Raw genomic sequence first — 57,671 nt, 5'->3', positions numbered from 1 at the left:
GCACGACTAAGCTCCGTGCCGCTTGGCGCAGATCGACGGCCGGCAGCACGCCCAGCTAAGCTCCGTGCCGCTTGGCGTAGGCGGTCAGGCGGTCGTAGATGCACTCGGTGGCATGTTCGAACACCTCGTGGAAGAAGTCCTCGCGAAACAGGCTGTAGTCGGGTGTGCCAGAGATGTGGTTCTCCTGGTTGTCTGTAACGATGTCGTTGGAGGATGCCACGGCCGCACGGGCATCGGCTTCGTTGACTGCATACTGCGGGAACGCCGCCGCCTGGGCCAGCAGCTCAGCCGTCACCTCGCAGTGCAGCGTGATGGGCAGCGTTCGACCAAACTTGAGGAAGTCATCCTGCTTGCGGACGCGGGTCTCCTCCCCCGTGGGCACGTCGTACTCGCGCAGCCAGGCGCGCGTGGCGCTGTTGTAGGCGTTGTCACACAGCAGGTGCGCCCAGGCGCCAAGAACCTCGTCTGACGCTCGGTAATCGTGCGCAGACAGGCGCGCCACGACCTCCGCGTGCCGCTCGGGCGTTGCCGGCAGCTCGAAGCGCTTTCCCGCGCGAATGAGCCGAACGGACTCCTCCACCGAGATAGGTGCGGGCGCAATGGGCACCTCGTCTGGAACGGGCAGCCTGGGCTCCACGTATGTGTCCCAGAACTCGCGCTCGCCCGGAATGGGGATGTGCGCCGCTGCGGCAAAGTGCGTGAGGCGATACGGCAGGATGCCCGAGGGATTGGGGACCATGTAGCCCACGTTGATATCGGGCACGAAGTTGCCAAAGAGGAACGCGTTGACGTCCCGAATGCCAAGCGAAGAGGGGCTCCCCTCGCGGAGGAGCCTCTGGACGTGCGCGGTATGTACGTTCCAGCTCGGCATACGGTGGATGGTAGCACGGGGACGCGCGCGAGGGCGAGGGCGCCGCACATGAGGTCCCAGCGGGTGCGAGCTGCGGGGAGCCATACGCTCTGGTCACTTGCTACGCAAGTCCCTTGGCCCTCGCGTATGGCTCCCCGCAGCTCGCGCCCTGGTCACCTTTGCAGAAGGTGCCCTACTCGCGCGCGGCTACGACATCGCCGGCTTGGTTTAGAGGGCCTGCTCGGTGCGCTCGATGATGTCGTCTTGGGTGGCCTTGGACAGAACGTTGAAGAAGGCGCTGTAGCCGGCCACGCGCACGATGAGGTCGCGGTGCTTCTCGGGGTGCACCTGGGCATCCAGCAGGGTTTCCTTGCTCACGACGTTGAACTGCACGTGATAGCCGTGCAGACGGTCGAAGAACGTGCGCACGAGCATCTCGAGCTTCAGGCGGTTCTCGGGCTTGGAGAGCACCTGCGGGGTCACCTTCTGGTTGAGCAGCACGCCGCCCGTGATGTCCTCTGTCGGAAGCTTGGAGACGCTCTTGAACACGGCGGTGGGGCCATTGGTGTCTGCGGCATGGCTCGGGCTGCACCCCTCCGCCAAAGGCTCGCCGGCGTAACGGCCGTCAGGCGTGGCGAGCGTGCCCGCGCCCTGCGGAACGTTAGCGGAGATGGAGCTCGTGCCGGCATAGTAGGTACCGCCAATGGGACCACGGCCGTAGCGCGTGTTGTGGTACTTCTTCATCTCGTCGATGTAGATGTCATACGCCTCGCGCACGAGCGAGTCCACGTAGTCGTCATCGTTACCGTACTTGGGCGCGTCAGCCATGAGCTGGCGGATGCGCTCGCCCTCCTCGCCGGCATAATCGCTCATGAGGGCATCCCAGAGCTGGGACGGCGTCACGGCACCGTCCTCGAATACGACCTTCTTCATGGCCGCCAGGCTGTCGGCGAGGTTGGCGATGCCCACCTGCAGGTCGGAGATGAAGTCGTAGACCGCACCGCCCTCCTTCATGTTGAGACCGCGCTCGATACAGTCGTCCGTGAGGGCGCTGCAGAGGATATCTGCCGTGTCCTGCTCGAGCACCATGTCGCACGTGGCGTCGATGATCACGCACTGGCGCGCCATCTCGCGGATGACCTTGTCCCAGCAGCGCATGACGTCATCGAAGCTCGTGAAGTCGCGGAAGTGTCCCACGCCCTCCGCCAGCTTGGTGCCACTCGCCGGGTCCACGCCGTCATTCATGGCAATGAGCAGGGCCTTGGGGAAGTTGAGGAAGCTCATGCCCGTGCAGCGATAGCCCCACTTGCCCGGCACCGCCGTCTCCACGCAGCCGATGGCGGAGTAGTTGTACGCGTCCTTGCGACTCACGCCCTTGTCGATGAAGCTCGGGATGATGACCTCATCGTCATTGAAGGCAGGCATGCCAAAGCCGCAGCGCACGACCTCGATGGCCTCGGCCATGAAGTCTGCTGGGAGGTTCTTGTGGTAGCGAACCGTGAGGTTGGGCTGCGTGAGGTGACACTGTGCCACGCTCTTGAGGATGAGCCAGCTCATGGGGTTGGTGGCGTCCCGAGGCTCGCCGTCCACGAGCCTCTGGCCACCAACGGTGACATTCTGATAGAGCGGGCTACCGGCGGAGAACTGCGTGTGGCTCCAGGAGCGAATCTTGTTGATGGTGTAGGTCTTAAGCCAGAGGTTGCACATGAGCTCGTCGGCCTCGGCCTCCGTGACGCGGCCAGCCGCCAGGTCTGCCTCGTAGAAGGGCCAGAGATACTGGTCCATGCGGCCATAGGAGAGGCTGTGGCCGTTGGACTCAATCTGCAACACGAGGTGCGTGAGCCACACGGATTGCACGGCCTCGCTCAGGGTGCGGGCAGGCTCATAGGGCACGCGGTCGAGCGCCTCGGCCATCTGCACGAGCTCGTTGGCACGGCCGAGGTTGCCGGCGACTCGCGCCTGCTCCGCCTGCTCGCGGGCCAGCGCCGCATAGCGGCCCGCGAAGGTCCGCATGGCCTCCACCACGATAAGGACAGCGCGGTAGAAGTAGCTCTTGTGGATGTTGCGATAGTCCGTGAGGTCGAGCTCGTCGAGCTTGGCCTGGGCGCGACGGGCGTATGTTTCGAGCCCCTCACGCAGGAGGCGTCCATAGTCCACGGCACAATGGGCATCGCCCGAGGTGATGTTGCCCTCGCTCTTGATGATGCCCAGGTCATAGAAGAGCTTGGAGTGGGGCGGGAAGGCGGCAAGGCCGCGGTCCAGCAGCGTGTTGTGCTCCCAGAACGGCGCGATGTCGCGAAGCTTCTGCTTGTTCTCCTCGGTGATGTAGAAGCGGTCGCCATCGCGCTTGTCGAACTTGTCCAACTCGTCGATGACCCAGCTCATGGCGTACTCGGGGAAGATGGGGGCGCCGCGGTTGGAGGACGCCTGATTGCCGGCGATGAGGGTCTCCGGCTCGATGAAGATGGTCATCTCCTCAAGGACCCGCTTGAGCATGACGGCACGCTTGAGGGCGAGGGGCTGGTCTGCGCAGTCGCGGTAGACCTGGGTGGTGATGATGGCGCGCTCAACGTCTACCTGCGGCTTGGCGTCGAGCAGCTGGTCACGGAAGCTCTCCATGCGCGGCGTAAGCTGGCCGAAGTGCTCCTGCGGTGTTTGGCTGGACATGCGGACTCCTCGCCCTCGCGTGCGACGTGGCCCCATCTGGGCCCGTCAACCTTTGTTCTGGGGTCAGTATCGCGCCAGATTGCCGCAATGTCAACGTTCGTAATCGTTTATAATTTCATTCGTAAGTATATGACACTGCATATGCATGTTCCGGCACGTGACCCTGAACCCCTGACTCCAGAAGGAAGGCACCATGGACGGCCAACGCGCCATCGTCTTCAACATCCAGAAGTTCAGCCTGAACGACGGGCCGGGCATCCGCACGGTGGTGTTTCTCAAGGGGTGCCCGCTTCGCTGCGCTTGGTGCGCCAATCCAGAAAGCCAGCTCAGGCGTCCCCAGCTCGAATGGGATGCCGGCAAGTGCCGCCGTTGCGGCACGTGCGCGCGACTCTGCGGGGACGGGACGATTCGCCTCGACGGCGAACGTGTTGTCCTCGACGCCAGTCGCGCCGGCGAGCATCCGGAGTGCGTCGAGGCCTGCCCCGGGAGAGCCCTCGAGCTGGTGGGCCGCGAGCGGGATGTGGATGACGTGCTGCGCGTGTGCCTCCAGGACCTGCCGTTTTACGAGCAGAGCGAAGGCGGCGTGACGCTTTCGGGCGGCGAGGCGCTCCTGTGGCCCGAGTTCAGCGTGAACCTGCTCAAGGCCCTGCACGAGCATGGCGTTCACACGGCCATCGAGACCACGGGCTATGCCCCGCCCGAGGTGTTTGCGCGCGTGGCCGAGCACCTCGACTACCTGCTCTTTGATGTGAAGCACTGGGACGACGAGCGTCATCGCGAGGGTACGGGCGTATCCAACGCACACATCCTCGAGAACCTGAAGTATGCGGTCGCGGCGGGCAAGGAGGTGCTGCCGCGTATACCGGTGATTCCAGGCTTCAACTTCGATGCGGAGCGTCCGATGCAGGCGGCAGAGGGCTTTGCGCGCATCTTACACGAGGCGGGCATACCGCGCTGTCAGCTTCTCCCCTTCCACCAGTTTGGCGAGAACAAGTACGAGCTGCTGCAGCGCGACTATGGGCTTGCCGGCGTGAAGGCGCTGCACCCCGAGGACCTCAATGACCTGCGCACGGGACTGGCAGCTCGCGGAGTCGACGCGTTCCTCTAGGTGCCGTTGCGTTTCCCCAGAAGCTATTCGCGGAAACAGCCGCAGCCAATTTCGAGGACTCTGAGAGGGCTGCTTGCAGAGACGTCTGCGAACGGCTCGAAAAACTCTATTGCCTGCTTGTGAGAGCGGTTACCGTCCGCCCGAGGCATCCAGCCGGCCCAGCTTCGGCAGAACCTACGTCTGGGCTACTCGGCCGTAGTGACCACAATCCCGGACGCCTCGAGGGCCTTCCGAGAGGCAGGGTCCAGCGCGGCGTCCGTGACCACCCGCGAGATTTGGCCTGCGAGACGGAGCGGCACCACGCCGTGACGCGTGAACTTCCCACTCTCGGTGAGCACGATGACTTCCTCGGCTTGGCGGGCCATGTCACGAATGGCCTCCGCACGGAGCAGGTCGTCATTCGTAAAGCCAAGCTTGACACTCCAGCCATCAACGCCCACGAACAGGCGGTCAACGCAAAATTCCTCGGCGCAACGGCGAAGCATGGGGCCCACCGTCACCTGCGAGTCCTTCTGGTAGTCACCACCCAGCAAGGTCACCTTGGACGTGGGGCAAGAGCGCACGTAATCCGCGATAAAGGCGCTGTTCGTGATTATCTGCACGTCCCTGCGGCCCTCGACGATTGCCTGCGCGAGCAGCACGCAGCAACTGCCGCTCTCGATCATGACGGTATCGCCGTCGTTCACGAGCGCCAGGGCCGCATGCGCGATGCGAAGCTTCTCGTCGTAGTGGTAGGCAAGCCTGCCATTGATGTCATCGCGGCTCGCAAGCAGGGCAAACCCGTGCTCGCGCTGCACGATGCCGCGCGCCTCGAGACTTGTGAGATCCTTGCGCATCGTAACCTCAGAGACACCAATCTCGGACGCGAGCTCAGACACCTCCACGCGATGTCGCTCGTTGAGGATCTCCAATATCTTATTGTCACGAGGACCCATGGCACTTCCCTATGCACTCGTTATGCCTCAGCGGCACAACGAAATCAATGGACTTTCGTTCGCAATCAAAACTGCTTACATCTTATTCCGTAATTCTCGATTGCGCGAATGGGAAGACGAGAAGGTGCCAGGGAAGCACGGCCTGCCAGAGCACGGCCTTCGGGTTACGGCCTGCGAGTCATCCGACGCCGAAGTACATGAAACGGCAGGAGGCCCGCAGGGCACCCGGTAGGGTTTGCGCTTGTGCGATTTCTGGAGCGCTCTTTGCTCCAGCTGGGCACAATGCAAACCCGTCAGGGCGGCCCGCAGGCCTCCATCAGGCCGCTTTGCCGGGCGTCATCCAACGTCAGGCCATTACGCAGGGCATCAACCGTCAGACGCCGATCGCCAGGCAGGTATGCCAGGCACCGTACGTCGGACGAGGGCAAGCGCTACCCACGCACCTCGCCGCCGGTGGAGCGGCACACCTTCTTGACGAGCTTCTCGTGCGCCTTCTCCACCTCCTCGCTCGTGAGGGTGTGATCGGCCGCACGGTACGTGAGCTCAAAGGCCATGGACTTCTTGCCCACGCCCACGCGAATCGGGTCGCGGTAGACGTCGAACAGGCGGGCGCCCTCGAGCAGCTTGCCGCCCGCGCTCGTCATGCGCTGCTCGAGCGTCTCGCAGCTTACATCCTCGTCCACGACGATGGCCAGGTCGTGTGTGATGGCAGGCATCGTGGGCACGTCAACGTAGGGAAGCTCGCGCTTGGCCAGGCGCAGCAGATGCGCCTCGGAGAGCTCAAAGGCAACGACATCCTCGTTGATGCCAAAGTTCGCAAGCGAGCTCGGGTGGACGTTGCCCACCCAGCCCAGCAGCTCGCCCTCGGCATAAACCTCGGCCGCACGGCCCGGCTGCAGCCAGGGGTACTCCTCCGGCTTGGCGGCCTTGAAGCGCACCTTAGTGATGCGCAGCGCAGAAAGCAGACGCTCCACGACGCCCTTGGCGTCAAAGAAGTCCAGCTTGGCGCGCTTCTCGTTCCAACCGTCCTCGCCCCAGGCGCCGGCAAGCACGCCGGCAACGTAGTGCGGCTCGTCGGGAAGGGTGCGCTTCTCGTGGCCAAAGAACACGCGACCCTGCTCGTAAAGCGCCACGTTCTCCACGCCATGGTCCAGGTTGTAGGCCACAGAGCGCAGCAGCCCCGGCAGGATGGAGCGACGCATCTCGCTCTGGTCGGCCAGCAGCGGGTTCATGATGCGCACCGGCACGCCGCGGCCCGTCTCGGAAATCTGGGTGCGCTCGAGGTCGCCATCCTGGGCAAAGCTGTAGGTGAACGTCTGGGAGAGACCGCAGGCACGGAGCGTCTCGCCAATGAGCTGGCTGCGCTGCTGATCCACGGTGAGGCCGCCATGGTGGTTCTTGGCACCGGGCAGGGTGGCCTCGACGCGGTCCATGCCCCACAGGCGGAGGACCTCCTCGATGAGGTCGGCCTCGCGGGCGAGGTCCGGGCGGCTCGTGGGAGCAACCACCTGCAGCACGCCGTCGCGCTTCGGCACCACGGCGCAGCCGAGGCGCTCGAGCAGGTGCGCCATCTCGTCATCGGTGATGGGGGCGCCGCACACGGTGCGCACGCGCTCGGGACGCAAGGTGATCTGCGCTGCCTCGACGGGCGCGGGGTACTCGTCCACGCGGCCGCGGCACACGGTTGCGCCGCAGCAGCTCTCGAACAGGGCGGCGGCGATGTCGACAACCTCGTCGCAGGAGGCAGCGTCCACCTGGCGCTCGAAGCGGATGGAAGCCTCGCTCATGAGGTTGAGGTTGCGGCTCGTGCGGGAGATGTGGCTCTTGTCGAAGCAGGCGCTCTCGAGCAGGACGTCGACCGTGGTGTCGTCAATCTCGGAGTTGAGGCCGCCCATGACACCCGCCAGCGCCACCGCGCGGCCGCCGTCGTCGGAGATGACGGCCATGTCGCTCGTGAGCGCGCGCTCCTGGCCGTCGAGCGTGGTGAGCTCCTCGCCCTCCTCGACGGCGCGCACCACGATGTGGCGCTTGCCGTCGCGCTCGGAAAGCTTGCCCAGGTCAAAGGCGTGCAGCGGCTGGCCCGTGAGGTACATCACGTAGTTGGTGACGTCCACGACGTTGTTGATGGGTCGGCTACCGGCGGCGATGACACGGCGAGCCAACCACTCGGGGCTGGGGCCGATCTTCACGCCGCGAACGACGCGCGCCACGTAGCGGCTGCAGAGCTCGGTGGCGTCGATGCGCACGTCCACGAGGTCGGCCGAGCGCGGACCTTCCTCGCTCGCAATGGCCGGCAGCTCGATGTGCGTGTCCTCGTCCAGCACGGCACCCACCTCGGTGGCCATGCCCACGTAGGAGAGGCAGTCGGGGCGGTTGGGCGTGATCTCGCAGTCGAGCACGACGTCGCTCGTGCCGTGGTACTGCGAGAACGGCATGCCCACGGGGGCGTCCGGCGGCAGAATCATGATGCCGGAGTGATCGCCGCCGAGGCCAAGCTCGCGCTCGGAGCAGTTCATGCCGCAGGACTCCACGCCGCGGAGCTTACTCTTCTTGATCTTGAAGTCACCGGGGAGCACGGCGCCAATCATGGCCACGACGATCTTGTCGCCCTCATTGAAGTTCTGGGCGCCGCAGACAATCTGCAGAGGAGCGGGGTTGCCCTCGGCGTCCGTGTTCTGGTCGCCCACGGAGACCTTGCAGAGCCACATGTGGTCCGAGTCGGGGTGCGGCTGCTTGGAGACCACCTGGCCGATGACCACGTGGTCGAGGTGCTCACCTACGTTCTCGATCGTCTCGACCTCGGTTCCGGTGCGAATGAGTTCGCGGTACAGGACCTTCGGATCATCTGGCAGGTCAACCATCGAACCCAGCCACTCATATGAGATGCGCATGTCTATGCCTTTCTGTGCGCGTTCGTTCTTGTTGGCCTTTCCCGTTCCCCGGACCGCAGGCGGGCCCGCTTGGCACGTCCTCAGCGAAGTTGCCATGACACAACAGAGGCGTTTGACGCCTGCGGAATGTGCCGGCTCGGGCCCACCTGCGGCCCGACGTCCACGTCGGCGAAGTGCTTCTCGGAAAGGCAAGCCCCGAAGCGCAGGGCTTGTGTTTAACCTGCGAGGTAAAACCGCTCGTCAGTGATTCTGAGGGTGCGACTGACGAGGTCAGGCACGGCCTCAGAACTGCTTGAGGAAGCGCTCGTCGCCCGTCATGAGCATGCGGAGGTCGGGGAGGTTGTAGCGAAGCGCCGCCACGCGCTCGGCGCCGATGCCAAAGGCGAAGCCGGTGTACTTCTCGTGGTCGACGCCGCAGTTGTCGAGGACGTTCGGGTCCACCATGCCGCAGCCCAGGATCTCGAGCCACCCGGTGCCCTTGCAGAAGCGGCAGCCCTCTCCGTGGCACACGCCGCAGCTCACGTCCACCTCGCAGCTGGGCTCGGTGAATGGGAAGAAGTGTGGGCGGTAGCGCGTGGCACGGTCCTTGCCAAACATCTCGCGGATGAAGTAGTCCAGCGTGCCCTTGAGGTCGCCGAAGGTGATGCCCTCGTCCACCACGAGGCCCTCGATCTGGTTGAACTGCGGAAGGTGGCAGGCATCGGGCGTGTCCGGACGGAAGACCGTGCCCGGGGCAATCATGTAGATGGGCGGCTTCTGCTTGAGCATCGTGCGAATCTGGACGCCGGAGGTCTGCGTGCGCAGGAGGATGTCGCTCTCGCCATTGGCGTGGACCTCGGAGTAATCGAGCGATCCGGGGTTGTTGTCCACGACGTAGAAGGTATCGCGGGCGCTACGGCTGGGGTGGTCGAGCGGGGCGTTGAGCGCCGTGAAGTTGTTGTAGCTCGTCTCCACGTAGGGGCCGTCCTCGACGGTGTAACCCATGCCGCAGAAGATCTGCTCCATCTCCTCGATGATCTGGGAGATGAGGTGCTCGCTGCCCACGGTGGGGACGCGGCCCGGCAGGGTCACGTCAACGGAGTCGGCGGCGATGCGCGCCTCGAGCGCGGCGTGCTCGAGCTCGTGGCGACGCTGCTCAAGCGCCGCCTCAACGCGATTGCGAACCTCGTTGGCGAGCTTGCCCACCTGCGGGCGCTCCTGCGGCGAGAGCTTGCCCATCTGACGCAGAACGCCCGTGAGCGACCCCTTCTTGCCGGTGACGGCAACGCGAATCTTGTCCAGGTTGGCAAGGTCGCCCGCCCCGAAGATTCCCTCGTGCGCCTCGGCCTCGATGGCCTTGAGGTCGTCGATGATTGACATGTGCTGTGCCCCTTTCGTGCGCGGGCTCTCGCCCGCCTCGCCTTCTGCCACCCCGCGTGCGGCGGCCCTAGGGCCGTCGCGCCAAGGCAACAAAAAACCGCCCCTGCCTGCGCTTCTGCGCAAACAAGGGCGGAGATTTCCGCGGTACCACCTTGCTTGGCCGTCGGATGTGCGCCTTTGGCGTGCCCGACGTGCCCACTTTGGTTCCGTGTCGTGGAACGAACGGCTTCCCTACTGGCATCGCCCGGACACCTGCGCCCAGGCGACCGTTCAGGTCGCGGCTGGTGGAGTGAACGCCGCTCGTCCAACCCAGTGGGAACCTCTCAGCCAGTGAGCTCCCTCTCTTGTCCCGGGAAGACGCGACGCGCAGCCCTCTCCGTCATCGCCGGGGGACATCATAGCGCAACCTCGCAGACTCGTCCCGGTGACCCTAGCCTAGATGCATGCGCTCGCAAGGTCACAAGAGCAAGCAGCGGCACAGGCCTCACGCGATTCATGCGCTAGATGTAGGCGCTCGCGAGGTCAGCAAAGCTGGTGACCGCACCGCCAAGCCCGCCCGCCACGGAGGGTGTGACGCTCACCTCGCTGCGCAGCACATGCGTCCCGCCCGATGCGGACGGCCCCGCCATCTGCTGCACCAGCAGGTCTGCCGCCATCCTTGCCATGGCACCGGTGGGCTGTGCCACCGTGCTGAGCGGAGGCAGCAGGACATCGCCAAAGTCGAAGTCGTCGAAGGAGGCAAACCCCACGTCTACCCCGGCGGACAAGCCGCGCTCGGCAAGGGCTCGCAAGGCTCCGAGCGTGAGGTAGTAGTTACTCGCGTAAACGCCTGTGACCTGCCCGCGCGCGAGCAGGACGTCCATGGCATCCCTGCCCTCGCGCTTCGAGGCGGCAACCTCGCAGACGTCTTCCGCATGAACCGAGAGCCCGCGCTCCTCCAACGCGTCGGCCCAGCCCAGGTAGCGCTGCTCGCCCACATACGTGGACCGTGACATGCAGATGATGCCCACACGCTCGTGCCCGGCGTCGAGCATGGACCCCACCAACTCGCGGGCTGCGGTGCGGTTGTCGACGATCACGGATTCCACGCCCGCGGCCTCAAGCGGGTTGTCCAGCACCACGAGCGGCACGCCCACGTCTGCCAGGAACTCGTACTCGTCCGTTCGCATCTCGCTCGTGAGCACCACGAGGCCGTCCACGCTGCGCGAGAGCAGAACGTCGACCTTTCGCTCGAGCAGGCCGCTCGACTGCCGGTAGTCCATGAACAGGGCCGTGTAGCCCTGCTTCTCGAAGGCCAGCTGCAGGCCAGACAGGATGGTTGCGGCAAACACGTTGGCCGCGTTGGGCACAAGCACGCCCACGGACCGCGAGCGTCCGGTCACCAGATAGCGACCGAGCGCATTGGGACGGTAGCCAAGGCTGGCCACGGCGTCCTCAATGCGCTCGGCGTTCTGTGGGCGAGCGTTGCCCCCGTTGAGATAACGCGAGACCGTGCCCACCGAGACGCCAGCGGCCAAGGCGACGTCCTTGATGGTGGGCACGGCTCCCGTACGGCCCATGGCTTATCCGAGCTTCAGGCCGTCGTAGTGGCACTTCACGAAGTGTCCGGGGCGAATCTCTCGCATCTTGGGGCACTCGGTCTTGCACTTCTCGGTGCAGTGCGGGCACCGTGTGTGGAACAGGCAGCCCGTGGGCGGCTTGGTGTTGCTGGGCAGGTCGCCCTTGAGCAGCACGTGCTTCTTCTTGACCGTGGGGTCGGGCACGGGTACGGCCGAGAGCAGCGCCTGCGTGTACGGATGCTCGGGGTGGCTGTAGAGTTCCTCGTTAGGAGCCAGCTCCATGACCGAGCCAAGGTACATGACCGCGATGCGATCCGAGATCATCTCCACGACGGAGAGGTCGTGCGAGATGAACAGGTACGTGAGGTCATACTGCTCCTGCAGGTCGCGCAGGAGATTGAGGACCTGGGCCTGAATCGACACGTCGAGCGCCGAGACAGGCTCGTCGGCGATGATGAGCTTGGGCTGCATGGCAAGCGCGCGGGCGATGCCGATCCGCTGGCGCTGGCCGCCGGAGAACTCATGCGGGTAGCGCTCGCCGTGGGCGGCAGAGAGGCCGACGGTCTCAAGGAGCTCGTAGGCGCGCTTCAGGCGCTCGCCCTCGCTCATCTTCGTGTGCACCAAAAGCGGCTCGCCGATGATGTCCTGGACCTTCATGCGCGGGTTGAGCGAGCCGTACGGATCCTGGAACACCATCTGGATGTCCTGGCGGATGGGGCGCATCTCCTTCTCGGAGAGCTTGGAGATCTCCTTGCCCTCAAACCAGATCTCGCCGGAGTCGGGCGTGATGAGGTGGTCGATGAGGCGCGAGACCGTGGACTTGCCACAACCAGACTCGCCCACGATGGAGAACGTCTCACCGGGCATGACGTCAAACGAGACGTCATTCGTGGCGTGGACGAACTTGTTGGCCTTGCCGAAGAAGTTCTTCCCCACCGGGAAGCGCTTCGTGAGGTTCTTGACAGAAAGCAGCGGCTCAGTCATTGGCGAGCGCCTCCTCCCTCTCCTGCTTGCTGAACAGGCAGGCGCACGTATGGTTCTCTGCGAGCCTTGCCAACTCGGGGTGCTTCGTGTGGCACTCGGGGCGCGCGTACTTGCAGCGCGGCGCAAAGTGGCAGCCCTCCGGCATGGCCGAGAGGTCGGGCACGGAGCCCGGAATGGCCGGCAGCCTACGGACGCGCTTGCCGAGGCGCGGCACGGATCCAATGAGGCCCTGCGTGTAGGGGTGCTGCGGACGAGCGAAGAGCTCCTCCACCGGAGCCTCCTCCACGATGTTGCCCGCGTACATGACGATGACGCGGCTGCAGGTTTCGGCCACGACGCCGAGGTCGTGGGTGATGAGCAGGATGCCCGTGTTGCGCTGGTCGCGAATCTGCTCCATGAGGGCCAGGATCTGCGCCTGGATGGTCACGTCGAGGGCCGTGGTGGGCTCGTCGGCGATGAGCAGCTTGGGCTGGCAGCTCATGGCCATGGCGATCATGACGCGCTGGCACATGCCGCCAGACAGCTCATAGGAGTAGTTGTTGAGCGTCATCTCGGGCTCGGGGATACCCACCTGCTTGAGCACCTCGACGCTGCGCTCGTGCACCTGCTCCTTGTTGAAGTCGTTGTGCAGCAGGATGGCCTCGGCGAGCTGCTCGCCGATGCGCATCGTGGGGTTCAGCGAGCTCATCGGTTCCTGGAAGATCATCGAGATCTCGTTGCCGCGGACGTGCTGCATCTCCCTCTCGGAGAGGTCAAGCACGTTCTGGCCGCCGAGCATGACCTCGCCCGAGGTGCGGCTCGTGTCCTTGTTGAGCAGGCGCATGATGGAGAGCGAGGTCACGGACTTACCGCAGCCAGACTCGCCGACGAGGCCCACGATCTCGCCCGGGGCAACGTGGAACGACAGGTTGTTGACCGCCGTGACCCACGACCTCTTGCCCTTCTTGAACTCGGTCTTGAGGTTCTTGACCTCCAAAAGATTTTCAGTCATAGCTACCTCCGACTAGTTCAGCTTGGGGTCAAGGGTGTCGCGAAGGCCGTCGCCGAAGAGGTTGAAGGCCAGCACCGTAAGGAAGATCACAAGACCCGGATACAGAACCAGGTGCGGGGCCACAGACAGGTAGTTGCGGCCGGTGGAGAGGATGGCGCCCCACTCCGCCTGCGTGACGCTGGCACCAAAGCCCAGGAACGACAGGGACGAGGCGGACAGGATCGCGCCACCGACGTTCATGGTGAAGTTGACGATGAGCGCGCGCATGGTGCCCGGGAAGATGTGCACGAACATGGTACGGCCGGCCGGGCAGCCGATGGAGCGGGCCACCTCGACGTACAGCTCGCCACGGACCTCGAGCACCGAGCCGCGGATGATGCGGGCGAACGTGGGGATGGCGCCGATGGCCACCGAGATCATGATGTTCTGGATGCCCGGGCCGATGATGGCAACGATCGCGATGGCGAGCAGGATGCCCGGGAACGCGAACATGACGTCGCAGCAACGCATGATGAACGAGTCAACCACGCCACCGAAGAAGCCGGCGATCAGGCCGAAGATGACGCCGATGGCCGTGCCGAGGATGGACGCGGAGAGCGCCGTGCCCAAAGACAGCTGCGTGCCGGCGAGAATGCGGCTGAAGACGTCGCGACCGAACTCGTCCGTGCCCCAGACGTGCTTGGCGGTGGGGCCGGAGAGGACGGCCGAATAGTCGTAGGCGTTGGGGTCGTACGGCGTCAGGCTCGGGCCGATGACGGCGATGATCAGGATGAACACGATGAACGCGAAGCCCAAGACCGCGGTCTTGCGGCGCAGGAACTTCTTCACGAACTGCTTGACCGGGCTCTGTGCCTTCGGCAGTTCCTCGCCCTGAGCGAAGGCGGGCGCAGTGGCTTGCTTGCTAGTAGTCATGGGGCCCCCTTACTCGTAGCGGACGCGCGGGTTGATGATGCCGTACAGGATATCTGCCAACAGGTTGATGAGCATGTACTCGGCCGAGAAGAACAGGATGAGCGCCTGGACCACCTCGTAGTCGCGCAGGCCGATGGAGTCGACCAGCAGACGCCCCATGCCCGGAATCGAGAACACGGTCTCGACGACGACGGAGCCGGCGATGAGGGCGCCGATCTGGAGCGCCGCGACCGTGACGATGTCGATGGCGGAGCTGCGGAACGCGTGGCGCATGATGACCTTGCTCTCCGGCAGGCCCTTGGCACGCGCCGTGCGCACGTAGTCCTTGTTGAGGTTCTCGATCATGGCCGAGCGCGTGACGCGGGCCAGGATTGCCATGATGCCGGCGCCCATGGCCACGGACGGAAGGATGTAGCCCCTCCAGTCGTCCACGCCACCGGTAGGCAGCAGGCCCAGGTTCACCGAGAACAGCTGCATGAGCTGGAGGCCAAGCCAGAAGTTGGGCAGCGAGATGCCGGCGATGGCGATGAGCATGCCCACGAGGTCGGCGGCCTTGCCGCGCTTCACCGCGGAGATGACGCCGATCGTGATGCCAAACAGGGCCGACCACGCCATCGAGCAGATGGTGAGGTAGATCGTGATCGGCAGGCGCGGCTTGAGCAGTTCGATGACCGTCGTGTTGTTGGCATACGAGGTGCCGAAGTCACCAGTGAACAGGCCGCCGAGCCACTCGACGTACTGCTGCAGCAGCGGCTTGTTGAGGCCCAGCTGCTCACGGACGATCTCGACCTCACCACTGGTCGCCGTGACGCCCGCAACCTGACGCGCGGGGTCGCCCGGGATGACGTGAATGAACATAAAGACGAGCACCGAAATGACGAACAGCAGCGGGATCATACTCAGCAAGCGCTTCACAAAGTATTTGCCCATGGGCCCCTCCTTTACACAGTAACGGAGCTGCCAGCCCTTTCCCCGGAGGCTGGCAGCTCCTGGCTTAACGCGCATTACATCGGGAACCAACCGAGGGTGGGACCCGAGGGCTGAATGGCTAAGCGGTCTTCAGCGTTGCGTGGATGACGTCGATGCCCATCGGATTGTTCTTGACGCCGCTCAGGCTGGACTTGTAGGAGTACAGCGTGTTGTCCGAGGCGAGGAACAGCCACGGGCACGCCTCCCACGCGATGTCCTGGCACTTGCCATAGTGCTCGTTCTGCTCGTCGATCGTCGGCGACTGGTTGCCGGCCTCGAGCTCGGCGTCGAACTCGTCGTTCTTCCAGAAGGCCGTGTTGTACGCGGTGGGCGGCACCATGGCACTGGAGAGCAGGGAGCGCAGGAAGCCGTCGGCGTCGAACTGCGACCAGTTGACGTACCACATCTGGATCGTGGTGGTGTCCTCGGGGGCGGCGGCGATCTCGGCGTTGGTGGCGGCCTCGTTCGGCTGGACGTTCACGTTGACGCCAATCTGAGCGAGCTGCTGCATGACGAAGGTCATGCCCTTGGTCTCCTGCGTGGAGTTGTCGCCGATGATCGTAATGTCGAAGCCGTTCTCGTAGCCGGCCTCCTTGAGCAGGCTCTTGGCCTTCTCGACGTCGAAGGCGTACGGCTGCTGCTCCTTGTAGCCCGGGACGGCCTTGGGCAGCACGGAGGTGGCGGGCTCGGCGGCACCGTTGTACATGACGCGGACGTAGGCGTCCTGGTCGAAGGCGTAGTTCAGGGCCTGGCGGACCTTGACGTCAGAGAGCTCGGGCACGTTGGTGTTGAGCGTGACGTAGCGCATCGTCGTGGACTCGACGCTGACCATGTTGATGTCGCCGGCGCTGCGGACCGTGGAGACCTGGTCGGTCGGCATCGGGTAGATGACCGTGGCCTCGCCGGTCTGGAGCATGGCGATACGAGAGCCGGCCTCGGGGACCTCGCGGAAGGTGACCTTCTCGATGCTCGGCTTGTCTCCCCAGTAGTCGTCGTTGAGGACGATGCTGGTGTGGTCGCCGTTGGCGTACTCCTGGAGCTTGTAGGGGCCAGAACCCGCGGACTCCTTGCCGTAGTCGTAGTTGGGGTCAACGACAACCTTCGGGCTGACGATGTAGAACTGCGTCACGGAGTTCAGGAACGGGGCGTACGGCTTGACGAGGTGGAACTGGACGGTGAGGTCGTCGACGGCGGTGCAGGAGTCGACGCGGACCTCCTCGTTGCCCTCGTCCAGCGTCTTGATGAACATGCGGCGACGACGCCAGCCGTTCTCCTTCTTGATGGCCTCCTGGTAGTTGGCCACGACGGCAGCGGCGTTGAAGGTCTCGCCGTCGGTGAACTTGATGCCCTCGCGGATGTGGAAGGTGTAGGTGAGGGCGTCGTCGGAGACCTCCCAGCTCTCGGCGGCAGCGGGGACGAACTCATTCTTCTCGTTGTAGGCAATCAGGGAGTCATAGATGTAGTAGACGACCCAGCCGGAGTTGCCGTCGGACCAGTTCATCGGGTGCATTGTCTGGATGGTGCCCTCGAGGGCAATGACGCACTCGTTGGAGCTGGCCGTGGCGTCCTTGGTGGCCTTGACGACAAAGCCATCGGCATCGGCGGTGATGAGGTCGCCCTCGGCCGCGCCCGTCGTGGCAGCGGCGTCGCCGCCGCCGTTGCCCTTGTTACCACCGCAGGCGGCAAGGCCAAGGCCGGCCGCGGCAACGGCAGCGCCGCCGAGGAAGGTGCGACGGCTCACTCCGCTGGTGCTCTTCTTCATCTAGGTTCCCCCTTCGGTAAAACGGAGCATGAGGCCCGTATCCCCATGTCACCGCCTGACTCCTGTGGTCCGGTCAACCACACGACCGACGCGCGGCGCAACCGTTCGCGGTTACGTGCGCATCTTTTGTCGGGCAATACGATAACGTTTCAATTGCGACCGTCCAACAGGTTGTGGCAATCGTAATGTCGCTCTAACAGAACGGGCTTCCTCAAGTGAAGAACCATCGCCCGAACGGTCGAATAACTCGGTAACCGTAATATGTCAGTTGTTCCACCGGCTTATCGTCCCTACTTGCCGCAAGGAAAGGAACCCCATGTACCAGTTCGACCGCGCCCGCTATGACAAGCGCATGGCATGGTGGCTGCACGACCGCTTTGGCATGTTCATTCACTTTGGCCTGTACTCGATTCCCGCGCGCGGCGAGTGGCTGCGCAGCACCGAAGAGCTGACGGTCGAGCAGTACCAGCCCTTCTTTGACGAGTTCAACCCCTACGCGTTCGACGCGCGCGCCTGGGCGCGCATGGCGCGCGAGGCGGGCATGAAGTACATGGTGCTCACCGCCAAGCACCACGACGGCTTCTGCCTGTTCGACTCCGCCTTCTCCGACTACAAGGTCACCAACACGCCGTTTGGCCGCGACATCGTGGCCGAGTACGTGGAGGCATGCCGTGCCGAGGGCCTCAAGGTGGGCCTCTACTTCTCCCTCATCGACTGGCACCACCCGGACTTCCCGCAGTACGGTGACCGTCAGGCGCCGCTGCGCAACGACCCGGTGGCCGGCGCCAACAAGGGGCGCAACTGGAACCGATACCTCGAGTTCATGCACAGCCAGGTGCGCGAGGTCTGCTCCAACTACGGCAAGCTCGACCTCCTCTGGTTCGACTTCTCCTATGACGACATGACCGGCGAGAAGTGGGGTGGCACCGAGCTCATGAGCATGGTGCGCGAGCTGCAGCCCGACGTCATCGTCAACAACCGCATTGAGGTCTCGGGCGAGGGCTTCGGCTCGCTCGCCGCCTGCAAGCCCACCCCCTACCACGGCGACTTCGTGACCCCCGAGCAGATGATCCCGCCCCAGGGCCTGCACGACGTCGAGGGTCGCCCGCTTGCCTGGGAGGCCTGCGTGACCATGAACGGCAACTGGGGCTACAACGTCACCGACCACTACTGGAAGCCAGCCGACATGCTCGTGCGCAAGCTCGTGGAGTGCGTCTCCAAGGGGGGCAACATGATCTTGAACGTGGGGCCGGACGCCACCGGCCGCTTCCCCGAGGAGTCCGTGGAGCGCCTGCGCGCCATCGGGGCGTGGATGGAGCGCAACCACCCGAGCATCTACGGGGCCGGCAGCGTTGAGGGCGGCCCCGTCGAGGGCCTGGGCAAGCCGGACTATGGACGCGTCACCCGCAATGGCAACACCTATTACTTCCACCTGTACGAGAACGCCATCGGCCCGCTGCCACTCGTGGGCGTGCCCAAGGACCGAATCGTCTCCATCCGCCGCGTGGCGGACGGCACCGAGGTGCCCATCTCCACGAGCTGGGTGCACAGCGACTACCCGGACGTGGCATTTGCCAACCTCGGGCCCGACCCGGTGCTGCCGGATGCGGTGGACACCGTGCTTGCCGTGACCGTGAAGTAGCCGAGGCGCCGCATATCCGTCGCACCCCCATCTCACCCATCGAGAGGAGCCACATGCTCTCTGACCACCTCACCAGCTACACCCTCGAGCGCTACGAGGCACGACGCCCGCTGCTCGCCTCCGTCGCCGACGCTGCAGACGCCGCCATCACCGCCTGCGCGGACGTCGACGAGGCCACGCTGCTTCGCTACCTCTATGCCACCCTCCCCATCACGGACTGCATCGACGTGGCGCCGGAGGTGCTCGCCTCCTACGCCCGCCACGCCGCCTTCCTGCGTCGCGAGGTTGCCTGGGCGCAGAGCCTGGGCGAGGGCATGTTCGTACACTATGTGCTCTGCCCGCGCATCAACAACGAGCCGCTCACGGACTGCCGCCACACCTTCTGGGACGCCCTACGTGAGCGCGTCGGCGGCCTTGCGCCCTACGACGCGGTGCGCGAGGTGAACTACTGGTGCTGCGAGATGGCCACCTACCAGCTCACCGACGATCGCACGCAGAGCCCGCTCTCCGTGCTCGCGAGCGGCAGCGGCCGCTGCGGCGAGGAGTCAACCTTCCTCGTGACGGCGCTGCGCAGCATCGGCATCCCGGCGCGTCAGGTCTACGCCACCTGGTGGGCCCACTGCGACGACAACCACGCCTGGGTGGAGGCCTACACCGGCGACGGCTGGCACTACCTGGGTGCCTGCGAGCCCGAGGAGGAGCTCGACCGCGGCTGGTTCACCAACGCCTCCGGCCGCGCCCCCATGGAGGAGACCAGGCTCTTTTCGGATTACCGCGACGACTCCATGCCCGAGCCCGACGCCGGCAGCGTGGGCAGCGCCCGCCTGCTGGACGTCACGGCCTCCTACGCCCTCTCCGAGCAGCTGCGCATTCGCGTGACGCGCAACGGAGCCCCGGTTAGGGACGCCACCGTCTGCGCGCAGGTGCTCAACATGGCGGGCTGGATGCCCGCCACCACCATCCAGACGGACGCCAGCGGCATTGCCGGCCTGCAGATTGGCCTGTGCACGCTGCGCGTTCGCGCATCCGCGGAGGGCCTCCTGGGTATGGCCGTCGTGGACACGCGCGAGGTGCACGAGGTTGAGGTCGAACTTGTGGAGCCCGGACGCGCCGCTGGCGAGCTTGGAAGCTGGTACGACATCGACGTGGCCGCGCCGGCAGACCACCCGGCACCCTCGCACGCCCAGACGCCCGAGCAAGACGTCCGCGCCCGTGAGCGCAAGGCAGCCTGCGATGCCGCCCGACGCAAGCGCGTGGAGGGCTTTGCGCGCGAGGCGGCAAGGCTGGCCGAGCGTTGGCCCGGCAGCCAGCACGCGTTTGCGTGCGCGTTCTCAAACGCGCCGCAGGTAGCTGCCTTCCTTGAGGCAGACGACGAGGCAGACCGTCTCGAGCTGCTCGGCACGCTCACGGACAAGGACTTCCGCGACCTGCGCTCAGACATACTCGAGAGTCACCTCGCCCATGCTCGCGAGCTGCGTGAGACGGCCGAGGCACGGCTGCGCGCGCAGGGGATGGACGAGGCCGCGGCCCACGACGCCTACGTGCGCTACGTGCTGTGCCCGCGCTTCAAGCTCGAGGAGCTCAGCGACTACCGCCCGTTTGTGCTCGACTTCTACGACGACGGGCAGAAGGCCGCGTTCGTAACAGATCCCCGCCGGCTCTGGGACCAGCTCTGCCTTGCGCTCTCGTTTGACGGGCACGAGGGGCTTGCTGGCCTCGCGGGCACCACGGCTGGCGCGCTCTCCTCGGGCATTGCCTCGGCCACCACGCGCGACCAGGTCTTTGTTGCCGTCTGCCGCTCGCTGGGCGTGGCCGCGCGCCTCAACCCCAGCTCCTCGCACCCCGAGTTCATGGAGGGCGGCCGCTTCGTGCCCGTTGAGGAGCAGGACGCCCCCGCCCTCACCAACGTTACGTTTACCTGCGCCGACGCCGCCAACGCACCGACGTACTTCACGACGTGGAGCATCGGCCGTCTTGAGTCCTTTACCGCCCCCAACGGCTTCGAGGCGCTCGACTTCCGCTCGCTCGACCACACCGGCGCCACGTTTGAGGACGGCAGGCTGACGCTGGGACTTGAGGACGGCACCTACCGCGTCATCACCACGACACGCCTGCCGGACGGCGACCAGCAGGCGAGCGAGCTTGTCTTCTGCGTGGGCGAGGGCGTGGATGCGGAGGGCGTGGACGACGGCACGGCCTCCGCGGGTTCGGAGACGGCGAACGACGCGACGGGTACGGGTACGGAGGGCACGTCCGGCACGGCAAGTTGCGCCGTATCCCGCACGGCGGACGGCCTGGTCGTGGCGCTGCGCCAGCGCACGCCGAACCTCCGCGACATGCTGAATGTCATCAAGCTGCCTGCGTTTACCGTCGCGGATGGTGAGGGCACTCGATGCGCGCCTACGCTCGGCAGCTGTGGCAATGGCATCCTCGCGTTTGCCCAGGAGGGCATGGAACCCACCGAGCACCTCCTCAACGAGCTGCGCGACCGCGCCGACGACCTGCGCGCCGCCGGCATGGCCGTGACGGTGGTCGTGCGCGACGAGGCCGCCCTCGCAGACCCCACCCTCTCCCGCACGCTTGCCGCCCTGCCCGAGATTGGGATTCGCTACGACGACTTCTCCGAGCTGCCCGAGCGTCTTGCTCGCCGCACGTACGCCAACCCTGAGCTTTTGCCGCTCACGCTGCTTGTGACCAGCAGTAACAATGTCAGCTCGGCCGGCAACGCAGCCGGAACCAAACCGACTGGCAACGGCGACTCGCTCACGAGCCTCTACTCCACCGCCGGCTACAACGTCGGCACCGTTGACCTGCTCCTTCGCCTTTCCGCTCTGAAGCGGGCGTAAAGCTCCGGAGGGGGCGGCCTGCCGAGGGCGGCCGCGTGGCTCCGACTCCATTCGGACTCGAAGCCACGCGGCCTTTTTTCAGCCCAAGTACGGCGGGCCTCAGCGCCGCCCTTGCTTCGCCCCACGTCGTTGCTCTCTGTCCACGAAATCCCGCGATTGCGCTGTTGCGGCAGCTTGCATCCCTCTTTTGTCCACGATTCCCGTCGATTGCCCAGCTGAGGAAGACCACTCGGGCACGTTCGTCCCAAACGGTCCCCTGCCAGCAGCTAAATCTCATCAATTTGCTGCTCCAGCGCGTCCAATATGAGCCAACCAGAGCTTTCAACAGGCTGCCTCGGCCCAAGCCGATGCCACTAGAACGCAATCGCCCCGATTCCTGGACAAACCTCCAGTACGTCGCGCCCCCACTTCGCAATCGGCCCGATTCCTGGACAGACATCAGGGGACGGCGCCACGCCAGCACGGCCCAACTTGCCCGCCCAGGCAAAGACCGCGGTGCGCCACAACTCCACTGGGAATCGGTCCGATTCCCGGACAGACACCAGGGGACGGCGCCACGCCGACACGACTCGACTCGCCCACCCAGGCAATGAACGCAGCAAGCCGCGTCCCGGCTCGTGATCGACCCGATTCCTGGACGGGTCTCAAGGAGCGTATGCCGCCGTCGCTCGAGCATCCCGCGTTTCAGATGAATTCCTGCGAGGCGCAGCCCACCCTCCACCTGGGGCGAGGTCAACCCTCCGCCCCGATTCCGGCGCGTGCGGCGCGTGGCAGCGTCCGCATGGGACAGGGCGAGGTCCACCCTCCACCCCGATTCCGGCGCCGACGCCTGCGCGGGCGTCAGTTTCAGCGCCTGCAGAACGCCAACGCCGGCACCTTCGTCAGCGCCGATGCCCGCACCAAGGCGGGCGCCGGGATCAGCGCCAGTGCCTGCACCAACACCCGCCTCGGCTCCGACGCCTGCACTAACACCCGCGTCAGCGCCAACACCTGCACCAACGCGAGCGCCAACAGCAATGTCGGTCCTCGCGCCCACACCAACGTCAGCACCAAATCCAGTACATGGCCCAACGCCAGCGAAAGCGCTCGCCCGGTTCGAGCTGACCGGGCTGATCACCCCTTACTCTCCCACCGTCAGCTTCGCCCCCGAGATGTAGCGCTTCCACAAGGCAAGCTGCCGCGCCCAGGTGGCCCTGATCTTTTCGGTCTCGGCGTCGCCTGACGGAAGCCTTGTTGCCCCAGGAGACCATGGCCGCTTGCGCACATTCAGCGCGCGCCGCACCTGGTCGAACACCCTCATGAGCGCAAGGTAATCGGCGGCATGACCGGCGGTTATCGTAAAGTGCGCCAGTCCCCCGTCGGCCTGGAACTCATTTCTGCGCGTGGCGTCGCGCTGCGCCGTCTTTGCCTCAAGATGCGTGGCCGTAGCGTCATATTCAACACCAGCCCTCCTCACCTTCTTGTCACGCCCCACTGCGGATATGAGAATGTCTGGCCGGCGCGCAATCGTCTTCTTTCCTCCGACGTCAGACCCATCGGCCAATACCAGCAGTTCGTTCATCGAGATGTAGCCAAGCCCGAATCCACCGTACTTGGGAGGAAGCCCCAGGGCCATCGCCAGGGCGGACTCCATGGGTGACAGCGACCCGCCCCGAATGTGCACGAGCGCCACCTGCGCCCTATGCGTGCCGGCAACGTTTCCCGCCTCACGCACGTAATTCTCCAGATCCGCCACGGTCGTAAGGGGTGCATCACCGTCTTTTCTCAGACAAATGCCTTCCGGGATGCTCTTGTCCAATCGATAGCCCGAACAAAGTGCATAGCCAACCGCCACGAGGTCTTGAACCGGTAGCAACGTCGCCATCTGGAGAAAGACCAGCGCCGGTGAGGCTACATGCACGGTTTTGCCGGCAATGTGCGTGCGCACAAAGGATCCCGACTGGGGCTTCAGCGTGCTTACGTGCATGACCACACCCGGCAATTCACGCCGGGCGGGCGCAGACCCCACGAGAACGTGGATGCGCCTGTCCTTGAGATGGTCGAAGGGCTCCTTGCTCGCCTTCGCGCCTTGGTTCCTTCCCGAGCCCCGCTCGTGCTTGTTCGCCTTGACTGCAGTTTCTGCCTCTTCTTCGGATGGCCTCAAAGGAGAGTCGGGCTTCTGGCAAGCGCCGTTTTGCCGCGCCTCGCTGGCACAAAGCTCCCCATCGATGCGGGGCTGAACCTTGTTGGAGGAACCCTTGGCAGAAGGTGAGCCCTCGACCGGAGGATTGGCATCCAAGATGTTCGAGAGCGCTTGGAGCCATGCCTTTGGCGGAGGGGCGGTCGGAAGCGCATCGGCACGGCTCTGCCGTTTTCCGACTGCGGGATTCTCGTTGTGGAGAAGCCATCGGAGCGCCGTGGTATGTGAGATGCAAATATCCATGCAAGCAACGGTACGTCCCAGGCACGGTATTTGAACTGGCATTTCATTGTCTGCCGGCGAACGGTTGATAACAGCTTGTTTGTTTTTTGTCCGCCGACAGAGAAATCAAACAACCCGAATCGCGTACCGGCGACTCTTCGAGCGGGTTCACAGGGCACACACATCTTGACCGCGCAAAACCACCGGCGCCTTTCGACGAACGGTACCTCGCCTGCGGCACGGCCCAGCCATCTCGTTGCCCTCGGCTACCGCTCAATTGCCCGCACTCGCTAAAACTGCACACGCGTTCATGCCATGCGCCAATGCCGCTCTCGACGCCGCCGCTTACGCCGTTGCCGTTTGCCTCATTGCCGTTCGCGTCGCCGCCGCTTGCGCCGTTGCCTTACGCGCACTGCCCGCGTCGCCGTCGCTTGCGCCGTTGCCGAACGCGCACTGCTCGCGTCGCTGCCGCTCGCATCGCTACCGCTCGCCCAACAACGTATGCGTTCTACGACCGTGCTAACCTCGCCGAATCCAGCCAATGGTTGGCCGTCCCCTCCTGTCCACGAAACGAGGCGTTTGCGTTCCAAAGGCAGAGATGAGGCCAGTTTGTCCACGAATCGGGGTCGTTGCGATGGCGCGGCACGCGTGCGCGCAGTTCGCCCAGGATTCCAGCGCCGATGGGACCCTCCGACGTGAACAAATAGCGCGTTCGTCCACCCTTTTAGCCTGAAAAGGGACAATATGCGGCTTCACCATCACGGACGCCACGCGCAATCGAGCGCATTCGCGGGTGGACGAGAGGCAGTCCGGGCGAGGGCGGATGCACCGCATGGGCAATCGCACGAGTTCGTGGACAAAAGAGGGGTTGCAGACGCCCCGGCTTCGCAACCGCGGAGATTCGTGGACAGAGTGAAAGGATGAAGGGAGTCAAGGGGGCGGCCCCAGAAAAGGCACCCCTGTCCCCAGGGCAGACTGAACTGCAGACGCCCCGGCTTCGCAACCGCGGAGATTCGTGGATAGAGTGAAAGAATGAAGGGCGTACCGACGTCGAGGATACATGGGAGGGGGCGTCGCCTGACCAACACCCCCGTACGATCAAACGGATCGCGCTAGAAACCCGTTGCGAGGCGATGCAAACCGTAGTGGGCGCAACAATAAGAGGGAGGTCGGAACACCAGAAAAGCGGGACCACCAGAGTGACCCCGCTCAAGAGGAGCAAATCTTGCCTATTGGCATTGCCGAGCAGATCGGACCTTACCGCGTGGCCTTACGAGAACCTTGCCTTCTGGACCACTCGGACGACGCGAGTCTTGCTCTTGGCATTGCTGAGCAGTTCGGACCTTACCGCATGGCATTGCTCAGGTAGCGAGAACCTTGTCTTCTGGACCGCTCGGACGACGCGAGTCTTGCTTTTGGCATTGTCGGGCGGCGCGAATCTTGCTGTTTTTTGCCCCGCCCGCCGCCCTCACCTACTCGCGCCTTTGCCTGATACTCAGGGACAAGAAGCCGCACGCAGATAGCGTCGAACATGCCGGCGTTGTTGCCGATCTCACCCGACAGGCTCGCTCAGCGCACTCGCACGCCACGCTTGCCCGCCGCTCTTATCCGCAACCCTCGCTGACCGCCGCCCTCGCCTACTCCTCAGAGGCGAGCAGGCCCACGTAGGCGGCACCGAACATGCCGGCGTTATTGCCGAGCTGGGCTGCGACGATGGGCGTATCGGCCGAGCAGGACAGCACGTAGTGACGGAAGCGTTCCTCCAGCTCGTCGTGAAAGAGGGGCAGCGCGCCAGCCACGCCGCCGCCGAGCACGTAGCGCTCGGGGTCAACCACGCCGGAGATGATCGAGAGCGCCAGGCCCAGGCGGTCACACATGAGCGACACGGCGGCCTTCGCGGCCTCATCGCCCTTCTGATAGGCACCAAAGAGCGACAGCGTATCCGTGTCGCCGGAGAGCTCCACGGGCTCCTGCCCACGCTTGGCGCACTCCTCGCGATAGACGCGCACCATGCCCTTGGCAGAAACGTACTGCTCAAGGCAACCGTGACGCCCGCAGCCGCACTCCAACGGCTCGGAGGGGTTCACGCAGATGTGGCCGATCTCGCCCGCAGCGCCGTTGGCACCGGCAGCCACGCGGCCATCGATGACGACGCCACCGCCCACGCCCGTGCCAAGCGTCAGCAGCACGCAGCTGCTGAGGCCCTGGGCCCCACCGCGCCACAGCTCGCCCATCGCCGCGGCATTGGCGTCGTTCACGGCACGCACGACCGCCTTGGGGAAGTGCTCCGCGAGCGCCTTCTGCAGACCAAAGAGGTTGAGCCGCATGTTTGCGACAACCTTGACGTCGCCGTCGGCGGGAATGGGGCACGGAACGGCCAGGCCGATGCCGAGCACCTCGTCACCGGCGGCCTCGACTGACGCCACGAGCTCGTCGATGCCGCGGGTCACGGCGTCGTAGCCCCGCCCGTCAACGAGGGGCGGCGTGGGCACAGACAGGTTGCCGAGCTTCTCGCCCTCCCTCGTGAAGATGCCGGGCTTCACGGTGGTTCCGCCAATATCGATGCCCACGAACAGTTCCTTGGCCATGGCTGGCTCCCCTCTTTTCGCGGCGACGCCCCGCACGCTGGCACGGGGCGTCGCCTGTCTCTCGGTCGAACAAATACCAGCATACCGGCATCAACCGGCCGGTTTGGCCGCGCTCCGGGAGTGGCCCGCAGACGGCCGGCGCACATCCGCGAGCGCCGCCGGAGGACCAGCCTCGTCACGCGTGGAGCCGGGCGCAACGCCGGGCCCGGCCCCCGCGCAGCCGATCGCAAGCACCAGCGAGAGCTCGTCCACGCCGAACGCTGGTCCCACCGCAGGCGCAAATCCAGCCGCACCACGCTTCGCACATCCGCGAGCGCCAAACCCCGGCAGCTGCCCCGCGGCCGAGGCGCCCTACTCCGCGGCACCCACGCTCACACCGCCCACGTAAGTCTCCTTGAGGTTGAGCTCGTGGTCGAACACAACGAAGTCCGCGTCACGGCCCGGCTTGATCGAGCCGCACTTGCCGTCGATGCGGGCGGAGCGCGCCGGCACCTCGGTGGCCATGCGGATGGCCTGCTCGGCCGTGGCGATGCTCCAGTCCACCATGTTCTTGACCCCGCGCGCGAGGGTAAGCACCGAGCCGGCGATGCTGCCCTTGCTGCCGTCCTCGTTACGCAGGTAGCAAAGGTTGTTCTCAAGTACCACGGGCAGCCCGCCGCTCATGTAGTTGCCCTCGGGCAGGCCGCCGCAGCCCAGGCAGTCCGTGATGAGCACGCAGTGCTGCCAGCCCTTGGCGCGCACGAGCGCGTCGATGGCCGCCGGCTGCACGTGGCGGCCGTCGCAGATGATCTCGGCGTAGGTCTCGGGCGTGGACATGGCGCAACCCACCACGCCCGGCTCGCGATGGTGCAGGCCGCGCTGTCCGTTGTAGGTGTGCACGAAGACGGTGGCGCCGGCGTTCACGGCGGCGAGGGACTCGGCATACGTGGCGTCGGAGTGGCCGATGGCCGTCACCACGCCCTCGGCATCCAGCGCAGCGATGTACTCGAGCGCGCCGGGCTTCTCGGCGGCGAGGGCGCTCTTGACGATGCGGCCCTCGGCGGCCTCCTGCCAGCGCCTGTAGATGTCGTACTTGGGATCAATCAGGTACTTGGGGTTCTGCGCGCCCTTGTGGGCCTCCGTGAAGAACGGGCCCTCCAGGTAGACGCCCTGGATGCGGGCACCCAGGAAGTCGTCGCCGCGCGAGTCGTCGGCCTTGGCAATGGCGGCGCAGCTCTCCGCCAGGTCGTCCACGCTCTGCGTGAACGTGGTGGGCAGCCACGACGTGGTGCCGTGCTTGGCGAGCGCCAGGCTGGAGGCGTTGATGCCATCGGCGTCGTTGTCCGTGGTGGCGTGGCCATAGAAGCCATGGATGTGCGTGTCCACCATGCCCGGCGCGATCCAACTGCCGCTGTAGTCACGCACCTCCACGCCCTCGGGCGCTTCCTCGCCCCAGTGGCCAAACGTGCCGTCGGTCACGGTGAGGTAGCCACCGAGCACCGCAGCGCCCGGGAGAAAGAACTTATCCGCCTTGATTGCAAACGTACTCATGCAAGCGTCCCTTCGACGATACGACAGAGGAAAGCAGGCGTACTTCTGCGCGTGGCAAGGCGCCTGCCGCCCTTGCCACATCGGGAGCGCCCACCCCGTCCGAAGACGTGACGGGCGCCTGCGTGCCAGCTATTTGATACCCAGACGGTACGGATTTCCCACGGCCAAAAGGCCATAGCTTTGGCAGGGAGCACGGATTCCCTTCGCGCCAACAGGCCAAAGCCTCGCCGGAGGGTACGAATTCCCTTCGCGCCAAAAGGCCAAAGCCTCGCCGGAAGGTACGGACCACCATTCGAGCCAACAGGCCAAAGCCTCGGCAGAAAGGGAGCGGTGGCGAGAGAATCGGTCGCCTCGCCCGCCCCTTACGCCTCGAACGGGTGAATCGTCACACCCTTGACCACGCGGTTCACGGTGCCCGTGGGACTCGGGGTGTCCGGCGTGTTGCCAACCTTCACGGAGTTGAGCAGGCTCACCACCTGGCCCACCATCACGAACGGCAGCGCCAGGTAGCCTTCCGGCATCTCGTCGTAGCCGCCAAACGTGAAGCTCTCGCGTTCGAACTGGGTCTCGCCCGCCTGCTGCACGGCGATGGTCTTCTCGGCAATGCCATCGCCGTCGATCTCGTGCAGGATGTCGAGGTCGTACTGGCGGGTATAGGCATCGTTGTTCACGAAGACAAAGACGAGGGTCTTGCCGTCCACGAAGCTCTTGGGCCCGTGGCGATAGCCCATCGAGGTGTCGAACGAGGTGGCCACGAGGCCATGCGCGAGCTCGAGAATCTTGAGCTGCGTCTCCTGGGCGAGGCCACCGAAGGAACCCGAGCCCAGGTAGGTGACGCGGTTGTAGCCGCCGTCGAGAAAGGCGGCAATCTCATCCTCGCGGTTGATGACCTCGGCACCCATCTCGGAGATGGTCTTGACCCAGGCGGCCTTCTGCTCGTCCGAGGCCTCGTCAAAGATCAGGGTGGCCAGAAGCGTCATGCACGAGTAGCTGCCCGTCATGGCGAAGCCCTTGTCGTTGGCGCGCGGGATGAGGAGCGTGAGCGCGTCCGGGTCATCGGCCGACCGCACGGCGAGGTGTCCCTCGGGCGCGCAGGTAATGTTCAAGAACTTGATGTTGTCGCAGACCTTGCGGGCTACGTCCACCGCAGCCAGGCTCTCCGGGCTGTTGCCCGAGCGCGCGAAGCTCACGAGCAGCGTGGGGTCCTTGGCGCGCAGGAAGTCGAGCGGGGCACTCACGATGTCGGTGGTAGCGATGGGCTTGAAGTCGTATGCGTCCGTGTTGCCGGCGCGGCGCAGGTACGGGGAGCAGGTATCGCCCACATAGTCCGAGGTGCCGGCGCCTGTGAAGACCACCGTGAGCCTGCCCGAGCCCGCCATGGCGCGCGCCTCGGCGAGGAAGGCCTCGATGACATCCTTGTTGGCCTTGTAGATCTCGAGCGTGTCCTCCCACAGCCCCGGCTGCTGGGCGATCTCGGTGGTGGTGATGTCGGCCCCCAGGGCCTTCAGCTCCTCGGCGCTCTTCTCGAACATGCGGCGGCTCCTTCCCGACGGCCCGGCGGGCCCTCTTGGCTTACCCCAACCCCAGATGGGGTCTTCCTGTAGTTTCATTGCGTGCTTACTGGTAGGTACCAGATAACAACTATGGCTATACCTTAAGGCCCTAAATAGCTGCAGGCCCAATCATCTGCAAGTTTAGCTTCTATAGTGCGAAATCTTGTACTTAAACTGGTCCGCACGAGCAACGCTCAACGTAAACTCGATAACGTCGTTGTGGTCGCTGTACGTGGTGCGGACGAGGTCGAGCACGGGCGCGCCCTCCTTGATGCCCAGGTGATGGGCGTCCTCGGGGCGCGCGATGCTGGCGAAGAACTCCTCCTCGGCCACGCGAATCTTCTCGTGGTAGTCGCGCTCGATGATCTCATAGAGCGCGGCATGCTCCAGCTGGTCGCGCGTGAGGGCCATGAAGTTGCGCATGGGCAGGTACGTGCGCTCGAGCATCATGGGGATGCCGTCCGCCGCGCGCAGGCGCTTCATGCGAAAGAGCTTGTCGCCGATGTGCATGTTCATGCGCATGGCCAGATACTTGTTGGCCTCGATGGGCTGAAACTCCAGGATGGTGGTCTTGGGGACGCGGCCCATGCGGCGCATCTGGTCCGTGAAGCTGTAGGTCTGCGTGAGGTTGGTTGCCTGGGTGTCCTGGGCGGCCACGAAGGTGCCCTTGCCGTGGCGGCGATACACGAGCCCCAGGCTCTCGAGCTCCTGCAAGGCGAGCCTCACCGTGGTGCGCGAGAGCCCATAGCGCTCGGTAAGCTCGCGCTCAGACGGAAGCTGGTCGTTGGGCTTGAGCTCGTTCGCGATCTTGTCGCGCAGGATGTCGACCAGCTGGTCATACAGCGGCTGCTTCCTCGATATGGCGCCCATGCCATAGCCTCCCCTACCTACAAGCTTAGTCGTACCTGAAAGAAGTTGCCCTACGTTAACGGCAACCTTCACCGAGAAAAGGACCGCGGCTCCCACACGCATGCGCGGAAGGCCGCGGCCCTTTGTGCTCGGACAAGAGGTGGGACGCGCGTCCGCGAGGCGCGCGTCCCGGGTGCGTAGCTCTTACCAGAGACCGGTCCACCACTCGATGCCGAACCACTCGTTGAGCGGGAAGGCGCCGATGATGCCGATGGCGAGAACGAGAACGATGCCGGCCATCGGGGTGAAGTTCTTCTTGGAGAAGAGGAAGTAGAGCAACATGACGAGCGCCAGCGGGACGAGCTTGGGCATGACGGTGTCGAGCGTGTCGGCCACGGAGAAGGAGACCGGGGCAGACGTGATCGTGGCATAGGTCACGGAGCTGTAGCCGTTGCCGAGGTCGGTCACGCCGGTCTTGACGGGGTCACCGTTGGCGTCGGCGGCCTTGAGGGCGGCGCCGTCGGCGTCCTTGGTGCCCACGGAGCCAACCTCGTCACCGATGGCGATATCGAACTTGGAGACGTCGGCGTTGGGGACGGTGACCGTGGAGGCCGTATAGGTGTTCGTGGTGCCGTTGGGGATCACGAGGTTGATCTGCGTGCCACCCATGGCAACCGTCAGGCAGCCAACCACGAAGCAGCCCATGATGGCAGCGGCGCGGGTAAAGGCCTGCATCGAGCCCATGAGCGCGTCGATGGCGCTGGTGCCGAGCTTGTAGGCCCAGTTCATGAGGCCAAAGCGGCAGGCGAACAGCGCGGCATGGAACACGACCAGGAAGATGATCGGGCCAAGGATGTTGCCGGAGATGGCCATGTTGGAGGTGATGCCGGCCGTGATGGGTACGAGCGTCAGCCAGAACAGGGCGTCACCGATGCCGCCGAGCGGCGAGGCCGCGGAGATGCGGACGGAACGGATCGTCTGGGTGTCGACCTTGTTCTGCTCGAGCGAGAGCACGATGCCCATGACGAACGTGACGAGGAACGGGTGCGTGTTGATGAAGTCCAGGTTGTGGTACATCGACGCCGCGAGGTCCTTCTTGTTGGTGTGGACCTTCTCGAGGCCGGGCACCATTGCGAAGAGCCAGCCGCCGGACTGCATCGTCTCGTAGTTGAACGAGGACTGGAGCCAGTAGGAGCGCCACACCATGCGGTTCAGCGTTGCCTGGTCGACCTGGGGCGCGGGGGTGAGATCCTCGTAGCGCTCGGGGACGACGAATTCGTTGTTAGATGCCATCGCTCATGTCACCTCCGTCAACAACAGCGCCCTTGAGCTCGGTCTGCTGCTGGAAGTCCCAGTAGGCGAAGCCGAAGCCGATGAGGGCCATGATGAGCAGCATGGGGCTTGCGAGCGCGGGGATGCCGGCCACGACGTTCGTGAGGGCAAAGCCGAGCAGGAAGAAGGCCCACATGTCCTTGTTCATCATGATCTTGAGCAGGATTGCGAAGCCGACGTAGCGCATCATGCCGCCAGCGGCGGAGAGGCCCGTGTTGAGCCATGCGGGAATGGCGTCGACGACGGCCTTGCCGGCGGTCTGGCCGGCGATGAAGAACAAGGTCACGACGATGGCGAAGAGCAGGCCGAGGATGGCCTCGGAAATCACCGTCAGAACCGTGATCTGCCTCGTGTCGGCATTGATGGCCGCAGAGCGGAACATCTCCATCATTGGGGCACGAAGCGTGAAGAACAGCGTCACGCAGTACTGGCCGAGAAGCGCGAACGGGACGGCCGCGGCCGTGGCAACCGTGGGCTCCATGCCCAGCGAGCACGCGAATACGGCGGCGAGGATGCCACCGATGACCGCGTTAGGCGGCTGGGCGCCACCAATCGGCATGTTGCCGATGGTCATGAGCTGGTAGGTACCACCAACAATAAGGCCCGTGTTCATGTCGCCGAGGATGGCGCCGATGATGGGGCCGGTCACGATGGGCTGGTACAGCGACTCGGTGAAGTCGAACTGGTCGATTGCCGCGATGAATGTGACGATGAAGACCAGAGCGATCTGTACGAAGTTGAATTCCATCGTTGCCCCTCCTTTCCTTGGGTAAAATCACGCTTGGCTTTCGTTCCAGCGGACGTGCATACCGAGCATTGCCGCCGGGGTTGGCCCAAGACGCGTGCTCGTTGGTTGCTTTGGACGGGAACCTCGGGCGCGCGTCTTTTATGTATGGCCTACGAGAACAGCTTGTTGACGTCCTCGACAGGCGTGCTCGGAACGCGCCTGATCTCCAGCTCCACCCCCTCTTCCTGAAGCTTGCGGAACGCGGCGACGTCCTCGTCATTGACGGCAACGCTGGTCGCAACCTGCCGCTTCCCCTCCGCCATGTGCATATTGCCGATGTTGACCTTCTTGATCGGCACGCCGCCCTCGACGAGCCTTACGACATCCTCGGGGGACTCGACGACGATAAAGATGTGCTGCCTGGGGGACGCCTTGTGGATGACGTCGATGGTCTTCTGGATGGAGAAGTAGCGCGTGGCGACACCTGAGGGGGCAGCCATGTCCATCAGGCTCTGGCGCATCTTGTTGGTGGCGACGTCATCGTTGGCAACGAGGATCAGGTTGGCGCCGACGGAGCTGTTCCACTGGGTGGCAACCTGGCCGTGAATGAGGCGATTGTCGATGCGGGTGAGGAGAATGTTGGGTTCTGCCATAGTGGCCTCTCTTTCCGGGCGCTCGCGGACGCCCTTCCATCGGGAAGCTCGTACGTCCCGATTGCGTACGGTGATGGCGCCGCGTGGCGCCGGCGGGCCTGGGCCCGCGTCTCCGTGCCTTGCCGGCTTGTACCGGCTGCGCGGAGGACGAGCTCGTGGGCTGCCCCGCGGGCTTGATTCGCGGGGCGCCTCGCGAGGTTGCCTCGCGGCTAGTCGTCCAGGACCTCCTGGATGGCGAAGCGCGAGACGTCGAACGTGGTGCCGTCCTTGACCTTGACCTCTACCACCTCGTCGCCCACCTTGGTGGCCGTGCCGAAGATGCCGCCGCCGAACATGATGCGCTTGCCCGGCTTGAGGTTGGTGTGGAGGTCTGCGAGGAACTGCTTGCGAGCGTTGGTCTTGCGAGCGCTCAGGACGTACGTGATGACGCCCATGATCGCGAGCAGGACCAAGATCACAATCGAGGAGGCGGCGAGGCTGTACCCAAACTCGACCATCGCCTACAGCCCCTCCCCGTCAAACTCGTCCTCGGCCTTTGCGGCGGCGGGCTCGAGCTGCTTGCTCACGATGCCGGAGGGACCAACCTCGAGGGCGAGCGCAACGATCTCGTCGACCGTCATGGCCTCGTTGGCGTTACGCATGAAGAGCGTCTCGATGAGCATGGGGAGGTTGGTGCCGGTAACCACGCGCACTCCCTCGATGTCCTGGGAGGCGAGCATGGCCTGGTTGAAGGGCGTGCCACCGAGCAGGTCGACGAACACCACGACACCCGAGGTGCGCGAGGCCATGGACTCGATGGCGGCATGGAGGTCGTCGCCATAGGTGGCCGCGGCGGCCTCGTCAAAGGGAACTACCTGAAACTCGGGCTGGTCACCGGCCACCATGGCGATGGCGCTGGCGAGGCCGCCCGAAAACGTTCCGTGACCCGTGACGATAAAACCAACCATTGCTGCTCCGATCCTCTGGGTCCTCTCGGCCGACCCGGCTCTTGCCTGACTGACTGGCCTGACTGCGTGACCAATCTGACTGGCTGCCCGGGCGCCTTCTCTTGTGGCCCGGGTTGTTGATGGACTGACGTGCGCGTGCGGATGAAATTGAATGCCGCTCTGGTGGCTGCCATTGGGAAACATAACTGGTAGTAACCACATATCAAGTTCTGTTCCAGTCTAACAGGGCAAGAAGTCCAGTCAAGGAACAGCAAGCTATGATTCCCCGCAACTACCGCTCACAGTATCAGGCGTACCGTTCACCGCTTCTATGCCTGTTATCAGCTATTTTCCGAGCTTAAACATGGCTGTATACAAGTAGACACATTATGTTCGGCGAACGGTAGGCGATCGGTGTTCAACGGTAGAAACTGATATATATGGATGCTTATTGAACGATTTTTTAAGATTTCATGGCGGACTGGTATTAAATCGAACAAAACACGCGACAGTACTGGTTGGAGTTGGACGGTGCGTTGGCGTTGTCTGGCTCTGCGCAAAGGCCCTGCGCCGGCGTTGCCGGCTCGGTTCGGCAGCCCTTCGCCGCCAAGCGGGTGGCTTCCCAACTCCCGGTCTCGCACCGCTGGTCACACGCTTTTTTCGCCCGCCCCACACCGTTATCCGTCCGCACACCGTTATCCGTCCGTATACCGGCTAGCCAAAGGAGCAGCCATGATCACAACGGTCACCCTCAATGCATCCATCGACAAGATTTATACGATTGCCTCCCCGATGGAGGTGGGCGCGGTCCAGCGCGTGGCCACCGTCATCGACAACGCGGGCGGCAAGGGCCTTAACTGCGCCCGCGCCGTCGCCACCTGCGGGGAGAGGGTCTGCGCCACCGGTTTTGTGGGCGGGCACAACGGGGCCTACCTCTGCGAGCGGCTCACGAAGGACGGCATCGCGCATGACTTCGTGCGCACCGCACGGGAGACGCGCTGCTGCTTAAACATCATCGAGCCGTCCAAGCGCTCTACCGAGTTCCTGGAGCCGGGACGCCCCGTTACCGCGGAGGACGTGGCCGCCATCGAGGCCAAGGTGGCCGAACTTGCGGGGAATAGTGATGTGGTGACCTTCAACGGAAGCGTGCCCACGGGCTGCGGCAACGACATTTATCGCACCCTCGTCGCCACCGTGCGCGCCGCCGGCAAGCCCGCGCTGCTCGACACCTCGGGCAAGCTGCTCGTGGGCTCGCTCGATGCCCGCCCCACGATGATCAAGCCCAACACGGACGAGGTCTGCGCAATCCTTGGTCGCAAGCCGGAGTCTCTTGAGGAGGTTGTGGCCGCCGCACGCGAGGTGCGCGAGGCGCATGGCGTGGCACAGGTGGTGGTGTCGCTTGGCGGCGACGGGGCCATCATGAGCTGCGCCGATGGTGAGTTCCGCGGGGTGGCGCCGAAGATCGAGGTTGTGAACACGGTTGGCTCGGGAGACACGATGGTTGGGGCCTTTGCCGTGGCCATCGCGCGCGGAATGGCGCCGGCTGACCAGTTGCGCTATGCCATGGCGTGCGCGAGCGCGAACTGTCTTACGGCGTCGACGGGACATTTTGAGATGGCCTCGGCGGAGGAGCTTATGGCGGGAACGCGGGTCGAGAAGATCTAGCGAATCGCATCGGCTTGGCGGGACATCCCTGCGGTCGGGGTCACTTTCGCTACGCGAAAGTCTCTTAGCCCCTCCCCTCGGGATGTCCCGCCAAGCCTGGGGATATCACTGGCCCCGATCCCGCTCCGAGAGCCCCTCCACCGGCACGGACCATCAGCTTGTTAGGGTGCAGGTAATCTATTTGGTAAAGGGAAAGGCGCCTTGGGCGAGGGCTTCGATGGCCTTGGCCACGGCGTCGGACTCAACGGGGCCGATATGCCAGCGGGCCGCCGCGGCAGCCTCGGGGGTTGCGTTGCCCACTGCCACGGAGTTCTCCACCACGCGGAACATCGGCAGGTCATTGTCCGCATCACCGAAGACGAAGACATCCTCCGGGGCAACGCCCAGGTAGGAGCCCAGGTACTCCACGGCGGCGCCCTTGTTCCAGCCCGTGGGCATCATGTTGGAGAAGCCGGGTCGCGCGAGGTCCACGTCGATGCCGTCCACCTCGCGGTTCAGCGTCTCGGCCAGCTCCCTGTGCGCGCGCTCGCCGCAGCCGATGAAGACATTGGCCTTCACGACCGGCGCGTCGGGCACGGCAGGCGCCAGTTTGCAGGTCTTACCGTAGCTTGGGAAGAGCGGCATCAAGTCCTCGACCGTGCCGGCCACAAGCAGGGGCGTTGCCCCGTCAAAGCAGAGCATGCCCGCATGTGGGTGAGCCAGGACGATCTCCCGGACCTTCTCGAGCGCGTCGTGGGGCAGCACCTTCTCAAAGACCTTCTCGCCCTTGTGGTAGACCTGCATGCCGTTGGTAGCAAGCGCCGTGGCACAGCAGGCGGCATCGCCACCAAAGAAGCGCGGAATCCACGAATAGCCGCGACCGCTCGCGGGACCCACAACGCAGCCGGCATCGAGCGCGGAATGGAAGGCCTCGACCGTGCGCTCCGACACCTCGTTTTTGCCCCAGGGCAGAATGGTTCCGTCGATGTCCGTGAGAATGAGCCTCATGCGTCTCCCCCATCCGGCGAGGCCCCGACGGCTGCCGGGGCAGCTTCGTTTCCAGCCGCCTCTAGCCTAACGCTTGTCTCCTCGAGTTCCGCCGCGATGAGCCCATCTGGGTCCGCCTCCACAACGACAAGGTCAACCTCGCCCGGGAGCGCAAACCGGATGAGGCCGGGAGCGCCCACCTTGGAGGAGTCCATGAGCACAACGCGCCGGTTGGCGCTCGCGAGCATGGCGGTCTTGACCTCGGCCATCTGAGCATAGTTGGTCATGAACCCGCAGCCCGGCACGAAGGACGTGGGGCACAGGAAGGCGCAGTCGGCATGAAGCACCTCAAGGGATCTCAATGCCAGCGGGCCATAGAGGTAGCGGTGGCCCTTGCGGAGCGAGCCGCCCAGCAGCACCGCCTCGACGCCCGGAAGGCTTCGATCGATGAAGTCTGCGATGGTGAAGTCTGCCGTTACCACCGTGACGTCGCGGTACGGCGCCAGGCAGCGCACGAACTCGAGGGCAGTGGTGCCCGAGTCCACCACAAGGGAATCGCCGTCGTGAACGAGGCGGGCGGCATGACGGGCGATTGCGCGTTTGGCCTCGGCGTTCACGTTGACGCGCCGGTCTTGTATGGAGACCGTGATGGTCTTGGAGAGCGAGACCGCGCCGCCGTGCGTGCGCCTGAGCTTGCCGTCGCGCTCGAGGGCATCGAGGTCCGCGCGGGCCGTGACGGTTGAGACGCCAAGCGTGCGGGCGAGGTCTGCCACCTGCACCGATGAAGCCTGGTCCAAGAGACTCAGAATTGCGGCGCGCCGCTCATCGGCAAAGGCCCGGGCGCTCATAGCGCGATTCCGGAAACTCGAATTGGAGAAAAGGGGCAGTTTTGAGCTCTCGCCGCCCATCTGCAGGACCCTCGGCGGGTGCCGTATGTCAATTCAGCGAGCGCCCATCGCAAGGCGTGTTTTTGCGCGCTTCGCCTACCTGCGGTTTTACGAAATACGTTGCGCGAGATGCCGTGGGTCATATCGAAGTTCCCCGTTCTTCTTGCGCTCAAGGCCCCAGATTTCCCGGCCCATCGTTCAAAACTGGGCCTTTTTCGATTTTGAGTTTCAGATAATGCAACCGTCGCAGAGATGTGATGAGTTTGTGAGTAACACTTTTTTCTAGCTTTCTTTTTACAAAGTATAGAGCTTTCTCTTTCTTTGTTTTCTTAGGCCTTTGGTCTTGGAGCCATCTACGGTTGCGCCGAATTCTCAAACTACCCGGCAGCAAAGCCCGCGCGCTGCCGCCTCGTGACCATTGGCGACCACAAGACCCGTCTTCCCGCACCTGCCTTTGCTTTCGAGCCGCTCCCCGAGCAGCTGCCCCACCATTGGGCGCCCGTGCCCGGGCTTTCGTACAATCGCGGCATCAGCATCCGGCCGGCCGTGCCGGCAGAGAGGAGTAACCATGCTCGTCACCACCAAGGAAATGATGCTCGAGGCCCAGAAGGGTCACTTCGCCATCGGCGCGTTCAACGTGGAGAACCTCGAGTTTGTCATGGCCGTGCTGGCTGCCGCCGAGGAGAAGAAGTCCCCGGTCATCATGCAGACCACGCCGGGCACCATCAAGTACGCGAGCCTCGAGTACTTCCACGCCATGGTTGCCGCCGCTGCCGCCCAGACCGACATCCCCGTGGCGCTGCACCTCGACCACGGCGACGGCTACGACCGCTGCATGCAAGCCTTCCGCGTGGGCTACACCTCCGTCATGATCGACGGCTCCCACGTGCCGTTCGAGGAGAACATCGCCGTAACCGCCCCGGTTGCCAAGGCTGGCCTGGCCATGGGCGTGCCCGTCGAGGCCGAGCTTGGCAAGGTGGGCGGCAAGGAGGACGACGGCCCCGACGCCGGCAAGGACAACCCCTTCACCGACCCGGACGAGGCTGTCGAGTTTGTAGATCGCACGGGCTGCACAAGCCTCGCGGTGGGCGTGGGCACGGCGCACGGCGTCTACAAGGGCATCCCGCACATCGAGCAGGGCATCCTCAGGGAGATTCGTTCCAAGCTTGATATCCCCCTGGTGCTGCACGGCACCTCGGGCGTGCCCGACGACCAGGTGGCCGAGGCCATTCAGAACGGCATCTGCAAGGTGAACTACGCCACCGAGCTGCGCCAGGTATTCACCAAGGGCTTCATGGAGTACATGGCCGAAAACCCCGGTTGCTTCGACCCGAAGAAGCCGGCCAAGGCGGGCATGGCGAACATCACAGAAATCGTGGGCTCACACATGGATAACCTCGGCTCCACGGGTCGCGCGTAGCTGACGGGTCCCAGCGGCCGGACGGGGTGCCCCTGCGGTCGAGGTCACTTTCGCTGTGCGGAAGTCCCTTAGCCCCTCCCCCGAGGCGCCCCGCCCGACCTGCGTTTATTCTGCAGAAGGCACGACCCGCGAATCCGCACGGGTTGGGCTTGTTGAATGAGGCCTGTTGCATGGAAAAGCCCCGGGGTGCCGGGGCTTTTCTGATTTCTGGGAGGCTGCAGGCTGCTGCAGCGAGCGCGACTGCCAATGGGCTGCAAGTGGGTGTTGGCCGTTAGGCGGATTCGCCGCCGGCGCGCTTGAGGTATTCGTTGGAGCGAGCCTTATCGCCCTTGTTCTCGTACTGGAGCGCAAGCAGGTAGCAGAGCCGCACCTGCTCCGCGGGAGATGCCTTGGGCAGGCGGCGCTCCATCTCGGTGATGTGAGACCACTTCTTGTCGAAGACGATGCCGAACTTCTGCCTGCAATCCTTGAGCAGCTCCTTGTCGCCGGCAGACTCAATGAGCTCGAGGATATGGGCGGCACGCTCGCGGTCGTCCTGGCCGGCGTAGAAGTCGAACGCGCGAGCCAGCAGGGCGAGGCGCTGCTGCGGCGTGCACCTCATGCGAAGCATGCCCTGGATAGCCTTGTCCTCCGCCTCGGCATCCATGATGAGCTCGAGCGCGCTTAGCCGCATGAACTCGCGGTTGTATGCCGGCAGCGCAAAGCGTGCGGTAGGGCTGTCGAGAATCTTGAGGCAGTGATCGAACTCGCCGGCCTGAAAGTAGCGCTCGAGTCTCGAGGTCAGGATGCCCCTCGTCGCCGCCTGAGCGGCGGTCCACACGAGCACCACCACAACCAGCGCTATGCCCAACGCCCTGAAATCCATCCTGCCTTCCCTCCACGGCAACGGCGCAGCCGAATCCGGCCACTCCCACGCGGCGCCTCGCCAAGTCCGTCCCAGCACGCGGGAGGTCACCGCAAGCGCCACCCCAACCACAGCATCGCGCCGGCGCAACATCTGCCACGCCGGCGCGCAAATCCCAATAACCAGCAGCTACAGGCTCTCGATAGCCTTCACGACCTCGTCCACGTACTGCTCGCAGATGGCAGGCGTGGCGGCCTCGACCATCACGCGCACCATCGGCTCGGTACCGCTGGCGCGAACGAGCGCGCGGCCCTCCCCCTCGAGCGCGCTCTCGACGTTGGCCACGGCGGCCTTCACGCGCTCGTCTGCCATAACGGCGTTCTTATCGGCTACGGTCACGTTCTTGAGCAGCTGAGGATAAATCTTGACAGGACGCGTGAGCTCGGAGAGCTTCTCGCGCTCGGCAACGAGGACCTCCATGAGACGAAGGCTCGTCATGATGCCGTCACCAGTCTTCTCGAGGTCGCCGAAGATGATGTGGCCGCTCTGCTCGCCGCCCAGGGTGAAGCCGTTCTCGCGCATGCAGGCGTAGACGAAGCGATCGCCCACGGCGGTCTTCTCGTAGTTGAGGCCGGCGGCGTCGAGCGCGCGGAACAGGCCGAGGTTGCTCATGACGGTGGGCACCACGGTCTGGCGCGCGAGGCGTCCGTGCTTGTTGAGGTAGGTGCCGCACACGTAGAGGATGAGGTCGCCGTTGACCACGTGGCCGCGCTCGTCCACCGCCAGGCAGCGATCGGCGTCACCGTCATAGGCAAAGCCCACGTCCAGGCCGTTCTTCACCACGAAGTCCTGCAGGCGCTCGATGTGGGTGGAGCCGCAGTCCACGTTGATGTTGAAGCCGTTGGGGGCGTTGTTGATGACGTGCGTCTCGGCGCCCAGGGCGTCAAAGACCGGACGGGCCACCGAGCTTGCCGAGCCATTGGCGCAGTCGAGGCCAACCTTGTAGCCCTGCAGCGAGAATCCGCAGCTGGAAATCAGGCGCGCGATGTAGCGGTTACGGCCCTCCATGTAGTCCACCGTGCAGCCGATGGCATCCTCGGTGGCCAGCGGCACCTCACTCTTGCCGTCGATGTAGTCCTCGACCAGCTCGAGGACCTCCTCGTCCATCTTGTAGCCCTCGTGGTTAACGAGCTTGATGCCATTGTCGGTATAGGGGTTGTGGCTCGCGGTGATCATGACGCCGCAATCGAACCCGCCGTCCACAACCTCGTAGCTCACGCCCGGCGTGGGGATGACATGCAACATGTAGGCGTCGGCACCGCTGGCCACGAGGCCGCTCACGAGCGCTGACTCGAACATGTAGCTGGAGCGACGCGTGTCCTTGCCGATAATAACGCGGGCCTTCTTGCCCTGGCGAACACCGTAGTACCAGCCCACGAAGCGGCCGATCTTGAAGGCATGGTCGACCGTAAGGCCCTCGTTGGCGCGGCCGCGGAAGCCGTCGGTGCCGAAGTACTTCATGTGCTTCTCCTTGGTTGGGCGGGCCCGCCCCGGGCGCCACCCGCGCAGGGGGGCGAGCCGGATGGGGCTCCGCATGTGGGCGACATCGGGTGCGAGGCCGCCGAGCTGCCAAAATGTCGGGACCACGTATGCGGCCCCGACAACGAGCAGCTTCAATTATGCATCCATCGATGTGGTTCATTCCACGAGTGCCGAGACGCTCCACCGAAAGCTTCCGGGGAGGGGCGAGGACGGCTCGGACCTACCCCTCCGCCGCCAGCGCGCGGTCGACCTCGACGAGCATGTCACGGACGAAGATATGCTGCGGGCAGGCCGTCTCGCACCTGCCGCACTTGATGCAATCCGCGGGTCCCGGCTGGCGCTTCACCATCTGGCGGTAGTACATCTGCTCGTGGCCAGCGCCCTGGCCGCGCTTGAACGCGTTGTACGCCGCGAAGTACGTGGGGATGTCGATGTGCTTGGGGCACCCGCGCGTGCAGTAGCGGCAGCTCGTGCAGGGAATTGCCTGCTCGGCTCGCATGGCGTGTGCGGCCCGCACGAAGGCGCCGCGCATGGCATCCGCAATGGGCTGGAAGTCTGCCATGAAGCGGGCGTTCTCGTCCAGCTGCTCGGGCGTGGACATGCCGGAGAGCACGCACATCACGTTGTCGAGCGACGCGGCATAGCGAATGGCCAGATCGGCGGGGGTGGCGTCCGGCGCCATGCGTAGCAGCTCGCGCGAAGCCGCAGCTGGCAGGTTTGCCAGCGTGCCACCCTTGATGGGCTCCATCACCACGACGGGCACGCCGTGCGCCACCGCCACGTCGTAGCACTTGCCGCTCTGGATGGTGGGGCTGCCCCAGTCTAGCCAGTTGATCTGGAGCTGTACGAAGTCCACCTCGGGGTGCTCGGTGAGAATCTGGTCGAGCAGGTCGGCCGTGTCGTGGAACGAGAAGCCCATGTGACGCACGCGGCCAGTGCGCTTCTGCTCGGCGATGAACTCGAAGGTATGGAGGCGCTTCGCCACCTCGTAGTTGTTCACGTTGACGTTGTGGGCGAGGTAGTAGTCCACGTAGTCCGTGCCAAGGCGGCACAGCTGCTCGTTGAAGGTTGCCGTTTGCTCGGCCTCGTCCGCGCCCCTCTCGCGCAGCTCGCTGAGCGGCATCTTGGTGGCCAGGGTGAAGGATTCGCGCGGATGGCGCGCCACGAGGGCCTCACCCACCGCGCGCTCGCTCATGTGCTCGTGGTACATCCACGCGGTGTCGAAGTAGTTGAAGCCGCGGCCGAGGAACTCGTCGATCATGCGCTCGAACTCTGGCATGTCAATCTTGGCGTGGTCGTCGCCGATGTGCGGCAGGCGCATGCAGCCAAAGCCGAGCTTCTTGGCAGGGCGAATGCTGACGTGCGGTTTTTCGGCAGCGCGGTCGGCGGCCTCGAGCGGCCCGGCGCCCTCGTGGGCTGCGGTGGTGACGGCCTCGCGCGGCGCAGCAAGGGCGTTCTGATGAACCGCGGCGGCAGCGCGGGCAGCGCCCTCGCGCGGCGTGGTATCGGTGGTGTTCACGTGCGTCCTCTCCTCGGGGCGTCCCCACACCCGGTATGGTTACGCTACCACGACAGCGAGAACATGGGCGCGCCTCAGGCGCGGGCGGCAACGCGGCCCCGCCGGCATGCCACGGCACGGCAGGGCGCCGCGAGAGGGGCGCGCGCCGCACCTACGGGCGTGCCCACGCAACATCCCAGGTAGGAGACGCGTCACACATAAAGCAAGGAGGAGCCGATGAGGGCATTGATTCAGCGCGTGAGCGAAGCGAGCGTTCGGGTGGACGGCGAGGAGGTCGGGCGTTGCGGGCGTGGGCTGCTCGTGCTGCTTGGCGTGGGCGAGGACGACGACGAGGCGGTGGCCGAGAAGCTCTGGCACAAGGCAAGCGGCCTGCGCATCTTTGACGACAACGCCGGCAAGACGAACCTCTCACTGGCCGACGTGGGTGGCGAGGTGCTCGTGGTGAGCCAGTTCACGCTCTACGCCAACTGCAGGAGGGGACGCCGGCCGTCGTTCACAGACGCCGCGGCGCCGGAGCTGGGACGCGCACTCTACGAGCACTTTTGCGAGCTGGTCCAGCGCGACCTGGGTGCGGACCGCGTTGGCCGCGGCATCTTCGGCGCCGACATGAAGGTGTCGCTCGTAAACGACGGACCCTTCACGATCTGGCTGGACACGGCGGAGCTGTAGGAGCCGAGGCGCAAAGGCGGCGCCGGGGCCGTCGATGGGTCACCCCCTATACGGCCGACATGGCGCCCACCCAAGGCAGCGAGCGGACTTCAAGATGACGGGCGGGCTTGCCCTGTGGCACAGCAAAGGCGGCCCGCCGGACATGCCGGCGGGCCGCCTCATTTCACAACGAGAATACCGCTTGCCGCCAGACTAACGGCGCAGCCTCCTCACCAACACACCACCAACGCAGAGCACCGCGCCGGCGACAAGGACTCCCGCGGCCATCCCGACGTTGAACGTATCGCTCGTCTGTGGAAGAGCCTTGGACTCAGTGCTTGCGTCAGAGCCGTCTGTCTTGCCGGAGTCGGCTTCGCCAGCTGTCTCCCCGTCGACATCGCCACCCGTGCCACCAGGCCGCTCGGTCGGATTGGTCGCCGGCGGATTTGGCTTCTCCGGATTGGTTTCCCCCGCGCCGGGCGTATCGGGGCTCGGCGTCGGGGACTCGTCCGCCGACACCGTCACCACATACGGCGTCCCACCGAGCACCACGGATGTCGTACCGGCAGCTACGCCAGTAAACGTGAGTTCGGTAAGGGCACCCTCCACCACTTTGCCCACATGCGATGACTTGCTCGACGCATCCACACTCGGGCGCAGCACATACCAGGAGCCACCACTATCCTGGGCCGCAACGAGGTAGCGCCCGGCCACCACGTCATCCAAGCTCGTCACGCGCTCATAGCCGGGAATCTCAGATTCAGGCACATCGGCGCTCGCACGGAACAGTGCCAGAGAACTGCCTGCCTCAAAACCGCCCGTTGTGGACACACGGTCCCACGTTCCATGGCTCGCGCTCGAAGCGTCCTTCCAGAAGAACAGGTAACGGCTGCCATCGTACAGGTAGAAGGTGCCCTCCTCGGCACCGGCGCTTATGGTCAGCGAGGTGACGCTACGAGAGAACGGAAAGCCGGATCCCGTACCCATCGGCGAGAGATAAATGGGGTCGCCGTCGACGGTCTTCGACAAGGCAACGAAACCACTTTCCGCATTTCCCTCGAAGTCATACTCGCAGAACGCGAGCGGGGCGGCAGCCTCTCCCGAAACAGCCCCGGGCTGGGATACGACGGAGAGCGAGGCCACGTCCTTGTCCAGGGAACTAGTGTCGGCACCCGTAAGATCACCGGCAACGGCGAGGGTCTTGCTCTCACCCACCTCAAGGTTCACGTACACGTTGGGGTCCGTCACCGTAACGCGATAGATGACATCACCCACGCGTACCTTCGTAGATCCAGCCGCCACGCCCGTGAACGTGAGTGCGGTGGTGTCGGTGGCGCCGGCAAGTACGTGAGCCACCTGCGAGCGCCTGGACGAGGCATCCGTCGTGGGCCAGAGCACATACCGCTCGCCATTGGCAGCTTCGAAGACGACCAGGTAAGAGCCGCCAGGGATCGAGTCGGTATTGGTCACGCTCACGTAGCCAGGCAACTCGGCGCTCGAGTCCTCGCCCTCCGCCACGGGGCGATAGAGCTCTACGGAGCTATTGGCCATCCACGTGGCGTTTCCCTTGAAGTCGTTCACGCGATCTAGCTGCAAGGAGCTGCGATCGAAGTAGACATAGCCGCCAGCCTTTCCGTCAACGCCAACGCCCCGCAGGTAGAACGCACCATCGAATGCCCCCGCCGAAACCGTAACATTCTCCTGTGTTGCCGCATTGGGATATCCGGCACTTGTCGAGACGGACGGGGAGAGCCAGACCGTAGAGCCGTCCTGGGCCTTGGCGCTTACGGCATAGGAGCCATCGAAATTCCTCGCAAACGTGTACAGGGCCGAGGCCAGCGGCTTGGTATCCCCCGTGTAACCCGAGGCGCCGCCCAGCTGGGCCTGCGCCTCGCCCTGCCCGCCCTTTGCGAGGGCAAGCGTGGCCACAGAAGTGTCGAGCCCGCTTATGTCGGCAGAGGTGTAATTGCCAGACGGGTCCGTAAGCGTGGTGCTCTTGCCAACATTGAGGGCAACGTCCTGCAGCTTCACATCCATGTCCGTCTCGTCGTTGACAATCTGGTCAAGCGGAATGGAGACGAACTTCTCCGTACCGTTCGTGTCCTCGTAGAGCACGGCAACCGACCCATCCGAGAGCTGGGCGAGCGTGGAATAGCTGTACGATGTGCCCCCTGGCACAACACGATAGGAATACTGCCAGGTCATGCTGCCATCGTCGTTGAGCAGGCCAACATAGAGGCGACCATCCGTGCGCGCATTCGTTCCCGAGGCAGCCGTCGAGACGATGACGGCATCGCGTCCATCAATCTTGCCGTTGTAGCGAATGGCCGAGAGCTGGTTGTTGTAGGTCTTCGTGAGTCCTGTGTCGTAGGCCTCACCCGGCACCCAGGCACCATTCTGGAGCGAAAAGTCCGTGTAGTAGAGAGTGCTGTAGCCGTCACGATAGAACTGGCGCACGGTCGTGTCGTCAATGGGCACCGTGACTGCCTCACTCGACCAATGGGCCGGGTACGTCGTGGTGTCGGCGGAGCGCTGCCACGTCTTGCCGCCATCGGAAGACCAGATAACGCTCGCGACCTGCCTGCCACTCGTATATTCGTAGACGCTGTACATGATGGTGCCATCGGCAAGCACCGAGCCGGTGCCCGGGCCAACGAGCAGGGTCTGCTCGTCAGCGCCCTTGGCGTTAATGAGCGTGGGGGCACCCCAAGTAGCACCTCCATCCTTCGAGGTCGTGAAGTAGAGGAAGTTCGTGGGGTAGGCCATGAACGGAGAGTCTCCGCAGAACAGGTTGGTGCTCACGGAGCCATCCGAGCTCGTGATGTTGAAGTGGTCGTCCACCGCATAGCCCTCGACCTGGCTGCCGTCGGCCGCGCGACGTATCACGTGGTCGGAAAGATCGAGGTAGTAGTCATAGGTTGCAGCTGCGGCCTTCTTAGCATAGTCGGCGTCATTCGTGTCGAAGGGCACGAGGCTTGCGTCGCGGAGCCTAAGATTGCCGTTGGTGTCAAAGGCATCGCCGGTCTGCGGGACCCAACGCGCGCTGTTAAGTGCGATGCCCGCGGGGAATAGGTCCACCACCATGTGGACTTCGGAGCCATCCGTGGCGAGGGCAGGGTCGATGAAGCAGGTGGAGAGGGCGTTCCAGGCATTGCCGTTGTCACCGAGGTAATTGGCGAATGTGTAGTTCCACGTTACGCCAGAATCCGTCGAACGGCTCACGATGGTGTCAAGGCCACCGCCGTCACCCGTCGTGTTCCAGCGAGCATCGGTGGCTGCGACCACCGTGCCGTCGCCGAGCGTCACCATAGCGGGGATGCGGAAGTTGGCACTCTCCCCCGTTCCCGCCGCAAAGGGCTGGCTCGCCGTTGTGCCGTCAGATGGCTTCTGCCCCGTCTGAGCCAGGGCGGGCGCGGCATGCGTTGCCACCGCCAGCCCAAGGGAGGCCACGAGGGCGCATGTCCTCATGAGCCAACCTCCCCTTCTTGCCTCGCGTTGTGCCATGGCATCCTCCTGTTTCTCGTGGGAGTGGCCGCGGTGGAGCCACGCACCGTGCGCAAGCGGCCCTGATCACGCCGATGGAAATTCGTTCCATATGTCATGGAATGGACTCCCACATTACGGGACGAGCCTGATATATATGTTTCTTGCGCTATGCAGCATGGTAAACGGCTGAGTTCGAGCCGCCAATGGCATGCGATTTACGGAATGATGCGCTCTGGCAGTCGCATATGTGCGACCGCCTCGAGCAGCGCGACCCCAGCGAGGAGCGCGGCCGGGGCCGTCGATGGGCCACCCCTTATACGGCCGATATGGCGCCCGCCCAAGGCAGCAAGCGGACTTCAAGATGACGAGCGGGCTTGGCCCCGTGGCACAGCAAAGGCGGCCCGACGGACATGCCGGCGAGCCGCCCTGCGGTTAGTCGTTGCTGGTGGCGGCGCCTTCTGAGCCGCCGCCGTCACCAGGGCGCCTGTGGCGGCGCCGGCGACGCTTCGGGGCCTCGTCACCCGATGGTGCGCTGCCCTGCTCGCCGGAAGGCGCGCCGGGCTCGCGCATGTGGCGCGGCCTGCCAGGCTGGGTGGGTCGCTGGCGCTGGCCTTCGCCGCGGGCCTCACGTTGCCCCTCGCCCTGGCGCTCGCGCGCACCCTCGCCGCGGCCCTCGCGCCGGTCGCCATCGCGGCCCTCGCGCGCAATCTCGCCCGGGGCGCCGCCCCTATCGCCTGGACGGCGACGGCGCCTGCGCGGACTCTCCTCGGCTTGCTCGCCCGCACCGGCGCGGCGCTCTCCGCGCTCCGTCTGCTGGCCAGCCCGCTCGCGCTCGGCCTGACGCTCGCCACGGCCCTCGCCGCCGCGACGCCTGCGCTGGCCGCCTTCCTGCTGGCCGCGGCCCTCGTGCTGCTGGTCGCGCGCCTCACGCGGCTGCCGCTGGCCGCTCTCGCCCGCGCCCTCCTCGCTGTGGTGACGACGACGGCGCGACCTGCGGCCCTCGCCCGGGGCGCTCACGTTGGCCTCGGCGCCCGACACGCCCGGCAGCAGCGCGGCCTGCTCCTCGGAGATTTCCACGGTCTTGCGACGGCGACGACGCTTGGTCTCGCCTTGCTCGCCCGATGCGGCAGCGTCCGCGCCACCCTCGCCGATGCGAACGCCGGCAAACCCGCCGCTGCGCTGGCCCGCCTTCTGTTGGCCGCCCTGCTGGCGCGAACCCTGGCCCTGGGCGGAGCCGGAGCCGTTGCCGCCCTTGTTGCCACCCTTGTTCCTGCGCTTGCGCCCACCGCGCTCCTCCACGAAGAGGTCGCTCGGCTCGTAGGTCTCCTGCGGGATGAGGCCGTTCTTGCGGTCAATCTCTTCGAGCGCCGCACGAATCTCGGGGCTCTGCAGCCGCTCGAGCGTGGAACGCAGCACCGTGTCCGGTCGGCACGCACAGCCCAGCTCCTCGCTCTTCTTGTGCGCGGCGGGACTTGCCTCCATCTCGGCCAGCGGCACGCGAATCTGCTTGCCGCTCTCGAGGCGCAGGCAGAGCTGCTCCTTGGGCGTGTCGTACTCGATGATCTTTGCCGTGCCCAGCGGCGTCTGGATCACGGCGTTCTTCTTGGGCGCGCGCTGCTTGAAGTCGCGGTACGCCTCGAACTCGTAGCGCAGGCAGCACATGAGACGGCCGCACGCGCCGCTGATCTTGTTGGAGTTGAGCGGAAGATCCTGCTCCTTGGCCATGCGGATAGAGACCGGCTCAAAGCCGCTGCCAAAGCGCGAGCAGCAGAGCTCCTGGCCGCAGTGCGCGAAGCCGCCCATGAGCGCGGCCTCCTCGCGCACGCCGATCTGACGCATGTCCACACGCTCGTGGAGCGTTCGGGAGAGGTCGCGCACGAGCTGGCGGAAGTCCACGCGCTCCTCGGCGGCGAAGTAGCAGACGCACTTCTCGCCGCCAAAGATGTACTCCACGCCCACGGGCTTCATGTCCAGGTCGCTCTCGGACACGAGCTTGCGGAAGGTGGGCAAGGCCGCCTCGCCCTTGCTCGCCAGGCGCTCGGCAAGCTCCAGGTCTGAGTCAGTGGCCACGCGAATGACGCGCTTGAGCGCCGCGCCGTCCGTGCGGCGATTGAGCTCGGCTTTGTCGACCTCCATGGGGTCTGTAGTGGCGAGGCCGATCTCCGTGCCGCGCTCCGTGGAACAGATGACGTGGTCGCCCTCTACGGCACCCGTCTCGGCCGGGTTAAACCAGAGCTCCCGCGTGGCGTAGGCAAACTTCACCGGGATGACGGTGGGCATAAAGCCTCCTTGCAAGTGCACAGCATGACCTCGAGGGCCAGCTGGGGGGATACGTTGTGCGCGATATCGTCTGCGGCGCGCGTGCAGGCCTCGAGCGCGCCGACCACCCCGGGCGTGGCGGCGCGGGCAGCGATGCGCTCGACAACCTCGGGCGCGTCCGCGTTCACGATGGGGGCATCGACGCCCTCAAGCCGCACGAGCACGTCTCTGAGCAGCGACTCAGCGGCAGCTAGAAGTTCTATCATACCCGAACGCTCTCGAGCGGTTAGCTCGCGCTTGTTCCGCTGCTCCACAAGCTTCATGGCCTTGGAGGAGAGGTAGTCGGCACCCTCTTGCGCGGCCTCCTCCTGTGCGGCCTTCACGTCGTCGAGCGGCGCCTTCGCGGCAACCACGAGGTCGCGGGCCGCACAGAGGACGTCCCAGGCGTCATCGCGCGCAAGCTCGTCGAGGGCGCGAACCATGAGGCGCCGAGCCTCGCGACGCCCCGGGCTCAGGAGGAAGTCGCAGGCGCGCTCGGGGGTGCCGGCAACGCTCAGGGCGATGCGAGCTGCAGGGTCCGTCTCTGGAATACCGCAGGCAGACGCCACGCGACGCGCGGCCGCGGCTGGGTTGACCACGCGAAACGGCACGCACTGGCAGCGCGAGACGATGGTGGGCAGCACCGTGTCCGCCGAGCGGGCCATGAGGATGAACACGACGCCCTCGGGCGGCTCCTCGATGGTCTTGAGCAGGGCATTTGCTGAGGTGTCGCGCAGGGATTCCACGCGTTCCAGGATGTAGACCTTGGCGTTGGCGCGCACGGGCGCGAGCTGGACGTCTGCGATGAGGTTGCGCACCTGGTCGATGATGTAGCCCGCCGCGCCCTCCGGGGCAATCCAGTGGACGTCCGGGTGGGAGCGGTGCGCCACGCGGATGCACTCGTCGCAGTTGTCGCAGCCACCGTTGGGGCAAACCACGCACTCGGCGAGTGCCTGGGCCGCCTCGGTTTGGCCCGAGCCGGGCGCACCAAGGAAGAGGTAGGCGTGGCTGAGGCGCCTCTCGCGAACGGCAGCGGCGAGGAAGGCACGCACGCGGTCCTGGCCGATGATGCGCGCGAGGGCCGGCGCCTCTGCAGCAGGCATCTCCGCGGCAGGCGTATTCCCCATCTCGGTGCTCGCATTCGCGCTCATCGCGCAACATCCAAAGTCAGAAAGCCTGCACGTGCGAGCTCGCCATCAATGCGCTGAGCCACCTCGGTGGCCGTGCCGGTGGCATCGATCACGCGCGCACGGCTCGGCTCCTCGCGCGCAAGCGCCAGATAGTCCTCGCGCACGCGCTGCTGGAAGGCAAGGCCCTCGGCCTCCATGCGGTCGAGGCCGTCCGCTGCCGCGCGGGCAAAGGCGTCCGCGGGGTCCATGTCCAGCACGAGCGTAAGGTCGGGGTTCACACCGCAACAGCCCAGCTTGTTCGCGCGGCGCACAAGTGCCTCGTCAAGCCCGCGCCCACCGGCCTGATAGGCATGGGTGGAATCGTAGAAGCGGTCGCAGACCACAACGGCCCCGCAAGCAAGCGCCGGCTCAATGACCTGCCGCACGAGCTGCGCGCGGCTAGCCTCGTAGAGCAGCAGCTCACACTCGTCTGCCATCTCCGTATTTGCCGGATCCAACACGAGGGCACGAATCTTCTCGGAGATGGGGGTGCCACCCGGCTCGCGCAGGGCAACAACCTCGTGGCCCCTGGCGCGCAGGCGCTCTACCAGCAGCAACGCCTGCGTAGACTTGCCCGCGCCGTCCGGACCCTCAAGGGTAATGAACACGCCCCGATCCGATGACGCGCTATTGGTGGTTGCCCCGCGCTCTTCTGCCATGCGATCCCCATTGCCTCCCGACACACATACGCTTTTATCGTACACGCATCCGGCGTGCGCTCCGCCGTCTGCCCCCATCCTACGGATCGCTTCCATCTCGAGGGCTCAACAATTGCCGGCCTTACCTACATGCCGTGGTCATTGCTGCTTTAGACGTGCGACTTCCGCACTTTCAAACGATCGGCTCGGGTCTCTTACCGAGTCTCTTCCGTGCCGGGTGTCCCCACACACTGGTAACGGCGCTAGAAAATGCCGGCCAGCAGATACCTGCCAGCCGGCTTTGAGGCCTTGAGTCAACTATTTCATGTGCAACTAAGCTCGCCACCAGCCAAGCGCTTGAGCCTCGGCTACTTGCCGCCCCTGCGGCGAGCCAGCACACCCGCAACGCCCGCGGCCACGCCGGCGCAGACCAGCACCGCCACCGCAACGTACGGCGTGGCATCGCCCGTCTGCGGCATGAACTTCGTCACGCCAGCAGGAGCGGCGTTCTCACCAGTAGGAGCGGCATTCTCACCAGCAGGAGCGTCGTACGTATTGGTGAACTCCGCGAGATCGGTCTTCTCGCCGCTGGCGTTCTCAATAAACACCTGCGTGTAGATGGCATCGTCCGACTCGTTCCACATGCAGTAGGCCGTCACGTCGTAGGTCTGGGTGTCGTACGTCCAGCCCTGGGCGTTGCCAGCCGCCTGCGTGATGGTGTAGTGGTGCTCGCCCACCTCATTGAACGAGAGCCCGAACGAGGCCTTGCCAGCGCCCGTCACGCTCACGCTGGCCTGCGCGGGCTTCACGGTCTCCCCCGCCGCCGGCGTCATGATTGCCGTAAAGGTCTCGTCGGCCTTGGGCGTGTCGCCCGTCACGTTGAACGCAACGGGCACCTCGGCCTTCACCGGCGCGTAGCCGCGCGCAAAGGCCACAACGGGACCAGCGGCCACAAGGCCGAAAGCCACAAGAACCGCCGCCGCAAACGCAACGAGTCTGCGGCGCATGCGTGATCCTAGGTTCGTTTCGTGCATGGTTAGTCCTCACGTATCATCCGCACCGGTACGCTTGCACGCCGGCTCGACTAGTTACCTGCCTGCCCAAGCCGCAGCGGGCCGGCAGCCGTTCCCGCAACGTGCCGCCCATCCGAGCCATCGCGAGCCGGGCAGCCCCCTCTCGCAACGTGCGTGAATCATGACTCGCCAGTCACCCGACACAGCAGCAGCGTTCGCGCATCCGCCCCAGCGGAGTTACACGTGGAGAGCGCAATCACGTGGTCGTCCGCGGAGAGCCCCTCGCCCCGCTTGTGGATGGCATGGTCGTTGATGTAGCTCACAAGCTCCGGCATGCGCGAGACGGCCGAACTCACCCCGTAGACCATGCCGTCATAGGCGTCGGCCTGCATCACGGCCATCACCTCAAGCGAGAGCGTCTTGTCCGGCAGCATCAGCGTGGCCGTTGAGTTGCCGTCAAAGAAGTTCAGGTCGAGGAACTTGTCCAGGTCGCCGAACATCTTTCCGTAGGCCATGTGGTGGCCCATGAGCATCTCGTACGGCCCGGGGAAGCTCCGGTCGTTCTCGGCCTCGAGGAAGATGCCCCCAGAAGCCGCGTACTCGCCCCTCGCATCCTTGGTGAGGTACTCGAAGTCGTCTTTGCCCTGAGCCACCGGGTAGTCGATGTTGGTGCCGTCGACGGTGATCCACGCGCAGACGTCCGGGTTGATGGCCATGAGCTCGGCGAAGCTGTTGGAATCGGTGGGCTTCGCGAGCTGGTCTCCGCCCTCGAGCACGCGCCAGGAGTCCCAGAGGCCGTAGCCCGAGATCGCCATGAGCAGCACAAGGACGAGGACAATGGCCCAGGTCACCACGCGATCGGCAACACGGGCCGCCCCCAGCGAGAGGCAGGGCGACCCATGCCGACCATAACTACCAAAGCTGTCGGCAGCTGGAGTCAAGCTAGAAGTCCTCGCCAGCGCGACGCTTGCGGCTGATCACGAGGGTGGCCACGCCGCCAGCGGCAACGACGCCCACACCCACGAACGGCAGGGTGTTCATCGTGATGCCGGTCTGGGGAGCGAAGCCCTTCTCGTTCTTGTAGGCCACGGCGTTGCCGTTCTTGGCGATGGTGCCAGTGGCAACGTGGCCGTCCTGGGAGGCGGCGCCGTTCACCGTATTGGTCTCGACGTAGTCGGTATCATCCTCGGTGACGGTATAGGTGGCGCCCACGGGGAGGTTGGCGACGGAGATGGACTCACCGTGCCTGAGGGTGAACTTGTAGTCGGTGCCAGCGGTGAGTGTAGTGGTCTCGCTACCCTTCGTCACGGTGTAGCCGCCCGTAGCGCCCTCGACCCTCAGCGTGTAGTTGAAGGTGTCAGCCGTGTTGGCGGCGGTGCCGGCAACGGTCTTGGAGACGGTCAGCGCGCCGTTGTCCTTGGCGGTGTTGTCGAAGGTGGCGGTGGTGACCTTCTTGCCGTCCTTCTGGGTGGTGAAAACGACACTCTGGACCTCGGTCTCGGTCAGCGAGCCCTCCTTCCACTGAACGTTCACGGCAACGTCGTAGAACTGGGTGCTGTAGTTGATGTTGGCGTTGGTGCCGGCAACCTCGTTCACGGCGAACTTGTAGACGCCGGGCTGCGTGAAGTCGTAGTCTCCGAGGAACTTGGTGGTAGCGGTCTTGGTGAGACCATCGCCCTTCAGGCCGGTAAGGGCCACGTTCTCGGTGTCGTCAGCGGCCACGGGCTTGCCGCCCTTCGAAACCGCGCCCTTGAAGGACGTGCCCTTGGCGTCGTAGCCGACGTACTTCACCGTGAAGTTGAAGGTCTCGTTCGCGCTGTACTGGGCCTCGGAAGCCACGGTCCAGTTCTTCGTGATGGTCGGCTGCATAGTGTCGCTGATCTGAGCAGCGAACGCAGGCGTGGCGGTCAGCATCATGCCGGCCATGGCGACCACGGCAGCGCCGCGGCCAAGGATGGTCTTGTTGATCTTCATAGTGCGTTCCTTCCTATTCGTGAACAATGCTCATATCCCTCGGAGCCTGAGGAGGGCGATGACCTTCCCCTCGACCCCGCTGATACCAACGGGTCCCACCGCGCGCGAGTCGACCGCCGACGCTCGGTTGTCGCCAAGCACGAAGTACTCGCCGTCACCGAGCGTGAGCGGGTAGGTGGGCCCGCTCTCGACCGGCTCCGTCTTGCCCCCAGCCTTGGAGGGCTGGGTTGCGCCGTTCACCTTGAACTCGCCGTCATCGGTTACCTCGACGGTGTCTCCAGGCTGGGCAACGACGCGCCCCACGAGTTGCTGTCCGGATGTGCTGCGATAGACGACCAGGTCGTTTGCCACAAGGTTGCGGTCCGTCCGGGAAGTGAGGGCAACGTCTCCGTCGCCCGAGGTTGGCGTCATTCCGTCGCTCCGCACGATCACCAGGCCAAAGACCCAGGCAAAGAGCACGCAGGCAACCGTGAAGGCAACGAACAGCTTGGCCGCCGCCCCTCGGCCCGTTCTCCAGGCCTCGCAGCGCTCGGAACGCCGCCTGATGACGGCGGCCTCCGGAGCTGCGGCTAGCGCCTCAGAAAACGACTCCCCCGTTGCGCCGACTCCTGCTGGTGATGCGCCTTGCCGGGGAATCCCTGGCTCGGCGACCCCTGCAGGTAGGGGTTCGGCTGCTCCGGCACCTCGCGCAGCGGCTGCTGCGGAACCTCCCGGGACTGCCGTTCCGAGACCCCAGGCACCGGCTGAAAGGCGGACGGTTGCGTTTGGGTCTGGGGCTGGCGAGGCGCCTGCTGCGTGGCCCGCCTGGGCACCGGCGACTCCGGCGGTGACACCGGCATGCCCCTGGCCTGGGCGAGGAGCGCCTCGTAGCGGACTTGCTGCTCGCGGTAGAGCTGCCGATACATCTCGTCCAGCCTGCTTACCACGTGCCACACCTGCCGCTCGTCCACTCCCCACAGGCGCTTGCGCCATATGAGCCGCTCGAGCTTGTCCGCTATGAGCTGGAGCGAAACCGGCTCCTGCGCGGACGGCTCGTTCGAGGGCTGACGTGGCTTACTCCTTCCACGCATCGTGCTTGCCAAACGAGTCGTGCGAGCGCCTCAGGGCAAAGGCGGCGAGGGCCGCGATGCCGGCGACGGAGGTGGCCAGCAGGCCCACGAGCGGCCCGTTGTTGGTGATGACGCCAGTGGCGGGCTTGAGCTCGGAGGTGTTGGTGAAGGTGACAGACTTGGTGTCTCCGACGGTGACGGTGACGGAGGCGGAGTCTCCATTGATGGTCTGCTCCGTGGCCGCTCCGTCATCGAGCTGGGTCGTGACCTTGGTCGTGGTCTTGTCGAGCCCGTTCTCGGAGACCGTGTACTCGCCCTTGGGCAGGCCCTTGAGGTCGAGGGTCTGGCCGTGCTTCAGCGTGAAGGATGCGGTGCCCTCGGCGAACGTCACCTTATTGCCGTTGCCGTCGGTGCCGTAGTCACCGGAAAGCGAGCTGTCATCCTTCTTGGTGATGGTGAAGGAGTACTCCTTGCTCGTGTTGGCAGCGTTGCCATCGACCTTCTTGGTGACGGAGAGGTCCGCCGCGGCGAGGGTGTTGGTCACCTTAACGGTACCGGCCTGGGCGGTGGTGCCAACGAGCCTGAACGCATCGGCAGAAACCGTCTTGCCGTTGACGGCATACTCATACGAGGCGTCGTAGTCGGCGACCTTGGACTCTTCGGCGGCATACACGTGACCCGTAGGTCCAGCGGGAACCGTCACCTTCGCGGCCCAGCCATTATTGGCGTTCAGCGTAATGGGGTCGCCATACTTCTTGCCGTCCTGCCTGAGCTGGATGGTCACAGCGTCGGCACCGGCTTGGCCGTCTGCCCAGACCTTGCTGACGGTGATGGTGGAAACAGGAAGGGTAACAGTGGGCTTGTTGTAGAAGTCCTGCTCCGTATCGCTGTAGGTCTTGTTGCCGTTGACGTCAAGGACCGTCTGGTAGCTGACCGTCGCGTTCTTGTTGTCGTTCGTATAGAAGTTGTTGGCGTCTTTGTTTTCGACATCCTTGTAGCCGTTGGCGGCCTCGTCGTAGGCCTTCTGAGTCGGCTTTACCGTGAAGCTGACCGTGTAGGTAACGCCGGCCTCAAGCTGAGCGTTCTTGGAGGCAACGTCCCACGTCACAATGCCGTCATTGGAGACGTTAGCCCGAGGCGCGTCCTCCCATGCTGTGGTTGTGCCATTCTGAGTCTTCGTGTAGGTGAAGTCGGAGGGCTTGCCGTCGGCGGAAGCCGACCCAACGAACCAATCGGAGAGCTTGTCCGTAACCGTCACATTCGCGTAGGTAACGAACTTATTTATCTCCTCAGTGATCTTCTGGAATTCCTTCTTCAGCCCATCCTCATCGGCGGCGTGGAAATACGTGCCGCCCGTCTGGCTGGCAAATTGACCCATCTCTGGGACTTCGTCGATTCCAATGGAGAACAGGGTTGCGTCTCCGCGCCTTTTGGCTTCTTGGACAGCAGCATTGAAGTTCCTGCCGTTGGGGTCGCTGTGGCCCGTACCGTAGACACCGTATCCGCCATTCCAGCCGTCCTCGCCCCGGTATGCACCCATAGCGGAATCGCGGAACGTCGGGTTGCCATCAGACAGGAAGACGATGTACTTCTTGGCACCTGTTCGACCGCTCGACGCGCTATTTGCAGCCTTAAGGGCTGCCTCCCAGTTCGTACCACCACCGGCGTTGAACCTATTTACCGTTCTCGCGATCGCATCAGCGTTGCTTGTAAAGTCGCTCGCCCTTCCCGCTTTTGTCGAGAAGGAAATGACTGACATCTGCGTCTGCTGGCTTTCGGGCAGCTGAGCATTAGCGGAAGTCAGCAGGTTCTGAGCCATAGCAATAACGGCTCTATTTACTACCTCGAGACGAGTGCCGCTGCTTCCTTGATCCGTCTCGCTCATAGACCCAGAGACGTCCACCACCACGACAACGTCAAGCGGCGTGGTCTTGGTCTCGGCCGATTGCTTGGAGTCGCCTGTCACGTCAAGTGAAATCGTGTAGGTGCCATCGCCGTTCGGCGTTACGGTTTTCGTGTGCGTCGGCGCGTCAAGCGTCGGGTCGCCGTCCGCGGCCAAAGCCGGAACCATACCTGCAGACAGCACGATTCCAAAGATCATGGCGGCGATGGCCATGCAGGTTGCTACGAGACGGCTAGCCCCCCCCCCCCGCCTTGGAATGCACGCCGGAGCGGGGGGCTCCTGCCGTATGTACGAGCTTCTTCATTTCCGGCTCCGATCCTCGCTACGCGAAACCCTTGGTTGTCTTCGGGCCAACGCACCCGGCCCCTTCATCGAGACCATCTCGAAAAACTTCGATGGCCCCTTCCCTACCAATGAGTACAGGTGGAGCCATGCCAGCGGCTGGTTTGAGTGGATTAACCAGTCGCACAGTAGGCGTCCTACCTTGAATCTAAGGAATCTGTGGAATCTGCTATTTATGCGATTGTAGCGATCGTCAAGCCATTTGAGACCAAGATTTCCGTGACCGGCATCTCTGTTGAGATGAGCCTTGATTATCAACTTTATCCGAACACCT

The 57,671-nt window shown here is 64.7% G+C and carries 43 protein-coding genes; 6 read left to right on the top strand and 37 right to left on the bottom strand.

What is annotated here, in order from left to right:
- Positions 1-55: 55 nt before the first annotated feature.
- Both EFAMC2_RS05110 and EFAMC2_RS05105 read right to left on the bottom strand, forming a co-directional pair.
- Entirely contained in the window at positions 56-871 is an 816-nt protein-coding gene (locus EFAMC2_RS05110) for a hypothetical protein (protein WP_187325160.1), read from the bottom strand.
- A gap of 207 nt (positions 872-1,078) precedes the next feature.
- On the bottom strand, positions 1,079-3,517 hold the full coding sequence (locus EFAMC2_RS05105) for a glycyl radical protein (RefSeq protein ID WP_154027755.1): 2,439 nt from the start codon (positions 3,515-3,517) through the stop codon (positions 1,079-1,081).
- A gap of 193 nt (positions 3,518-3,710) precedes the next feature.
- Here EFAMC2_RS05105 and EFAMC2_RS05100 point away from each other — a divergent pair, with 193 nt between their 5' ends.
- Positions 3,711-4,625 carry a glycyl-radical enzyme activating protein gene (locus EFAMC2_RS05100; RefSeq protein WP_154027753.1) on the top strand — a complete coding sequence of 305 codons (915 nt, stop codon included), beginning with the start codon at positions 3,711-3,713 and terminating at the stop codon, positions 4,623-4,625.
- 185 nt (positions 4,626-4,810) lie between these two features.
- On the opposite strand, the gene EFAMC2_RS05095 is transcribed toward EFAMC2_RS05100, so the two are convergent.
- The 9 genes from EFAMC2_RS05095 to EFAMC2_RS05055 form a co-directional block, all read right to left on the bottom strand.
- Positions 4,811-5,560 carry a DeoR/GlpR family DNA-binding transcription regulator gene (locus tag EFAMC2_RS05095; RefSeq protein WP_154027751.1) on the bottom strand — a complete coding sequence of 250 codons (750 nt, stop codon included), beginning with the start codon at positions 5,558-5,560 and terminating at the stop codon, positions 4,811-4,813.
- A 431-nt stretch (positions 5,561-5,991) separates the two neighbouring features.
- Positions 5,992-8,451 (bottom strand): phenylalanine--tRNA ligase subunit beta, encoded by a 2,460-nt coding sequence (gene pheT / locus EFAMC2_RS05090; RefSeq protein WP_154027749.1) that lies wholly within the window; start codon positions 8,449-8,451, stop codon positions 5,992-5,994.
- A gap of 282 nt (positions 8,452-8,733) precedes the next feature.
- Positions 8,734-9,810, bottom strand: coding sequence for a phenylalanine--tRNA ligase subunit alpha (gene pheS / locus EFAMC2_RS05085; RefSeq protein WP_154027747.1), 1,077 nt, complete (start codon positions 9,808-9,810; stop codon positions 8,734-8,736).
- A 500-nt stretch (positions 9,811-10,310) separates the two neighbouring features.
- Entirely contained in the window at positions 10,311-11,369 is a 1,059-nt protein-coding gene (locus EFAMC2_RS05080; RefSeq protein ID WP_154027744.1) for a LacI family DNA-binding transcriptional regulator, read from the bottom strand.
- A gap of 3 nt (positions 11,370-11,372) precedes the next feature.
- Positions 11,373-12,353, bottom strand: a complete 981-nt coding sequence (locus tag EFAMC2_RS05075; protein WP_154027742.1) for an ABC transporter ATP-binding protein — start codon at positions 12,351-12,353, stop codon at positions 11,373-11,375.
- Positions 12,346-13,344 carry an ABC transporter ATP-binding protein gene (locus tag EFAMC2_RS05070; RefSeq protein WP_154027740.1) on the bottom strand — a complete coding sequence of 333 codons (999 nt, stop codon included), beginning with the start codon at positions 13,342-13,344 and terminating at the stop codon, positions 12,346-12,348. Before EFAMC2_RS05070 ends, EFAMC2_RS05075 begins: the two co-directional genes overlap by 8 nt.
- Positions 13,345-13,356: 12 nt before the next feature.
- Positions 13,357-14,256 carry an ABC transporter permease gene (locus EFAMC2_RS05065; protein ID WP_154027738.1) on the bottom strand — a complete coding sequence of 300 codons (900 nt, stop codon included), beginning with the start codon at positions 14,254-14,256 and terminating at the stop codon, positions 13,357-13,359.
- Positions 14,257-14,265: 9 nt separating this feature from the next.
- Positions 14,266-15,186, bottom strand: a complete 921-nt coding sequence (locus EFAMC2_RS05060) for an ABC transporter permease (RefSeq protein ID WP_154027736.1) — start codon at positions 15,184-15,186, stop codon at positions 14,266-14,268.
- Positions 15,187-15,304: 118 nt separating this feature from the next.
- Positions 15,305-16,987 (bottom strand): ABC transporter substrate-binding protein, encoded by a 1,683-nt coding sequence (locus EFAMC2_RS05055; RefSeq protein ID WP_154027734.1) that lies wholly within the window; start codon positions 16,985-16,987, stop codon positions 15,305-15,307.
- 268 nt (positions 16,988-17,255) lie between these two features.
- Between EFAMC2_RS05055 and EFAMC2_RS05050 the strand changes: the two genes are divergently transcribed.
- Positions 17,256-18,629, top strand: coding sequence for an alpha-L-fucosidase (locus EFAMC2_RS05050; protein WP_261980102.1), 1,374 nt, complete (start codon positions 17,256-17,258; stop codon positions 18,627-18,629).
- A gap of 53 nt (positions 18,630-18,682) precedes the next feature.
- Entirely contained in the window at positions 18,683-21,475 is a 2,793-nt protein-coding gene (locus EFAMC2_RS05045; protein WP_154027730.1) for a transglutaminase-like domain-containing protein, read from the top strand.
- A gap of 846 nt (positions 21,476-22,321) precedes the next feature.
- Here EFAMC2_RS05045 and EFAMC2_RS05040 read toward each other — a convergent pair.
- From EFAMC2_RS05040 to EFAMC2_RS04990, 11 genes are all read right to left on the bottom strand, one after another.
- The gene (locus EFAMC2_RS05040; protein ID WP_187325159.1) at positions 22,322-22,492 is read right to left on the bottom strand and encodes a hypothetical protein; all 171 of its coding nucleotides are present in this window, start codon (positions 22,490-22,492) and stop codon (positions 22,322-22,324) included.
- 103 nt (positions 22,493-22,595) lie between these two features.
- Positions 22,596-23,897: a hypothetical protein gene (locus EFAMC2_RS05035; RefSeq protein WP_154027728.1), complete on the bottom strand. Its 1,302-nt coding sequence runs from the start codon at positions 23,895-23,897 to the stop codon at positions 22,596-22,598.
- Positions 23,898-25,513: 1,616 nt separating this feature from the next.
- Positions 25,514-26,464, bottom strand: coding sequence for an ROK family protein (locus EFAMC2_RS05030; protein ID WP_154027726.1), 951 nt, complete (start codon positions 26,462-26,464; stop codon positions 25,514-25,516).
- A gap of 351 nt (positions 26,465-26,815) precedes the next feature.
- On the bottom strand, positions 26,816-27,994 hold the full coding sequence (nagA, locus tag EFAMC2_RS05025; protein WP_154027724.1) for an N-acetylglucosamine-6-phosphate deacetylase: 1,179 nt from the start codon (positions 27,992-27,994) through the stop codon (positions 26,816-26,818).
- Positions 27,995-28,356: 362 nt separating this feature from the next.
- Positions 28,357-29,526, bottom strand: a complete 1,170-nt coding sequence (locus tag EFAMC2_RS05020; protein ID WP_154027722.1) for an SIS domain-containing protein — start codon at positions 29,524-29,526, stop codon at positions 28,357-28,359.
- A gap of 162 nt (positions 29,527-29,688) precedes the next feature.
- The gene (locus tag EFAMC2_RS05015; protein WP_154027720.1) at positions 29,689-30,417 is read right to left on the bottom strand and encodes a GntR family transcriptional regulator; all 729 of its coding nucleotides are present in this window, start codon (positions 30,415-30,417) and stop codon (positions 29,689-29,691) included.
- 183 nt (positions 30,418-30,600) lie between these two features.
- A complete protein-coding gene (locus EFAMC2_RS05010; RefSeq protein ID WP_154027718.1) occupies positions 30,601-31,689 on the bottom strand; it encodes a PTS system mannose/fructose/sorbose family transporter subunit IID in 1,089 nt (362 codons plus the stop codon).
- The gene (locus EFAMC2_RS05005) at positions 31,679-32,476 is read right to left on the bottom strand and encodes a PTS mannose/fructose/sorbose/N-acetylgalactosamine transporter subunit IIC (RefSeq protein WP_154027716.1); all 798 of its coding nucleotides are present in this window, start codon (positions 32,474-32,476) and stop codon (positions 31,679-31,681) included. The genes EFAMC2_RS05010 and EFAMC2_RS05005 overlap by 11 nt, the downstream gene beginning before the upstream one ends.
- A 149-nt stretch (positions 32,477-32,625) precedes the next feature.
- Positions 32,626-33,108 (bottom strand): PTS galactosamine transporter subunit IIB, encoded by a 483-nt coding sequence (gene agaB / locus EFAMC2_RS05000; RefSeq protein WP_154027714.1) that lies wholly within the window; start codon positions 33,106-33,108, stop codon positions 32,626-32,628.
- Between the two features lie 209 nt (positions 33,109-33,317).
- Positions 33,318-33,605 carry a preprotein translocase subunit YajC gene (yajC, locus tag EFAMC2_RS04995; RefSeq protein WP_154027712.1) on the bottom strand — a complete coding sequence of 96 codons (288 nt, stop codon included), beginning with the start codon at positions 33,603-33,605 and terminating at the stop codon, positions 33,318-33,320.
- A 3-nt stretch (positions 33,606-33,608) separates the two neighbouring features.
- The gene (locus EFAMC2_RS04990) at positions 33,609-34,055 is read right to left on the bottom strand and encodes a PTS sugar transporter subunit IIA (protein ID WP_154027710.1); all 447 of its coding nucleotides are present in this window, start codon (positions 34,053-34,055) and stop codon (positions 33,609-33,611) included.
- A 711-nt stretch (positions 34,056-34,766) separates the two neighbouring features.
- On the opposite strand from EFAMC2_RS04990, the gene EFAMC2_RS04985 reads away from it, so the two are divergent.
- Complete coding sequence (locus EFAMC2_RS04985; protein ID WP_154027708.1) at positions 34,767-35,699, top strand: 1-phosphofructokinase family hexose kinase; 933 nt, start codon at positions 34,767-34,769, stop codon at positions 35,697-35,699.
- A gap of 177 nt (positions 35,700-35,876) precedes the next feature.
- Here EFAMC2_RS04985 and EFAMC2_RS04980 read toward each other — a convergent pair whose 3' ends face one another.
- The gene (locus EFAMC2_RS04980) at positions 35,877-36,686 is read right to left on the bottom strand and encodes an HAD family hydrolase (protein ID WP_154027706.1); all 810 of its coding nucleotides are present in this window, start codon (positions 36,684-36,686) and stop codon (positions 35,877-35,879) included.
- Positions 36,683-37,513 carry a DeoR/GlpR family DNA-binding transcription regulator gene (locus EFAMC2_RS04975; RefSeq protein ID WP_154027704.1) on the bottom strand — a complete coding sequence of 277 codons (831 nt, stop codon included), beginning with the start codon at positions 37,511-37,513 and terminating at the stop codon, positions 36,683-36,685. The genes EFAMC2_RS04980 and EFAMC2_RS04975 overlap by 4 nt, the downstream gene beginning before the upstream one ends.
- A 607-nt stretch (positions 37,514-38,120) precedes the next feature.
- Between EFAMC2_RS04975 and EFAMC2_RS04970 the strand changes: the two genes are divergently transcribed.
- The gene (locus EFAMC2_RS04970) at positions 38,121-38,972 is read left to right on the top strand and encodes a ketose-bisphosphate aldolase (RefSeq protein ID WP_154027702.1); all 852 of its coding nucleotides are present in this window, start codon (positions 38,121-38,123) and stop codon (positions 38,970-38,972) included.
- 271 nt (positions 38,973-39,243) lie between these two features.
- Here the strand turns inward: EFAMC2_RS04970 and EFAMC2_RS04965 are convergent, their stop codons facing one another.
- The 3 genes from EFAMC2_RS04965 to EFAMC2_RS04955 all read right to left on the bottom strand — a co-directional run bounded on the left by EFAMC2_RS04965 (position 39,244) and on the right by EFAMC2_RS04955 (position 42,877).
- Positions 39,244-39,837 (bottom strand): hypothetical protein, encoded by a 594-nt coding sequence (locus tag EFAMC2_RS04965; protein ID WP_154027700.1) that lies wholly within the window; start codon positions 39,835-39,837, stop codon positions 39,244-39,246.
- Between the two features lie 168 nt (positions 39,838-40,005).
- Positions 40,006-41,337: a phosphoglucosamine mutase gene (glmM, locus tag EFAMC2_RS04960; protein ID WP_154027698.1), complete on the bottom strand. Its 1,332-nt coding sequence runs from the start codon at positions 41,335-41,337 to the stop codon at positions 40,006-40,008.
- Between the two features lie 241 nt (positions 41,338-41,578).
- Positions 41,579-42,877 carry an aldo/keto reductase gene (locus tag EFAMC2_RS04955; RefSeq protein WP_222838523.1) on the bottom strand — a complete coding sequence of 433 codons (1,299 nt, stop codon included), beginning with the start codon at positions 42,875-42,877 and terminating at the stop codon, positions 41,579-41,581.
- A gap of 216 nt (positions 42,878-43,093) precedes the next feature.
- Between EFAMC2_RS04955 and dtd the strand changes: the two genes are divergently transcribed.
- Positions 43,094-43,546, top strand: coding sequence for a D-aminoacyl-tRNA deacylase (gene dtd, locus EFAMC2_RS04950; protein WP_154027696.1), 453 nt, complete (start codon positions 43,094-43,096; stop codon positions 43,544-43,546).
- A gap of 192 nt (positions 43,547-43,738) precedes the next feature.
- On the opposite strand, the gene EFAMC2_RS04945 is transcribed toward dtd, so the two are convergent.
- From EFAMC2_RS04945 to EFAMC2_RS04900, 10 genes are all read right to left on the bottom strand, one after another.
- Positions 43,739-47,029, bottom strand: coding sequence for an exo-alpha-sialidase (locus EFAMC2_RS04945; RefSeq protein WP_154027694.1), 3,291 nt, complete (start codon positions 47,027-47,029; stop codon positions 43,739-43,741).
- Positions 47,030-47,443: 414 nt separating this feature from the next.
- Positions 47,444-49,291, bottom strand: coding sequence for a regulatory iron-sulfur-containing complex subunit RicT (gene ricT / locus EFAMC2_RS04940; RefSeq protein WP_154027692.1), 1,848 nt, complete (start codon positions 49,289-49,291; stop codon positions 47,444-47,446).
- Positions 49,270-50,412, bottom strand: a complete 1,143-nt coding sequence (locus tag EFAMC2_RS04935) for an ATP-binding protein (RefSeq protein ID WP_154027690.1) — start codon at positions 50,410-50,412, stop codon at positions 49,270-49,272. The genes ricT and EFAMC2_RS04935 overlap by 22 nt, the downstream gene beginning before the upstream one ends.
- 44 nt (positions 50,413-50,456) lie before the next feature.
- Entirely contained in the window at positions 50,457-51,137 is a 681-nt protein-coding gene (gene tmk, locus EFAMC2_RS04930; protein WP_154027688.1) for a dTMP kinase, read from the bottom strand.
- A 347-nt stretch (positions 51,138-51,484) separates the two neighbouring features.
- Positions 51,485-52,150, bottom strand: coding sequence for a Spy0128 family protein (locus EFAMC2_RS04925; protein WP_154027686.1), 666 nt, complete (start codon positions 52,148-52,150; stop codon positions 51,485-51,487).
- A gap of 158 nt (positions 52,151-52,308) precedes the next feature.
- Positions 52,309-53,070, bottom strand: coding sequence for a class B sortase (locus tag EFAMC2_RS04920; RefSeq protein ID WP_154027684.1), 762 nt, complete (start codon positions 53,068-53,070; stop codon positions 52,309-52,311).
- A 1-nt stretch (position 53,071) separates the two neighbouring features.
- Complete coding sequence (locus EFAMC2_RS04915; protein ID WP_154027682.1) at positions 53,072-54,103, bottom strand: DUF5979 domain-containing protein; 1,032 nt, start codon at positions 54,101-54,103, stop codon at positions 53,072-53,074.
- A gap of 30 nt (positions 54,104-54,133) precedes the next feature.
- Positions 54,134-54,589: a signal peptidase I gene (lepB, locus tag EFAMC2_RS04910; RefSeq protein ID WP_261980117.1), complete on the bottom strand. Its 456-nt coding sequence runs from the start codon at positions 54,587-54,589 to the stop codon at positions 54,134-54,136.
- Between the two features lie 83 nt (positions 54,590-54,672).
- Complete coding sequence (locus EFAMC2_RS04905; RefSeq protein WP_187325157.1) at positions 54,673-55,173, bottom strand: hypothetical protein; 501 nt, start codon at positions 55,171-55,173, stop codon at positions 54,673-54,675.
- Positions 55,157-57,268, bottom strand: coding sequence for a VWA domain-containing protein (locus tag EFAMC2_RS04900; protein WP_154027678.1), 2,112 nt, complete (start codon positions 57,266-57,268; stop codon positions 55,157-55,159). The genes EFAMC2_RS04905 and EFAMC2_RS04900 overlap by 17 nt, the downstream gene beginning before the upstream one ends.
- Positions 57,269-57,671: the final 403 nt, after the last annotated feature.

It is taken from the genome of Olsenella uli, from assembly GCF_901212655.1.
In the GTDB taxonomy this organism is placed as follows: Bacteria; Actinomycetota; Coriobacteriia; order Coriobacteriales; family Atopobiaceae; genus Parolsenella; species Parolsenella uli_A.
This window is presented reverse-complemented; position numbering and strand designations above follow the sequence as displayed.

Coding starts and splice junctions, on each gene's coding strand:
- EFAMC2_RS05110 (WP_187325160.1), bottom strand. CDS start 871: ATGCCGAGCTGGAACGTACATACCGCGCACGTCCAGAGGCTCCTCCGC.
- EFAMC2_RS05105 (WP_154027755.1), bottom strand. CDS start 3,517: ATGTCCAGCCAAACACCGCAGGAGCACTTCGGCCAGCTTACGCCGCGC.
- EFAMC2_RS05100 (WP_154027753.1), top strand. CDS start 3,711: ATGGACGGCCAACGCGCCATCGTCTTCAACATCCAGAAGTTCAGCCTG.
- EFAMC2_RS05095 (WP_154027751.1), bottom strand. CDS start 5,560: ATGGGTCCTCGTGACAATAAGATATTGGAGATCCTCAACGAGCGACAT.
- pheT (WP_154027749.1), bottom strand. CDS start 8,451: ATGCGCATCTCATATGAGTGGCTGGGTTCGATGGTTGACCTGCCAGAT.
- pheS (WP_154027747.1), bottom strand. CDS start 9,810: ATGTCAATCATCGACGACCTCAAGGCCATCGAGGCCGAGGCGCACGAG.
- EFAMC2_RS05080 (WP_154027744.1), bottom strand. CDS start 11,369: ATGGGCCGTACGGGAGCCGTGCCCACCATCAAGGACGTCGCCTTGGCC.
- EFAMC2_RS05075 (WP_154027742.1), bottom strand. CDS start 12,353: ATGACTGAGCCGCTGCTTTCTGTCAAGAACCTCACGAAGCGCTTCCCG.
- EFAMC2_RS05070 (WP_154027740.1), bottom strand. CDS start 13,344: ATGACTGAAAATCTTTTGGAGGTCAAGAACCTCAAGACCGAGTTCAAG.
- EFAMC2_RS05065 (WP_154027738.1), bottom strand. CDS start 14,256: ATGACTACTAGCAAGCAAGCCACTGCGCCCGCCTTCGCTCAGGGCGAG.
- EFAMC2_RS05060 (WP_154027736.1), bottom strand. CDS start 15,186: ATGGGCAAATACTTTGTGAAGCGCTTGCTGAGTATGATCCCGCTGCTG.
- EFAMC2_RS05055 (WP_154027734.1), bottom strand. CDS start 16,987: ATGAAGAAGAGCACCAGCGGAGTGAGCCGTCGCACCTTCCTCGGCGGC.
- EFAMC2_RS05045 (WP_154027730.1), top strand. CDS start 18,683: ATGCTCTCTGACCACCTCACCAGCTACACCCTCGAGCGCTACGAGGCA.
- EFAMC2_RS05035 (WP_154027728.1), bottom strand. CDS start 23,897: ATGGATATTTGCATCTCACATACCACGGCGCTCCGATGGCTTCTCCAC.
- EFAMC2_RS05030 (WP_154027726.1), bottom strand. CDS start 26,464: ATGGCCAAGGAACTGTTCGTGGGCATCGATATTGGCGGAACCACCGTG.
- nagA (WP_154027724.1), bottom strand. CDS start 27,994: ATGAGTACGTTTGCAATCAAGGCGGATAAGTTCTTTCTCCCGGGCGCT.
- EFAMC2_RS05020 (WP_154027722.1), bottom strand. CDS start 29,526: ATGTTCGAGAAGAGCGCCGAGGAGCTGAAGGCCCTGGGGGCCGACATC.
- EFAMC2_RS05015 (WP_154027720.1), bottom strand. CDS start 30,417: ATGGGCGCCATATCGAGGAAGCAGCCGCTGTATGACCAGCTGGTCGAC.
- EFAMC2_RS05010 (WP_154027718.1), bottom strand. CDS start 31,689: ATGGCATCTAACAACGAATTCGTCGTCCCCGAGCGCTACGAGGATCTC.
- EFAMC2_RS05005 (WP_154027716.1), bottom strand. CDS start 32,476: ATGGAATTCAACTTCGTACAGATCGCTCTGGTCTTCATCGTCACATTC.
- agaB (WP_154027714.1), bottom strand. CDS start 33,108: ATGGCAGAACCCAACATTCTCCTCACCCGCATCGACAATCGCCTCATT.
- yajC (WP_154027712.1), bottom strand. CDS start 33,605: ATGGTCGAGTTTGGGTACAGCCTCGCCGCCTCCTCGATTGTGATCTTG.
- EFAMC2_RS04990 (WP_154027710.1), bottom strand. CDS start 34,055: ATGGTTGGTTTTATCGTCACGGGTCACGGAACGTTTTCGGGCGGCCTC.
- EFAMC2_RS04985 (WP_154027708.1), top strand. CDS start 34,767: ATGATCACAACGGTCACCCTCAATGCATCCATCGACAAGATTTATACG.
- EFAMC2_RS04980 (WP_154027706.1), bottom strand. CDS start 36,686: ATGAGGCTCATTCTCACGGACATCGACGGAACCATTCTGCCCTGGGGC.
- EFAMC2_RS04975 (WP_154027704.1), bottom strand. CDS start 37,513: ATGAGCGCCCGGGCCTTTGCCGATGAGCGGCGCGCCGCAATTCTGAGT.
- EFAMC2_RS04970 (WP_154027702.1), top strand. CDS start 38,121: ATGCTCGTCACCACCAAGGAAATGATGCTCGAGGCCCAGAAGGGTCAC.
- EFAMC2_RS04965 (WP_154027700.1), bottom strand. CDS start 39,837: ATGGATTTCAGGGCGTTGGGCATAGCGCTGGTTGTGGTGGTGCTCGTG.
- glmM (WP_154027698.1), bottom strand. CDS start 41,337: ATGAAGTACTTCGGCACCGACGGCTTCCGCGGCCGCGCCAACGAGGGC.
- dtd (WP_154027696.1), top strand. CDS start 43,094: ATGAGGGCATTGATTCAGCGCGTGAGCGAAGCGAGCGTTCGGGTGGAC.
- EFAMC2_RS04945 (WP_154027694.1), bottom strand. CDS start 47,029: ATGGCACAACGCGAGGCAAGAAGGGGAGGTTGGCTCATGAGGACATGC.
- ricT (WP_154027692.1), bottom strand. CDS start 49,291: ATGCCCACCGTCATCCCGGTGAAGTTTGCCTACGCCACGCGGGAGCTC.
- EFAMC2_RS04935 (WP_154027690.1), bottom strand. CDS start 50,412: ATGCCTGCTGCAGAGGCGCCGGCCCTCGCGCGCATCATCGGCCAGGAC.
- tmk (WP_154027688.1), bottom strand. CDS start 51,137: ATGGCAGAAGAGCGCGGGGCAACCACCAATAGCGCGTCATCGGATCGG.
- EFAMC2_RS04925 (WP_154027686.1), bottom strand. CDS start 52,150: ATGCACGAAACGAACCTAGGATCACGCATGCGCCGCAGACTCGTTGCG.
- EFAMC2_RS04915 (WP_154027682.1), bottom strand. CDS start 54,103: ATGAAGATCAACAAGACCATCCTTGGCCGCGGCGCTGCCGTGGTCGCC.
- EFAMC2_RS04905 (WP_187325157.1), bottom strand. CDS start 55,173: ATGCGTGGAAGGAGTAAGCCACGTCAGCCCTCGAACGAGCCGTCCGCG.
- EFAMC2_RS04900 (WP_154027678.1), bottom strand. CDS start 57,268: ATGGCCATCGCCGCCATGATCTTTGGAATCGTGCTGTCTGCAGGTATG.